Below are 46,214 nucleotides of genomic sequence, written 5' to 3'. Positions count from 1 at the left end.
TTTCAGGTAAAAACTTTGCCGTCGCAAGGTGAACGTGAGACTTTATTTCTCGCTGGAGAATAACTTCCTCTAGCGCCAGACAATAATCAGGAAAATGCCGAAGGCATTTTTCGTTATAGTGCCGGCCGGAAAGGGAGATGGTGCGACAGGGTTTTTCGGGTTGTGTAAAACCGATTTAAAAAAAGATTTTTTATTAGAGACCTTTCTTCTAAACCTGCCTAGAAAATTATTATTCTTTTGTTAAAAAGGTAATAATTTTCCTTTCTGAAAATTCCATTTCTTGAATTGTTCAACCCATGTAATTATGGTACAATGTAGCTGAATTAAGGGGGTATGTAATGGTGAATCGACTTATTCTGTTGATGTGCAGATCGAAAGGTGATGCGCATGCTGAAAAGTCGATGAAGGTTACGTTTTCCTATTCGTTTAGCAATTCCATGTCCGGTCTCGGGATCGGTTTTTGAAAGAGATACGGCACCCGTATCTCTTTTTGTGTTTAGGAGGTCGAAAAGTCTAAGGGGGACTTTAAACAACAAACGCTTCGTAAGACGGTAAGTTTTTAAAAACAGAATATGAGGAAAGGATCGATTACGACGAATGTGTGGCGTTATTGGAATTTATAGTCAATCGACAGTTAGTACGAGCTTGTTTTATGGGATGAATTCTCTGCAACATAGGGGACAGGAAGCAGCAGGCATGGCCGTTTTTGACGGCGAGGAGATTCGCAGAAAACGTTCGATGGGTCTTGTGATCGATGCTTTTACGGAAGATACTTTACGTGATCTTCCCGGCACGATCGGTATTGGCCACGTGCGCTATTCCACGGCGGAAGGCAGCCACGATTACAATATTCAACCGATTATGGGTTTTGTCGGCGGGGAAATGATCGCTCTCGCCAATGACGGGAATTTGGTGAACTACCGAATTTTGCGTGAACGCCTTGAAGAAGAAGGCATGATGTTTCAAACCACCAATGACACGGAGGTTATTCTTTACTTAATTACCCGCTACTACAATGGGGATATTGTAGAAGCCATTAAAAAAACCATGGGCGTGATCCAAGGGGCTTATTCCGTTACGGCGCTTATTAAGGATAAGGTCGTGGCCTTTAGGGATCCCCACGGTTTCCGCCCCTTGGTCTTAGGGGAAGACGGCGAGGATGTTATCGTCGCCAGTGAAAATGCGGCCATTGAAATTATCGGCGGCAAGATGACGCGGAATGTGGCGCCCGGTGAAATTGTCGTTATCGACGAAAACGGCATTCACTCCGATCATTATGAATCGCCTGCTACGCCGAAGCATTGTATTTTCGAGTATGTTTATTTCGCTCGCAATGATGCGACGTTGGACGATGTCAATGCCTATACGTTTAGAAGACGTTGTGGCGAAATTTTATGGGAAGAAGCGCCTTGTGATGTGGATCTCGTAGTGCCGGTTCCCGACAGCGGCATTCCTTCCGCCATCGGTTATGCGCAAGCGTCGAATATTCCCTACGGCGAAGGGCTCGTCAAGAATCGCTACATGGGCAGAACCTTTATTAAGCCGACGCAAAAGGAAAGGGATATGGCGGTTAAGCTGAAACTCAATCCCTTGGGGGATGTGGTAAAGGGAAAATCCATCGTCTTGCTGGACGACTCTATCGTGCGCGGCACGACGAGCCGCAATTTGATTTATCGTTTGCGAGAAGCGGGAGCCAAGGAAGTGCATATGCGCATTACCTCGCCGCCGGTTAAGTATTGCTGCTATTACGGCATCGACACGCCCAATCGTAAGAATTTAATTGCCGCCAATGAATCCATTAAGGAGATTGAAAAGAGTATCGGCGCAGACTCTCTCGCTTTTATTTCGGAAGAGGGTCTCGTCAGAGCAGGTAAGAAGGAAATTTCCAAATATTGTACAGCATGCTTTGACGGGGATTATCCCGTCGATCCGACAGTGATTTAGGAGGAAGTTATGACATTATCGTATAAAGACGCAGGGGTCGATATTACAGAAGGCAATCGTGCCGTGGAACTTATGAAGAAAGCTGTTTCTTCTACTTACGACAAGAATGTACTCGGGGATATCGGTTTGTTCTCCGGCGGCTATGATCTTTCCGCCGCCAAGGACATGGAATCACCCGTGCTTTTAGGCGCCACTGACGGTGTGGGCACGAAGCTTTTGGTTGCACAAATGATGGATGTTCACGACACGGTGGGCATCGATCTTGTGGCCATGAGTGTCAACGATTTAATTTGCCAAGGGGCGAAGCCTCTCTTTTTCCTCGACTACGTGGCCACAGGTCATGTGTCGGCTGAAAAGATGCAAAAAATCGTGGAAGGTGTCGCCCAAGGCTGTCGTGAAAGCGGATGCGCTTTAATCGGCGGGGAGACTGCCGAAATGCCCGGTCTTTACGGGGAAGACGAATACGATCTCGCCGGCTTTGCCGTAGGTCTTTGCGATAAGAATAAGATCATCGACGGACGGGATGTAGCCGAAGGCGATGCGGTCATCGGCCTTGCGTCCAGCGGTCTTCACTCCAACGGTTACAGTTTGGCCCGCAAGTTTTTCTTCGAGCACAAGGGCTTTGACATTACAAGCGAAGTGGAAGGTTTAGACGGCACGGTCGGCGAGGTTCTTCTCCGCCCGACGAAGCTTTATGTCAAGACGATTTTAGCGCTAACGGAACGGTTCCACGTCAAGGCCATTTCCAATATTACAGGCGGCGGTTTAATCGAAAATGTACCCCGTGTCCTTCCCAAGGATTTAGATTGCCGCGTGGACAAGGGCAGCTGGGACATGCCCGATGTGTTCCGCTACATGGAAGATTCCGGCGACATTAAGGAAGAAGAACTTTATCGCTCCTTTAATATGGGTGTGGGCATGGTCGTCGTCGTACCGGAAGGTGAAAAGGACGAGGTGCTCCGCTTTATCAACGAAGAAACCGACGACAAGGCGTGGGCTATCGGTTCTATCGAATCCGGCGAAGGCGTCGTGCAATTGCGATGAAAATAGCGGTTTTACTCAGCGGATCGGGCACGAATTTGCAATCTTTATTGGACGCCGAGGCGGCGGGATTTTTCAAATCCGAGATCGCCTTGGTGGTATCCAATAAGGCGGATGCCTACGGTCTGAAACGTGCTGAGGCGATGAATAAAAAAACATATGTTGAGGGCGACGACGATTTAGTATCGGTGCTGGAAAAGGAAGGCATCGATTTTATCGTCCTCGCCGGTTACTTAAAAATACTGAGCGGCGACCTTTTACACCGTTACGAGGGGCGAATTATTAATATTCATCCTTCCCTTTTGCCCGCTTACGGCGGCAAGGGCATGTACGGCATAAAAGTGCACGAAGCGGTATTTGAAGCGGGCGAGGTGCGAAGCGGCGCCACGGTGCATTACGTGAATGAAACCGTCGACGGGGGCAAGATTTTGCTTCAGTCCTCGGTGGACATTCGCAGGCTTCGTTCGCCTAAGGAAATTCAGGAAACGGTGCTCGTGTTGGAGCATGAACTTTTGAAAACGGCGGTTCGTTTTTGTGAGGAGGGCATTCTATGAAGTATGCGTTGTTATCGGTAACAGACAAATCGGGAATCGGTGCTTTTGCCAAGGGTTTGAAGGAAGCGGGCTACACCCTTCTTTCTACCGGCGGCACGCTCCGCGCCATTGAAGAGGCAGGGGTAGAGGTAGTGGCTATTGACGACTACACCCATTTCCCGGAAATGCTCGACGGCAGAGTGAAGACCCTTCACCCCATGGTACACGGCGGCATTTTATATAAGCGAGACGAACAATCCCATGTGGATACGGTGAAAAAGCACGGCATCGAAAGTATCGATCTCGTTTGCGTCAATCTTTACGCTTTTGAAGAAACCTACCACGCTAAAAAAAGCGACGAGGAATTAATCGAAAACATCGACATCGGCGGCCCCAGCATGATTCGCTCGGCGGCTAAAAACCACAAGGACGTTTACGTGGTCACCGATCCCAAAGATTACGACCGCATGTTGGATCACTTACAATCTCCCGAAGATGATTTGGCTTTCCGTAGAGAGCTCGCCATGAAGGCCTTCAGCTTGACGGCCTATTACGACTCCATGATTTCCCGTTACTTCCGCGAACTTACGGGAAAGATGAGCGAGTACACCACCATTGGCATGCGAAAGGATTCCGATTTACGTTACGGCGAAAATCCCCATCAAAAGGCGGAAGTTTATTCCGACCCCATGGTGGAATCGTACTTTACCCATATGGAACAGTTCCAAGGGAAGGAACTTTCCTACAATAACTACAACGACTTTAATTCCGCTGTAGGCCTCGCCGGGGAATTTGATCCCGAACGTGACGGCATTATCTGCGTTGGCTTAAAACACGCCACGCCCTGCGGCGTCGCCTTAGGGGAAACGGCACTGGACGCTTACAAGAAAATGTTTGAAGCCGACAGCCTTTCTATTTTCGGCGGCATCGTCGCACTCAATACGACGGTAGATAAAGCCTGTGCCGAAGAAATGGTGAAGATCTTCCTGGAAGTCGTTGCGGCAAAAGATTTTACCGAAGAAGCTCTCGAAGTGTTTAAGCAAAAGAAAAATCTCCGGGTTATTCGCGTGGACTTCGACGCCGCGCCCCTTAAACGGGAAATGCGCATGGTAAGCGGCAAGATTTTACTTCAAGACACGGATATCGGCGCCAAGGAAGATTATAAAATCGTCACCGAAACCGAACCGACGGATGCACAAAAGCGCGACCTTCTCTTCGGTATGAAGGTGGTTAAGTACGTGCGTTCCAACGCTGTGGTGCTCATTAAAGACGGAAAAACAATGGGCATCGGCGGCGGCGAAACCAGCCGTATCTGGGCCCTCGAAAATATTTTCAATCACAATCCCGATCGAGATTTCACGGGAAGTGTTATGGCGAGCGACGCATTCTTCCCCTTCGACGACTGCGTCAAAGCGGCGGCGGAACACGGTGTCGCATCGATTATTCAACCGGGCGGTTCTATCCGCGACGAAGATTCCATAAAAGCTTGTAACGAACGAACTATTTCCATGGTCTTTACCGGCGTTCGTCATTTTAAACATTAAGGAGGCATTGTGAAGGTACTCATTGTTGGCGGCGGCGGACGCGAACACGCAATCGGCGCATCCATCGCTCAAAATAAAAAAGTAGACAAAATTTACTTCGCCCCCGGAAACGGCGGCACCGATGCGATCGGCGAAAACATCTCTATTTCTGCTGAAGACATCAGCGCGCTTTTAAAATTTGCAAAAGACATGGCCGTGGATTTTACCATCGTGGGCCCGGAAGCTCCCTTGGTGGACGGCATTGTCGATGCTTTTGAAGAAGAAGGCCTTTTAATCTTCGGACCCAATCAACAAGCGGCTGAGCTGGAAGGCTCCAAGGCCGCCACAAAATCATTCTGCACGCGCCATCATATTCCCACGGCGGGCTACATGGAATCGGATAATCGCGATGCCATTCGCCAAGCGGCCGTGAACATGCTGGAAGAAAAGGGCGTCTGCGTCTTAAAGGCGGACGGCTTGGCGGCAGGCAAAGGCGTCGCCATCGTCTACGACGAAGGGGCAGTGGATGCTTTCTTAAACGATGTCTTCGTGGACAAAAAGTTTGATGGGGATCGCGTGGTCGTGGAAGAATTTTTAGAAGGCTTTGAAATGAGCCTCCTCGCTTTCTGCGACGGCAAAACCATAAAACCTCTTTCTACGGCGAAAGATCACAAATCTATTTACGAAGGGGGACGGGGGCCGAACACCGGCGGCATGGGAACCTATGCGCCCAATGTAGAAGCTCTTCCTCTTTTAGATCGCATCGACGACGTTCTCGTGAAACCTTTCTTAAAGGGACTTCAAGACGACAGCATGGATTACCGCGGTTTAATTTTCATGGGCATTATGATCGGCGATGACGGCCCGCAAATTTTGGAATATAATTGCCGCTTCGGCGATCCGGAAACTCAATCGGTTTTGGAACGCTTAGACGGCGATCTTTTAGACATTATGATGGCCACGGCCAAAGGGGAACTTTCCTCCGTAGAGGTTAAAGAAAACGACAAAAAAGTTGTTTCCTTAACCCTCGCAAGCGGCGGCTATCCCGCCTCTTCGGAAAAAGGCGTCCCCATTACTATTCCCGAAGATCTCGGTGATGTGAAGGTATTCCACGCCGGCACGGCGAAAAAAGACGGCCAACTTGTTACGGCAGGGGGCAGAGTGCTTACGGTTACCGCCGTGGCCGACGATTTTGAAACGGCCATGGAAAAGGCGTACGATGCCGCCGATAAAATTGAATTTGAACATAAACAAATTCGAAGAGACATCGGCCCGAAACTTTCCCGCGTCTACGTAGGTCGCAAAGCCGGATTTAATAACGGCGAGTTGGCCTTAAAAGACAGCTTGAAAGAAGAACTGGGCATCTCTTTAGACGATGTAAAAGTTTACGCCCGTTACGATTTGGAAGGCTTGACCCTCGATGAAGCGGAACGTCTCGCAAAGGAAGTTTTGTCCGAAGCGCCCAGCGACGTGGTTTACGTCAACGAAGATGCTTTTAAACTTCAAAGCGAAATGGACCGCGGCCTGGTAGTAGAATATCAGCCGGGCCAATACGATCAACGGAATGCCGGCGTTATGGACACGGCCACCGCTATGTTCGGCCATACCCACTTAACGAGCAAGACGGCGACGGTTTATGATTTTAGAGGAAATCTCGACGAAAAAGATTACGGAAATATCGTAAACCACTTGGTCAATTCCGTCGACCAAAAAATCGGCAGCCTTTTCGGCGTACCGACGACGTTGCGGGAAGAAAGCCCTCAAAATTTAGAAAACCCCGTGGTGGAAGGCTTTACGGATTGGAGCGAAGAGGAACTTAAAGAACATTTCGACGCCATGGAACTGGCCATGAGCATGGAAGACTTCGCCTTTATTCAAAAACATTTCCAATCCTTGGGCAGGGATATTAACGAAACGGAACTGGCAATTTTAGATACCTACTGGTCCGATCACTGCCGTCACACCACCTTTAACACGGCACTCGATATCGACTTCGACGAAAAAGTGTCTCCCGTGATCAAAGAAGCTTTCGATCGCTACATGGGTACGCGAGAAGCTTTAAATCGCAAAAAGCCCGTTAGTTTAATGGACGTGGGTACCCTTGTCGCCAAGTATCTTAAAAAAGAAGGCATTAAGACCAATATCGAAGAATCGGAAGAAATTAACGCCTGCTCCATTCACATCGAGTTGGAAGCCACGGATTTAAAATCCGGCGAAAAGGAAACCATTCCCTACCTCTTAATGTTTAAAAACGAAACCCACAATCACCCGACGGAAATCGAGCCCTACGGCGGCGCGTCTACCTGCTTGGGCGGTTGTATTCGCGATCCCCTTTCCGGAAGAGCTTACGTTTATCAAGCCCTTCGCTTAACGGGAAGCGGCGATCCCACCATGCCCATTGAGGACACGTGGGAAAGTAAATTACCTCAAAAGAAAATCACTACCGAAGCGGCCGACGGATACGCATCCTACGGCAACCAAATCGGCATTCCCGCAGGCCTTGTGGAAGAACTTTACCACCCGGGCTACATGGCGAAGCGCATGGAAATCGGCGCCGTCGTCGGAGCCGTGGCCACGGAAAATGTATGGCGCGGCACGCCGGAAGCGGGCGATATTATTCTCTTAATGGGCGGCAGAACCGGCCGTGACGGCGTCGGCGGCGCAACGGGAAGCAGTAAAGAACATACGGCGGCTTCCCTTACCACCGCATCGGCGGAAGTACAAAAAGGGAACGCACCTCAAGAGCGAAAACTTCTTCGCCTTTTCAGAAACCTAGACATCGCATCGAAGATTAAACGCTGTAACGACTTCGGCGCCGGCGGCGTATCCGTCGCCATCGGCGAACTTGCCGACGGGTTGAAGATTCACTTGGACAGAGTGCCTTTAAAATACGACGGCCTTTCTCCGAGAGAAATTGCCATTTCCGAATCCCAAGAACGTATGGCGGTCGTCATTCAGAAAAAGGATTTGGATTTCTTCAGAGCCATGAGTGACGAGGAAAATCTTGAAATGACCGTCGTGGCGGAAGTGACGGAAGAGCCGGCTATGCGCATGTATTACGGCGACCGATTGATCGTGGATTTAGACCGCGCCTTTATCGAAACGGCGGGCGTGGATCGCAGTCAAAAGGTGGAAGTGGAAGGGGACGCCATGTCTCACTTCTTCCACCGATACAATGACTACACGACGAAGGATATTTTAAAACGCATGGCGGATCTGGACATCGTGAGCCAAAAAAATCTCATCGAGAAATTCGACAACAGCGTCGGCCGCGGCACGGTGCTCATGCCCTTAGGTGGCAAGTATCAATTGACGCCGACCCAAGCCATGGCGGGGCTCATTCCCGTGGAAAACAAGCGCAGCGACACGGCGAGCGTCATGAGTTTTGGCGCAAATCCCGAATTCCTTTCGGAAAACCAATACCTTGGCGCATATTATGCGGTCGTGGAATCGGTAGCGAAACTTGTGGCCACCGGCGCCGATATTCGGGATATGTATTTTACCTTCCAAGAGTATTTTGAAAAGCTCGGCGAAGGTCCCAAGCGTTGGCAAAAACCCTTGAAGGCCCTTCTCGGCGCATTCGACGCCTGCATGGATTTTGAAGTGCCTCCCATCGGCGGCAAAGATTCCATGAGCGGCACCTTTAGAGATAAAGACGTACCGCCGACCCTCGTTTCCTTCGCCATTGCCCCCATGAAATCGAAAAATGTGGTGAGCAATGTATTCCAAAAAGCGGGAAACAAGCTGGGCATTTTAAAGGCGACCCGTTTGGACGACGGCAAAATCGACATCGAAGCATTTAAAGCCATGGCGGACACCCTGAGAGGGGAAATGGAAAAGGGCAATGTCCTTTCCGCCGCCGCCGTTACCCGTTACGGCACCCTTCCCGGCATGATCATCTCCGCCCTCGGAAATGATGTAGGCTTTGACGTACAATTAGACGATCTTTACAACGCTCTTTACGGCGATATTATCGTAGAATACAAAGAAGCTTTCGACGGTGTGGAAGAAATCGGCGAGCTGAAAGAAAAAGGCTATACGGTCAACGGCGAATCCTTAGATCGAGAAGCCATCTTTAAGGCTTACCGTTACGGCTTGGAATCGGTATTCCCCTCTGAAAAAGAACAAAAGGGAGAAGACATTCGCAAGATTCAAAAGGGCAACGATCGCATCGCAGCGAGAGAAGCAAAAGATGATTGTCGCGTGCTCATCGCCTGCTTCCCTGGCACTAATAGCGAATACGATACATCCGATGTGTTTACAAAAGCCGGCGCCGACACGGAAGTCTTCGTCTTCCGCAATCAAACGGCGGAAGAAACTGTGCGCTCCATTGAAACCTTGGCGGCAAAAGTAAAAGAAGCGGATATCTTTGCCATTCCCGGCGGCTTCAGCTTTAGCGACGAACCCGACGGATCGGCGAAATTTATCGCCGCCATTTTACGTACCGACGCTATGAAAGAAGCCATGGACGTCCTCGTAAAAGAAAAGAAAGGCCTCGTCCTCGGCATTTGCAACGGCTTCCAAGCCCTGATTAAATCGGGCTATCTTCCCTTTGGCGAAGGCCGCGCTCAAGCAGACGATTCGCCGACCCTTACCTTTAACGACAACTCCCGCCACGTGGCGCGGATCGTGGAAACGGAAGTGGCCACCAACGATTCGCCCTGGCTCATGTATTTGAATCCCGGCGACCGCTACATGGTGCCCGTAAGTCACGGGGAAGGACGCCTCGTCTGCTCGAAAGAACAGGCGGAAGAATTGGTTGAGAACAATCAAATCGCCTTTACCTATGTAGATAATCCTAACGGCAGCTTCTTTAATATTGAAGGCCTCGTGAGCCGAGACGGCCACATTTTAGGAAAAATGGGCCACATCGAGCGGGTGGAAGATGATCTTTACAAGAACATCCCCGACGTTCACGTGATGCCCGTCATCCAAGCCGGCGTAGATTATATTAAAGGCAAACAAAATTAAGAGAAAAATGCACTGCCCCCAAAGGTTGGACCGAGAGATCCGGCCTTTGGGGGTCTTTTAATAGCACAAACAGTTACGTATTTATCGCGCATAACGTAATGACAGTGTATTGACTATGCACGAATACATTCATATAATAAAGTCAAAGGAGATGAGGAAATGACTACAACCAATTTGAATATAAGAACAGATAAAGAAATAAAAGAAGCGGCAGAAAAAATTTACTCCAGTTTAGGTTTAAATATGACGACTGCAATTAATATGTTTTTAAGAGCAAGTATTAGAGAAAGCGGCATTCCCTTTGATTTAAAACTTGATGCTCCAAGTGATGAAACCATAGAAGCCATAGAAGAGGGAAGAATAATTGCTAAAGATAAGAATGTCAAATCTTTCGACACTATAGATGACTTGAGGAAAGCCCTTGAAGTATAAAATAAAGTTTACAAAGAGATTTAAAAAGGGATGATGGCTATTGGTCATCATTGATTCGATGCTTTTGCTATAGTAAAGTTCCGGGAGAAAACTATTTTATGACTTACGGAGAAAATGAATGAAAGAAAAAATTCTCATAGTGGACGATGAAAAAGAAATTTCCGAACTGCTGGCGATTTATCTTAATAACGAGGGCTACGACGTGGAAAAGGCCTTCGACGGCAAAGAGGCTCTCGAAAAAATTAAAGCACATCCCCCGGATGCCATGATCTTGGACATTATGCTGGAGGATATTGACGGATTCAGCCTGTGCCAAAAAATTCGAGAAAATTACTTTTTCCCCATTCTAATGCTCACGTCGAAAATTGATTTCGGAGATAAAATTTTAGGTCTAACCGTAGGGGCCGACGATTACATGACCAAGCCCTTTAATCCTCTGGAAGTTGTGGCGAGAATTAGAACCCAACTTCGCCGAAGCGGCCGTTATAATCAAGAGATCGGTGTGTCGGAGGATACGGTATCCATTCGCGGGCTGGTCATAAACAAAAAGGAGCACAAATGCACCTTAAACGAAAAGCCTCTTTCGCTGACGCCCATTGAATTTGAAATTGTGTGGTACCTTTGCGAGCATTTAGGAAATGTCGTCTCGTCGGAGGCGCTTTTTGAAGCGATTTGGCGGGAAAAATACATGGACAACAACAACACCGTGATGGCACATATCGGGCGGATTCGGGAGAAGATGCAGGATTCCGGACGCCATCCGAAGTACATCAAAACCGTTTGGGGAGTGGGTTATGTCATCGAAAAATAACAGCGACAACTTGCTCCGCGGGATTTTTAAGCGCTACACGATCCGAGTCGTCCTTATTACTGCGGCGGTGTTTTTCGGCACGCTTATTACAAGTATTTGCCTGCGTCGATGGTTGAATGGACACGATCCCTTCAATTATTTATATTACAGAGATCTGTATCTGATTTATCCGGCCTTGGGAATTTGGGTTTTCTTCATTATGCTGACCACCTACAGGTTGTTTAAGCAATTGGTTCACTATATGGATGAGCTACAGGAAGCGACGAGCCTTCTTTTCGACAAAGAAGCGGGCGCCATTGAGTTGTCACCGGAGCTGGCTGCAATTGCCGAAAGAATCAATGCATTAAAGGCGGAAAACATTCGAAATGAATCCTTGGCGGCGCAGCGCCAAAAGCAGAAGAGTGATTTAATCGTAAATTTGGCCCACGACTTGAAAACGCCCTTGGCATCCATTCTCGGCTATTTGAATTTGTTAAACGGCGATATACCCTTGGACGAAGAGGAGAGAGAAAAGTACCTTAACGTCGTGTTGAGAAAGTCGAAGGAGCTTTCGGATTTAATCGATGAGTTTTTCGAGATGGCAAAATTTAATTTCTCCAACTTAAAGTTGGAGGAGAGGGAATGTAATTTGAGCCTTCTTTTGGAGCAGATCATTTTTGAATTCAAGCCCCTTTTCGACGAAAAACACATGAACTGCAATCTTCGCGTGTCGGGAAAAGTTTCTCTTCGATGCGACGCCGATAAACTGTCTCGGGTTTTCGGCAATCTTTTGAAAAACGCCTATTTGTATGGGGACAGCAACAGCGCCGTGGATGTTTCCGTTACTGAGGGCGATGAGGACGTGATCGTCGACTTCACCAACGCTTGCCGAACTATTCCCGTGGACGATTTGGAAAATATTTTCGAACCTTTTTATCGACTGGATCCCTCCCGCCATTCTGCCGGCGGCTCCGGTCTGGGGCTTGCTATCGCTCGGGAAATTCTCCGCGCCCACGGGGCGTCCATCGCGGCGGAAAGCGACGAGGGCAAGGTGCGTTTTCGGATCATCTTTAAAAAAGTAGGAAAAAAGTAGAAAAATCAGGAGAAAACCATCATAAAATCGGAGAGAGAAAGAGAAACTTGAAGAAGTCTTTCCTCCTATACTGAATGTAGAAATAACATTTGGAAAAGAGGAGATTTCAATGAGAAAAAAACTAAGATCCGTTTTATGTATGATTCTTGTAGTAGCCCTTACCTATAGTCTTTGCGCCTGCAGTAAGGGGACTCAAAAGGGATTTACGTCCTACGATGATGCCAATGGAGAATTTAAAAAGACAGTGGCGGCATTGAATTGGCCGGAAGATTACAAGGTGCCCACCGAACTTGACGGTGAGAAAGACGCCGAATATCAAGCGGGCTATGGCGACACGCGCGCATCCCAATATTGGGAAGAGGCTTGGGAAATGGAATGGCTTAACAATTACAAAACGAATAAAGAACGAGCCGACAAAGCCATTGAGGAATTGGAAAAGGCAACGGACATGGCCTACATGAGCCCATCTAAATGCGACGACGCCACGCGGCGATATTTTAAGGAAATGCTGGATAAAGCCAAGGCACAGGATCCCTCGGGCGTAGAAGAAAACTTAAAACAAAATGGGCCAACCTTTTAAAAGCCGAAGGGGAGAAATCCTCGTCGGCTTTTTATTTTGGAATGGATGACTAGGCGATTCCATTGATTATCGGCAAAACAGAAAACTTGACCGACGGGAAAATACAAAGGATAATAAAACCATGAACTACAGAATCCATAATCTCAATCGACCGATCGATTCGGAACCTGCTTTTTACGAAGAGGCCATCGAAAAGCTGACCGGTCTGAAAAAAGGACATTACACCTGGCGACGTCATCGGGAATCCATCGATGCGCGAAAAGGGCGCTCCATGCAATTTACGGCCACCGTCGACATTGCTGCTAAGAAAAAATTAAAGACGAACAAAAAAATAACGGCGATTCACGAAGAGCCCTACGACCTCAGCCCCATTGAAAGCGAAGGGCGGCCCATTATCGTCGGCGCAGGACCCGCCGGACTTTTCTGCGCGTACGTCCTCGCAAGCCGCGGCGTCAAGCCTCTTATTTTAGAGCGTGGCGATCGGGTGGAGGAGCGCATAAAGTGCGTGGAATCTTTCTGGAACGGAGGCGAGCTGGATACGGAGAGCAATGTGCAATTCGGCGAAGGGGGCGCCGGCACGTTTTCCGACGGCAAACTGACCAGCCGATCCAAAGACCCGAGGGGTCGCTTTGTACTGGAACTTTTTTCCCGCTTGGCGAAGGATGAAAGCATTCTTTACAAGAAAAAGCCCCACGTCGGCACCGACGCCTTGCGAAAAGTCCTCGTGATGCTCAGAAAAGAGCTGGAAGAAATGGGAGCGGAATTTCATTTTCGCACGCGGTTCGAAGGCTTTTCGAGAGAAGGGGATAAATTTAGCGTCGAGACGTCGAAAGGGAATGTCGAGGGAGATTACATCGTCCTCGCCCTTGGCCATTCGGCGCGGGACACCTTCGAGTATTTGGAAAAAGCGAACATGGCCATGGAATCCAAGCCCTTTGCCGTAGGTTTTCGCATCGAAAGCGATCAAAAAACAATCGACGAAAACCAATACGGCGACATGTGCGGCCATTTGCCTGCCGCCGATTACCAAGTGAGCGCTCAAATCGAGGGCAGAGGCGTCTATAGCTTTTGCATGTGTCCCGGGGGAAAAGTAGTGGCGTCTCAATCGGAAGAGCACACCATCGTCACCAACGGCATGAGCTATAAAGCCCGCGACGGTAAAAACGCCAACGCCGCTATTCTCGTCACCATTGACGAATCGGTTTACGGCGAAGGGGTCATGGCAGGCGTGGAATTTCAGCGCATGATCGAGAAGAAAGCCTACGACATGAGCGGATCCTATAAAGCGCCTACTCAATCGGTGGCGCGCTATTTAGGGAAAGAGGAAGAGGATACGGTGGCGCCCACTTACTTACCGGGAACTTACGCTGCCGATCTCCACAGCCTTTATCCGAAAGCATTAGACTCCACGCTCACCGAAGGGCTTCGTCAAATCGGCGAATACTTTCCCGCCCTGGTGGAGGGGGCGATTTTAACGGCGCCGGAAACCCGATCCTCGTCTCCCGTTCGCCTGACGCGGGATCGGGAAAGTTTGGAATCCCTTCGCCACGAGAATATATATCCTGCAGGAGAAGGGGCAGGTTATGCCGGCGGCATTGTATCATCGGCCATTGACGGTATGCGCATTGCAGAGAAAATCATAGAAAAGGAGAAAGATCATGTACGGCATTAAAGTTTTAGAAGAAGAACACGACAATATTTTACGGTTTACCACGTTTATTCGTGGCGCTATCGCAAAGGTATTGGAAGGGGATCGGAGCATATTAAAGGATGTGCCTGCCATGATCGATTTTGTGCGCAACTATGCGGATGCCCATCACCACGGAAAAGAAGAACTTATTCTCTTTAACTATATGTTGGAAGATTTAGGCCCCGTAGCGGAAAAAGTCGTGCGCCAGGGAATGCTCGTGGAACACGATCAGGCGCGCCATATTATTTCCTCCCTGGAAGAACATTACGTAGCCTACGAACAAGATCCCTCCACGGCAAAACTTGTAGACGTGGTAGGGCTGCTTTACAACTACGCCTTTTTATTGGAAGCCCACGCCACGCGGGAAAACACCGTAGTCTATCCCTTTGCGGAAAAAAATCTTTCCGAATCCCGTTTAAAGACCGTGGACGAGGAGACGAAGGCATTCGAAGAAAATCACAGGGAACGGAGAGAACATTACCTCGGCGAACTCCAACGATTTGAAAAAACGTTGAAAGCATAGGAAATTCATTGACAAGAGGCTTTTCCTTTGATAAAATCACCCTATAAACCAATCCGAGGTTTCGGAAAAAGCGGCTTGTAAAAGCCCTTTTTTATTGAGTTTATTTCCATTAATGAAAGTTAAGGAGGTGCCTTATGGCAGATCGCGTACAGTTAGAGTGCACAGAGTGCAAACAACGCAACTATGTAACCTACAAAAACAAAAAGAACACGCCTGAGCGTATGGAACTTAAAAAGTATTGCAAGTTCTGTAAGACTCATACGGTTCACAAGGAAACCAAGTAAGGAGAGATACAATGGCGCAAAAGTCCACAGCAACGCCGAAAACGGTTGAAGATAAAAAATCTTTAGGCCGCTATTTCCGCGGTGTTAAAAGGGAATTTAAGCGTGTTGTCTGGCCGACTAAGAAACAGCTTTTCCAATATAGCGTCATCGTTATTTTGGTCAGCGTCGTCACCGCCATCTTTTTATACGCCGTTGATTTTGTCTTTAGCCATATTATGGGCTTAATTTTCGGACTGTAAGCGTATTGGAGGATTTCAATTGACAGATGATTTAAACCGTGACGAGATGGATCTCGGTTCGGATGAAGCACGCTGGTATGTGATTCACACCTATTCCGGCCACGAAAATAAAGTCAAAGACAATATGGAATCCATGGTGAAGAACCAGGATCTCGGCGATATGATCTTTGATGTTCAGGTACCGATGGAAGATTACGTCGAAGAAAAAGAAGGCGTAAAAAAATTAAAGGAACGCAAAATGTTCCCTTCCTACGTCCTCGTGAAGATGATTATGAACGATAAGTCCTGGTATGTCGTGCGAAACACGAGAGGTGTTACGGGCTTTGTAGGCCCGGGATCCAAACCGATTCCCCTTTCCGACGAAGAAGTCCAAAACCTCGGCGTAAGCCGTGTGGAAAAGACCATGGACACCTACGCCGTAGGTGACAGGGTAAAAGTCTTAACCGGGCCATTTGAAGATTTCATCGGCACGGTGGAAGCGTTGGACACGGAAAAACAAAAAATAAAAGTCTCGATTTCCATGTTTGGAAGAGACACATTGGTCGAATTGGACGAAAACCAATTAGTTGAGGCCTAAGACGTCAGCACATTAAGAGTGGGAGGGAAACCCCGCGAAACCACATTAGGAGGTGTACTATGGCAAAGAAAGTCATAGCATTAGTCAAATTACAAATCCCCGCAGGTAAAGCTACACCGGCACCCCCGGTAGGTACTGCATTGGGACCCCACGGCGTTAACATTATGGAATTTACCAAACAATTTAACGCCAAGACGCAAGATCAAGCCGGTATGATTATTCCGGTCGTCATGACCGTCTATCAAGACCGTTCCTTTACCTTTATTACCAAGACGCCGCCGGCAGCTGTTCTTATTAAAAAAGCAGCCGGAATTAACAAGGCAAGTGGCGAGCCGAACAAGAAAAAAGTGGCTAAGATCACCAGCGCTCAATGCCGTGAAATTGCCGAAACAAAAATGCCGGACTTAAACGCTGCGAATATTGAATCTGCTATGCGCATGATCGCCGGTACGGCACGCAGCATGGGAGTCGAAGTAGAAGGTTAGTGGGAGAAATTCCATTTCGTTTGAACCACAAGGAGGTTAAACATGCCTAAAAGAGGTAAAAAATATCAAGATAGTTTAAAACTCGTCGATCGTTCGCGTCTATATGACCTCAACGAAGCCATCGAGCTTGTTCAAAAAACAGCCGTTGCAAACTTCGATGAAACCATCGAACTTGCCGTACGTTTAGGTGTCGATCCCCGTCACGCCGACCAACAAGTTAGAGGCACCGTCGTATTGCCTCACGGTACCGGCCGTACGGAACGTATCCTCGTTTTTGCTAAGGGCGACAAATTAAAAGAAGCCCAAGACGCAGGCGCAGATTACGCAGGCGGTGAAGAACTCGTTCAAAAGATTCAACAAGAAAACTGGTTCGAGTTTGACGTCGTCGTCGCTACTCCGGATATGATGGGCGTCGTCGGTCGTATCGGTCGCGTGTTAGGTCCTAAAGGCCTTATGCCGAACCCGAAAGCCGGCACGGTTACCTTCGACGTAGCGCAAGCTGTCGAAGAAATCAAAGCAGGTAAAGTTGAATACCGCGTCGACAAAGCGGCTATCATCAACGTACCCATCGGCAAAAAATCTTTCGGTAGCGAAAAGCTCACCGACAACTTAAAGGCACTTATGTCCGCCATTATTAAATCCAAGCCGGCCTCTGCGAAAGGTCGTTACTTGCGTTCGGTTACCCTGGCGTCCACAATGGGCCCCGGCATCCGCATTAATGGCTCTAAATTAATGGATTAACTCAAATACAAAAGCATCTCGCAGAGGCGAGGTGCTTTTTTTGTACGATATATTTCCTTCCTCTCTTTGCCGTGATAAAATACAAAAAAAGGAGGGAAAATATGAAGCGAATACTTTTAATTCTATGCTTACTATGCGTAATCGGCTGCAGCCGAAAAGAAACCATTCCCTTGAACTACGTCTTTTTATCCGGGCAAGCCATGGCAAAAGAAGATTACATTCAAAAGGGCGACGATCTTTTCATCGCCGATAGCGCCATCGCCTCCGCCCACGGCTGGCTCACCATCGATAAAAGCGACAGCCTTTCCTTTAAAACCCCAGGCGAGCGTATTTTGCAATTTCCTCTGGAAAAGGGAAATCATATCAAAAAAGACGGCCGCGTATTTTTCAAAGCCGACGACCTTGCCTCCGCCACAGACGCCCCTTACTACAAGGATAAAGACCGCAACTTCGTCGTCATCTCAACCTTCGACAATCCGGGCCTGGCCTACAGCGATATTTCGAAAAAAGAGAGTGTCAAAGAAGTGCCCTTGCGCTGGGATTGGCCGGAAGACGGCATAAAAAATGTGGAAGTCAAAAAAGCCGACGGGCGCGTGGATTTTATCTTTACACCTACGGGCGAAACTTTGGCGAGCATCATTAAAAATCCAAAGGACTTTCCCCAAAAAGACGACACCATTTTAGATATGGATGAGGGAAACTTTTTAGTGGCGCGAGTAGCCGTGCCCGATACGCGAGCCACGGGAGAAGCGCCCAGCGATCGCTCCAAAGCCATCGAAGGAATTTGGTCGGTGTTGACGTCGACGGCCTTCGATAAAAAGGCGAAATAAAACTTCGCCTTTCGAGAAATTTCATTTCGCATATAAAACATAATGGAAAGCATCTCATGACGACGAGGTGCTTTTTTAGTATTCAGATTTCCGTAGAAAAAAATAGAAAAAAATAACCCTCTGTTTACTTTTAGAAGAATGGCGTAATTTCAAGGATCGAAATCATATGAGAAGGTCTATCAACGGCAATTTGTTAACCTAGGTTAACAAAAAATAGTAGTCTTAAAATATTGATAAGTGCCATCTCCTAGTATAGTATGATGATAGAGAGTATCAGTTAGGTGACTTAATTTCATATATAAGGAGGATAATGAATGAAACGACATTTAGCGCTCTTGTTAGCTTTTTGTATGTTGCTGACAAGTTTTCCTGTAAGGAGTGTGGAGGCCAACGGCGCAAAAGAAGTGCCTCAAGGCATTGTATTCGACACTTCCGAAGGGGATCTAAAAATTGGATTTAGCGGTGGCAAGCTTAGCGACGAGCAAAGCGATTGGATGCACAGCATTACAACCATAAAAATAAACAAGCAATTTTATTACAAAGAAGGTACCACGACGGGCGAAGGGAATTATAAATTCGCTTTTGATGAACGTGGAGGAAAAATCATCATCGACAATCATGTGCTCGCACTGCCGGAAAATACTATCGAGATTGCGGCACAAGGTTATACCTTTTATAAAGGCGTGATCAAAAACGAAAACATAAAGAAAATGGCAGACGGCCTAACGATAACATCCATCGAAACGGGCAAATCCAGTAAGGATCCCATAGGAACCTATGTCGGCGTTCGATTATCATACAAATATGATTCCGACAACGGCGGCGCCTTAACTTACTTATTAAAAAACAATGTGGAGAGAGTCGTCATCGACGGCAAGACGCTGAACTTTATAGGCAGCGACAATTATCCCAATCTTCTTTGGCAAGACGGCGTTTTCCGCACATGGGACAAAATGAAAGATGCGACGGCCATTGTCGAGAACTTCGGTAACAACGCCGCCCACGAATTTAAAATCATCATGAAAGACGGCTCGGAAGTCGTGAAGACGGAAGAGGGTTATGTGGACGAGAACAACGAACCTGCGCCGAATGAAAAACTCAGACAAGTGAATACCGGCGGTATGGCAGCCGGTTTGGAAATCGACGGCGTTGGAACGCCTGAAAAATTAGGCAATGCCCTTGTCCTTTCAAGCGATACTCCAAAAGAAGAATGGTATGGCAAATACTTCCAAAACATTCGCTATATTCTCGTCGACGACAATCAAGGCAATGATTTAAGACCGGGTTTCTCAAACTTCTTTGTCGATGCAAAGAAAGACACGAGAGATCTTACGCTGTTTAACGGGAAGCTTGAATTTGCCATGACGGGCTTAAAGCTTTTAGACAACAAGGCGCATAAAATCGAAATCGGTTTTAAAGACGGCAACACCATTACCTACACCCAAGCAGGTTATGTACCGCCGAAAGATATTAAATTCGATGTGAAGAAATACATCGAAAAGGAAGATAAAAAACAAAAACCGGAAACGGGCAATGAAAATACATTGGCTAAGCGTTTCCAAATCGATCACATCGGTTTTTCTAAAAACTGGAAAAAGGAATACGACTACAGTACGCCTAAAATTTTCTTTAAAAACCTTCCGCCTAAATCAGATACGGCGGAAAGTACGGCATTGGAAGAAGCCATGAAGAATGCCAGTTTCCAAGTTAATGGCGGAGATAAGATTACCAATGTTCAAGGTTGGATCACACGAGGTATGACCGAATGTTTTGAAGCCTACTCTGATAGTAAGTACGGTGGACCGGCTTTAGGAGAGGCGTTAAAACAAGCAGGGGAAGATCCCCATATCGTGGTCACTTTCTCCGACGGCTCCGTCTGGGATAACAAACCCAGCGAAAGCGGAAACGAAACGCCGGCACCCGAAACCGGAAAGAAAGACGATTACCCCATTCAAAACATCATCTTTAAAATCAATGGAACCTCGCCTCAATTGGAACTGGATTTCGGTTCGGCTCAAAAGGCAAAAGAAGTTGATGGCGAAATTAAGACCATTAAAATCAACGGAAAAGCTTACGACAAATCCACCTTCGGTTACAGCAGGGTCACCGATCACTACATTTCCAACGACGAAGCCATTGCCAAAGCCCTTTACGGCAAGAGCGAAATCAAAGTGGACATTACCTTCAATGACGACACGACGGCGACCAAAACCGTGACCATTACGCCGGTGGAAGATCCCAATGCGCCGAAACCGCAACCGGAAACGCCCAAGCTCGTCACCAAAGTCGACGCTGCCACAGGCGTTAAAGCGGAATACATGTCCGATGTCTTTGAAGAGGGAACGGAACTTAAAGTAGAAAAAGTCGATAAGGCAAAATTCTTTGAAACCTACAAAAACGCGGCCAAAGAAATCGACAAAGCAGGTAACTTTACCGCTTACAAGGTTTCCTTCGTAAAGAACGGAGTAAATCAAGGTACGATTAAGAATGTGAAACTTTTCTTCCCCCTAGGCGACCACAATATGGGAAGCGTCGCGTTGTACCAAGCCTATGCTTACGAAGACGACGACGATCAATTGCAAACGGGAGCAGACAAGGTAGAGCCGAAAGTGGAAGGCGACTTTATTACCTATTCCACCAACACCTTTACCACTTACGCCATAACAAGCGACAAGATGATTACCAAAACCGACGACGCTGCGAAGGTATCGGTTGAATACCCTAAGGGAGCGTTCAAAGAAGGAACGGAACTCAAAGTCGTCAATGTGGCAGGCGGTCAATTTGTAAAAGACAATGCGGCAGTGAAGTCTGTTGCCGAAAAAGCCAAGACTGTAACGGCTTTTGACATCAGCTTCCTGCTCAAGAATGTGAAACAACAACCCAATCGCAAGGTAGAAGTAACCCTTCCCCTTGGAGCACACGATAAAGACAGCGTGAAGGTTTACCACTTCGATAAAGAGGGCACAGCGGCTCCCGAACTTGTAAAAGACGTGAAGATCCAAGGCGATAAGATCGTCTTTGAAGCGGATAAATTCAGCTATTACTTTGTAACCTCCGGCGTAAAAGAAGAACCGGGGGATACGCGAAAACTGAATGAACGCTTCGCCATTGAAGCGGTGAAACTCGAAACATCCAGTTACGGATCGAAATCGTTAAAGATTTTCTTCAAAAACTATCCGAAGCAAAATGAATTTGATGCTCAAAAGGCTTTAGCCAAGGCGATCAAGGAAGCCACCTTTACGATTAATGGCGGCGAGCCCATTAAAAATGTAGACGGCTACTGCTCCTACGGCACCGCCAATGCTTTTGACGTTATTAGCGACGGATTACAAGAAGCCATGGAAAAGGCGGGAGAAAATCCCCACATTAAGGTGGTCTTCTCCGACAGAAGCGAGTGGGAAAACAGAAAAGCCGGCGAAGCACCTGCTAAGACCGATAATTTCGGTTTAACGGACAAGCTTCCCAACGGCGAATACACCATTCAATTTATCGCATCGAAAGAGGGCGAAACCGCAGACCTTCCTATGGTAAGCGGAATTATCGGAAATCGCGCCAAGCTTGTTGTAGAGAACGGCAAAATGATGTTGTCCTTGCGAGTAGGCAAAATGGCGGATCAAATACTGGACTTAGGCATGAAGATCGACGACCAATTTAAGTCCGGCGTAAAAACCACCGACGGTTTAAAACAAGGCCAAGCCATTTATACTTGCGAAGTGAAGGACTTGGATCAAATTCAAAAACTCGCCGTTCTTGTAAAAATTATGGGAGGAAGTGCTGACAAAATCGGTCAGTTCGATAAATATACGAAGGCCGATCTGCACTTTAAAGCCCCCATTAAAAAAGGCTTTACAGGCTACGACGATCCTACGGATCCCGAAGTACAAAAGAAGAGAAACGCCGACAATCTGACCTTAAAGCTTTTAGATGCCGGCGTTAGAGACTTAGATAATGACGGCAAACTTTCCCCCGAAGAATTAAGTAAGGCCACCGGCCACCTGGATCTTTCCGGAGAAAAAATTGGTAAGACACCGGATATTTCCATGTTGAAGGATCTCGGCCCCGGCGTTACGGGTATCGAGCTTTCCAGCAACGACATTACCGAAATCCCTGCAGGGCTTTTCGACAAGATGACAGGCGTTACCCATATTAATATTTACGGCAACAAGCTCGAAACACTGCCCAAAGGCATTTTCGACAAAAACGAAAACCTCTCCACTTTATGGATGTCCGGGAATAAGTTAAAAGACTTGGACAAAGATTTACTGGCGAAAAATAAAAGAATCAAAGAAATCGACCTGTCCAACAACGGCATTGAAAAACTACCGGAAGGGTTCGTAAAAAATGCGAGCCGTTTGGCAAAATTCTATGCATCCGACAACAAGCTCACCAGCCTGGACGGCGTATTTGCAGATAGCTATAAACAATTAGCCGTCATCAATGTGAACGGTAATCGACTGACGTCCTTGCCGGAAGTCTTCGGAAACTATAGCCGTCTGGAAGAGCTTCGAGCCAACAACAACAAGCTGAAGGCGCTTCCGGGGGCCATGGATCAATTAAGCCGACTGGTCATCCTCGATTTGGAAAACAACGAGATTGAATCCTTGCCGGAGAGCTTATGGCTCCGCATGGCGGATAACGCCAACCAATATGCCACGAAGTTTCCGAATTTAATCGTAAAGGGTAATCTCCTGAAAGACATTCCCTTCGATAAAATCGCGGAAAAGGCGAGTGGTCAAAGGGTGCGCTTCAACAAATTCGACGTATCCTGCAACTACTTGAAGTCCACGTTAACGGACAGCGAATTGGCTACCATTAAAAAAGCGGGCGTCACTATTAAAGACACCCACGACAACTATTACCAACCTCAACGCAGCGCCTTCAACGCACAAGTGAACTATGCAGACGGCAACGTAAAGGTAAGCCAAGATTTGGATCTCCTTCAAATGTTCTACTGGAATATTGGAGATATTAATGATTGGAAATTCTTTAAGAATCCCGACGAATACAAAGCCTTTGTAAAAAATACTATTTACAAGAAATACGGTATTCGCACCGCCAATGATCAATTAGGTATTGCACAAGTCCTGGATAAAGACGGCTGGGATTGGAAGATTCAAAACATTATCGAAAAGATCGAAGGCGATAAATCCTCCGTTGTCTATAACGGTTATGTAAAGAACAAGGGTCACAACGATGTGGAATCGGAAATCGATCCGGTAGACAGTTTAAACCCGACCATTGAAGCCGCCTTAGATCCCGGCGCAAATTATAAATTGACCCGTCGCGTGATGTTGTCGAAGAATAATTTTGAAACGGAATTCAGCTACTCGGTAGACTTCAAGACCCCTGCAAATACGCCAAGTCAAGAAGACACGAAGCTTAAAGAAGCGAAAGACGCTTTAAGGGCAGCCATCGCGGCGGCAGAAGCCAAGCTGAAAGACGGCAAAGATTACACCGACGCAACGAAGCAAGAGGTAAACAATCAATTAGCAGTGGCTAACGAAGCGCTAAAAGCCAACGATGCCGAAGCAATGAACGCGGCGAAAGCTGCCTTGGAAAAGGCCGTTAAGGCTCTTAAAGAAAAGGAAGTTGTTCCACAAGAAGACGCCAAGCTTAAAGAAGCGAAAGCGGCTCTAACCAAGGCCATCGCGGCGGCAGAAGCCAAGCTTAAAGACGGCAAAGACTATACTGCTGACAGTAAGAAAGCGGTAGAGGGAAAAGTGGCAGCTGCTAAGGAAGCATTAAAAGGCAACAATGTCGAAGCAATGAACGCGGCGAAAGCTAATCTTGAAAATGCCGTGAAGGCCCTTAAAGAAAAGGAAGTTGTTCCACAAGAAGACGCCAAGCTTAAAGAAGCGAAAGCGGCTCTAACCAAGGCCATCGCGGCGGCAGAAGCCAAGCTTAAAGACGGCAAAGACTATACTGCTGACAGTAAGAAAGCGGTAGAAGAAAAACTGGCAGCTGCTAAGGAAGCATTAAAAGGCAACGATGCCGAAGCAATGAACACGGCGAATGCTGCCTTGGAAAAGGCCGTTAAGGCCCTCGAAGTCAAACCGGCAGTTAGCGGAGAAGATACCAAGCTTAAAGAAGCGAAAGATGCTTTAGGGGCAGCGATTCAAGAGGCAAAGAATAAATTAAACGACGGCAAGAAGTACACGGCCGAAACGAAATCGGCTGTAGAAAAGGCCATTGCCAAGGCCGAAAAGGTTTTGGCGGGAAAAGATAAAGCGGCCATGAACAAAGCCAAGGGCGATGTGGAAAAAGCGGCGGCAGGCTTAAAGGTAGAAACACAAAAACCTGCGCCTCAACCGCAACCGACGCCTCAACCGCAACCGAAGCCGACGCCTCAACCGCAACCGTCTCCGAAACCTTCCGACGATAAGAAAGACGTGCCGAGGGGTTCTTCTTCCGGTTGGACGAGCTACAGACCGAACGGCAACACTCAATCTACCCCGGCGAAACCTCAAGAAAGTAAACCGGCTGAAAAACCGAAGGCTACGGAAACGAAACAAAACTTTACGGTTCATGTTCCCAAGGAAGCGTTCGTAAAAGGCTATCCCGACGGAACCTTTAAGCCGAATCAACAAGTAGTGCGCTCTGAAATTGCCACCATGCTCGCTCGTTTCGTTACGGTGAACAAAGACATGGCAAAACAATTGAAGGATATTCGCACGACCGATTGGTATTTCGACAGCTTTAAAACCTTAGTAGATGCAGGCATTATTTCGGGTTACGGCGATAATAATTACCGTCCCCACGACGGCGTTACCAGAGCCCAAGCGGTTACGATGATCGTGAAATTAAAAGGACTTCAACCGAAATCCGGCGGATTTAAAGATGTTCCCGGCAATGCATGGTATGCAGGTTATGCCGGCGCCGCTCGAGAAGCGGGCATCGTCGTCGGTTACAACGACGGATCCTTTGGCGGCGATCGCGTGGTCACTCGCGCGGAAATTATCGCCATGATTAACCGCGCATTCAATATTCCCAAGAAGGAATCCCGCAAGGCGTTTAGCGATTTGCCGGAAAACCACTGGGCTTACGAAGACATTCAAAAAGCCGCCAACTAAATGCGGAAAAGTAAGAAAGAGAGGATGCTCACCTGATGAGTAAACAAGGAGTTAGTTTCAGACGATTTGTCATACCTGTAGTATTAAGTTTCTTAATGCTTTTTACAGGCATGATGAGTCCGGGCTTTGCAGCCGCCCCCAATGGGGCGGCCAAAGCTGCCTCCTTTGGCGATAAAGATCCATCCGAAAAAATCACCTTGCTTGTGGCGTTGAAAGAGCGCAAGCGGGAGAGAAGAACGGGTATCCGATCGGTGGACGCCGAGGATTTAAACACGGAAGCCAATATTCGCGCCCAAGTCGCCTATTCTCGTGCGGCGCGGGAAACTTTTTACAATAGCTTAAAGGCGGCTAAGATCCGCTACCAAGTGGTGGAAACTTACGACGTGGCCTACACCGGCGTCGCCTTGGAAGTGCAACGGAAAGATATTCCGGCCATTGAAAAAATGAACGACGTGGCCTCGGTAGAAATTTCCCAACAGTTCAAAGCTCCCGAACGGCCGATGATGCCGCGCTCGGCTTACCGTCCTATGGACACCTCTTCCAACGGCATGGTGGAAGCGGATAAGGCGTGGAAAAAAAGCTATGCGGGCAAAGGCAGCGTCATCGCCGTCATCGACTCCGGCGTCGACCCCTATCACGAAGCTATGAAGCTTAGCGACCCGAACAGCGGCCGCATTAAAAATCAAGCAGAAGTTAAAAAAATGATCGACGATTTGGATATTGCACGGGGCGAATATTTCAGCTCGAAGATTCCCTTCGGCTACAACTACGCCAACAAATCCACATCCATAAAAGAATTTGATCCCATGAGCCACGGCATGCACGTTTCGGGCATTGTGGCCGGGAACAGTAAAAAAATTCAAGGGGTGGCGCCGGAAGCACAAATTGTATTTATGCGCGTCTTCGGCGGCGGCATGTTTGGCAACGGCACCTCGGCGGAAATTTACACTAAGGCCATTGACGATGCCATAAAATTAGGCGTCGATTCCATGAACATCAGTATCGGCTCTCCTGCCGGTACGGAAGATTATGTATTCCCCAACACGGTACTCGCTCTTGAAAAAGCAAAGCAAGCGGGGATTCTCGTGGCCATTGCGGCGGGGAACAACGGATTCTTCGGCTATTCTCCCGGCTTAAAAGCAAAGCCGAAAGCTGAAAACCCCGATATCGGCATGTTGGCCGATCCCTCTGTCAGCCCCAACTCCCTTTCCGTAGCCTCCATCCAAAATATGCAGGTGGCTAAGAAAGGTATTCAAATTAAGAACGACGATCGGGTGTTAAGTTTCCAACCGACAGCCAATGCCAAAGTAACGGATCAATGGGTTTCCCTGAAAGATTGCGGTTACGGACGGGCCAATGATTTTAAAGAACAGGGAGACGGGAACACCTACGCCTTAATCGAAAGAGGCGAGCCCGGACCTGTTAGCGGCGATCCCCTTTCCTTTGCGGACAAGATTAACAATGCCCGAGACAAGGGTTATGCAGGCGTCATCATTTACGATAACGAACCGGATATGCCCCTGATCCAAGTAGAAGCGCCGGGGACGACCATTCCCGCCGCCTTCGTCAACCGGAAAGACGGCCTTTATTTAAAAGACACCATCGCACGCAATCCCCAAGCACAAATTCGTTTTAACGACGAGTATGTCTACAGCCTAAGCGAAGACGGCGGACAACCTTCGGAATTTTCCTCTTGGGGTTTGACGCCCAATGGGAATTTAAAACCGGATATTGCGGCGCCGGGCGGCGGCATTTTATCCTCTTTAAATGACAATCAATACGGCGTCATGGATGGAACCTCTATGGCCGCACCTCACGTGGCAGGCGGCGTGGCCCTCGTGAAGCAACGGGTAGAGAAAGATTTCCCGGAAGTTCACGGGGATAAGAAGTATGATCTCATTAAAAAGCTCTTAATGTCCACAGCGCAACCTTACAAATACAAGGATTCCGGCGCTTATGCATCCCCTCGCCAACAAGGTTCGGGGCTTATGCAAGTGGATAAAGCCATAAGTGCCACCGCTTTCATCGAAGGTTCTCACGGCTTAACCTCCATTAACTTAGGCAAATCGTTAAGCGGCGACAAGGTTACCGTGCCCTTTAAAATCGTCAACATGGGCGATAAAGCCAAGACCTACACCTACTACGGCGTGTTAAATACGGATAAGGTCGAAGACGGCAAGATCGTCTTGCGTCCTCAAAAGATTTCCGAAAGTGTAAGGAAAACCGTCACAGTTGAGCCCCATCAATCGGTGGAATTAACAGTAGAACTTCCCGTAACGGGCTTGGATAAACTACAACAAACCATGACCAACGGCTTCTTCCTGGAAGGCTTTGTCTTCTGTGAAGAACAAGGAGGCGTTAATTTATCGGCACCTTTCGTCGGCTTCCACGGAAGCTTCGACAAGTTGGAAGTGGCGGAAACATCCCTTTACGATCTAGTTAAGGCAGGGAAGCGCTCCTATTATTACGACATGGGCAAGGAAGACGATTATTACGGCACCAATATCGGCGGCGAAATCGACAAAAACCTTATCGTATTAGGTTCGCAAGCAAAATCGACGAAGGCTAATCCCATATTCGATAAAGAAAAGATCGCCTTCTCGCCCAACGGCGACGGAAGAGTGGACAAGGCCATTTTTATGGCGACCTTCCTGAGAAACTTCGGCGGCGTCGAAATCGCTATTAATGATCATCAAGGCAAGCAAGTTTACTACAGCAAAAATCCGGAAGATCACGGCGTGAAAAACTTCTTCGTGGATCCCAGAATGGGCAATATGTTTGCCAACAATATGATGACCACTAAACCTCACTGGCAATGGAACGGCAACGATTTATCGGGCAAGCCCCTTCCCGACGGGAAGTACTACATGACGGTAAAAGTCGCCGCGGCAGGAAAATCCATCGGCGCGGACAGCCAAGTGATGGAATTCCCCATTACCATGGACAGAGTATATCCTCGCGTGACGAAGGCCTACTTTAACGATGACAAGAGCACCTACACCATCGAATCCATCGACGAAAAAGGCTCTGGCATTTTATCCGTGCTTTTGAAAAAAGGCAAAGACACCATCGAACCCAAGGTAGAAAACGGGAAATACGTCTTTGACGTGAAGGATTTAAATCTCGCTGATTACGACGTGGAAATCAATGACCAAGCCCGCAACGATTTGCGCTATCCTTTGGCGAGCGGTGAACGCACCGGCAACGAACGGGGCGTGCGCATTAAGGCATTGGCCGGCAATGATCCCGTACCTGCAGAAGCCTTTACCTGGACGGTACAAAGTCCCGACGGTAAAATCGAAGACCCCAACAATCTTTCTCCTGGCAAGCACCTACTCGTGGTCAACGTGAAAGACGGAAACTACAAATTAATCGGCGAGAAAACGCGGGAATTTGAAATCGGACAAGACGATCTTGTTAAAGAGTTGGAAGTACGCTTCGAATCCGTGGATACGGCAGATGTTCACATTAGCTTGAACAATCCCGACAATGTTAACGTGTCCCTCGTGGTAAAAAATAAAGACGTGGAAGGCCAAGAATATGTCCCGACCATTGTCAATCCCGGTCTTCAAACCATTAAGTTGCCCTTAGGTAACTACACGATCGACGTAAGCGGTATTCAAAACGGATATTACGCCATGGTCGACGGCGGGGAAGATTTCACCGTCGACAGTCAAAGGCTGTTGACGAAGACCGTTAAAGTTCGCGGAATCGAAAGTAAAGAACTGAACGTTCGCTTAAACCGAAACGGCTATGACGGCGCCCTTCGCCTAAAATTAATCGGCAAAGATGTGTATCGAACGGAGCAAAACATAGAATTTGCACCGGGACAAACTGAAAAGAAAGTTCGCCTTAACTTCATTCCCTCCACAGTGGAACTCCAAGATATGGAAGACGGCTATTACGGGCTAGGGAAGCGATCCAAAACATGGGCCGCTAACACGAACGCCAGCGCTTGGAGCGTAAGTCTTACCCCATTGGAAGAGAGAGATCCCAACTATGTCGACAAGAGTAAACTTCGCGCATTAGTCGCCAAGGCTCGGGAAGCCTTGGCTCATAAATCGGAATACGCTATGGAAACGAAGGACGATCAACGTCACTGGCAATACATCGACCTTTACCTGCCCATGGCGGAGCAAACCATAGCCAACGACAAGGCAAGCCAAGACGAAGTGGACAAAGTTTACAACAACTTAAACGAAGGTCTCAGTAAGATCCGCAAGAAAGGCGAATCTCGCTTCGATCAATCGACGTTAAAGCGTGCCATTGAACGTGCGGAAGCTTTAAAGGCTGAAGACTACACCGACGAGACTTGGAAAGAAGTACAAGAAGCTTTAGCAGAAGCGAAAGCCATCCTTCAAAAACCCGACGGGGAAAAGAATCAGGATATGGTCGATAACACGGCTGACGATCTAAACGAAGCCCTGGATGGATTGAAGCGTAAAGACGGCGCCGCCTTGGTAGATAAAAAAGTTCTGGAAGAAGCTTTGAAAGCTTATAAAGACGGCCAATACAAGGCAGACGATTATACGCCGGAATCTTACCATCGCGTGGAATTAGCAGTGGAAGCGGCTGAAGAGATTATGAATCGTCCCTTCCCCTCTCAAGAAGAAGTGAACGGAGCGGCTAGGGAATTAACAGAAGCCATGGCGAAGCTTCATTCCATTACGGGCAAGAAAGAGCGTGAAGCTGAGCGAGAAGCGTTAAAACGCGAACTCTTAGCGGCTCGCGATTTAAAAGAAAGTGATTATACGCCGGCTAGCTGGCTGCAATTACAAGAGCGCATTGCCTTTGTACAGAGAATTGCCGACGATAATAACTCCAGTTTGGACAGTTTGAAACACGGCCGCAAGACCTTACAAGAAGCCATCGATCTTTTGGAAAAACCGTCTCAAGAAGGGGCGGCTAAAACGGAAATGTTCGAACTTCCCTTTAGGGCTCTTCACGAAAGCAAGCCCCAAGATTCCATGGCTGCCGGCGTATTCCAATCCCCTGCAAAAGTGATCAAGACAACAGACAAAGAGGGCAAGATTAATTACCGCGTCGTCGTCAATTGTAAAGTGCTTCAAATCGGTGACCTCGAAGGCCATTTAAAAGATATTCTCTTTGCTTCTACCGATAAGGAAGGCAAAGTGGACGCCATGCCCGTCATCGACAAAGTGACCGATGCCATGGGCGACTTAACCTCCGTCACCATCGATATGGGCAAAGACCTTTGTCCGGAACATTTCGTAAAAGTAAAATACGTCATCGGCAACGGACCGGGCTCTAACGAAGATATTATGCGATTAAGCTATGACATCGACAAGATGAAAAAGGTCGGAGAATCCGGTGAAAAACCGCCGAAGGTAGACGACGGCCTTGAAAAAGCGAAAATTGCATTGAAGGAGGCCATTGAAAAAGCGGAAGCAAAACTTGCCGCCGCATCGTACACGGCGGAATCGAAAGGTAAGCTTGAAGCGGCCATTGCCTCGGCAAAAGCGGCGTTGGAAGGCGACAATGTTACCGACATGAACCGAGCCATAACATCTGTTTTCGACGCCATGGATCAATTGGTAAAGGATGTGCCGAAACCGAATCCCGTTCCCGACGTGCCGACGCCGAGACCGGAACCGAAACCTGTTCCGAAACCGGATCCCTGGCCTCGCCAAGAGCCTAGACATGAATCGCCCGCTCCTTCTTACCGACCGAGCTATCAAGCGCCTGAGGTAAAACAGCCTGAGGCGAAGAAAGAAGAGCCAAAGCGTACGGAACAAAAACCAAATAACTTTACGGTGAAAGCACCTGAAAAGGCCTATGTGAAAGGTTTCCCCGGCGGAAACTTTAAGCCGAACCAAGGGGTAACCCGGGCGGAAGTGTCCACTATCTTGGATCAATTTATTCAAGGAAGCCAAGCTTACAGTTTATCCGGCGATGTGGACGGCAACGCATGGTACGGCAAGAGCATGGCGCGCTTACACGGCCTTTCCATTTTAAACGGCTTTGGCGACGGAAGCCTTCGTCCCCAAGAAACCTTGACCCGCGCCGAATTGGCGACGATTATGGCCCGCATCTTAAATCTCAAAGCGGACAACGCTCGATTTAATGATGTGGCGCCCGGGGCATGGTACAACGGTTATGTCGGTGCCGTTCAATCGGCAGGCATTATCCACGGCTATCCCGACGGAAGTTTCGGCGGCGAACGAACCGTAACCCGTGCGGAACTTGTGGTCATTGTAAACCGTGCATTTAAAGTAACGGGAAGACCCGGTACGGTACAGTTTAAAGATGTTCCGGCTAATCACTGGGCATACAAGGAAATTCAAAAAGCAGCTAATTAAACATGGAGGAATGCGGCATAGGCTGCATTCCTTTCCATGGTGAAAAAAACAGTTGAATGACACGGAATAAAATCTTACAATGAAAAGCGATTATTAGTGATACAGAGTATCAAATACTTCATTGGAAGGATGACGTGATGACGGAATTACGATTAACTGAACAACAGCAAAATTACTTGCTTTGCTTTACGGAAGAGCATCCGAGCCGAACGATTAATGATTTAAGTCAAATTTTTAATTGTTCGCGACCGAATGCAAAGAAAATGCTCGATCGCATGGTAAAAGCGGGAATTTTGTACAAGCTGAAGAATGATTACTTCGTGACGGAAATCGGCGAGGTTATCAAGCGTAAGTTGGAAGATAAAAAAGAATTAATCTCCTTTACGATTCAAGAAATCTTCGGTATCGAAAGTGATCGGGCCAAAAAGTTTTCGGAGGAATTAATCGGCGATGAAGATAACGCCATCGGTCGTTTTCTATCTAAGAAGACGAAATTGTTTCAATTTTTGCCCGAGCCCTCCCAAACCGTTTCGGAGGATTTTCTTCTCCGCATATTGGACCGCGGAACCTATCCTCTGTATTTGACGGTTTACCAACAGCGCGTAAAGGAAAGAGAAGCGGCCATTGCAAAGTCTATGGCCAACCGCGTGTTCGACCATCGGGCGGAACTCGTCATCGACGATGCGCCTCACGTCGTGTTCAAAACACAGACTTTAAGAAAAGAGCATAAGGGCTATATTAAGCAAGGTTTGCTCAAGGAATTGATTTATCAGCGAGGAGGCGAAAGCCATTCCATCGCTTTTAAAGATCGGCGTGCGGAAATTCCCTTAAGCGTATTCGGCGAATGGACCTATTTAGGCGGCGGCATTCTGGCTTCCTACACGTGGTTCCGCTCCCTTGCCGCCATTAATTTCTCAGGTCATCGCGGCGAGGCAAATTATTTACTTGTGTTAAATTTGGCGCAGTGCTAGTTAAAGGAGAAGATACTTGAAAATAGTGTTTATGATATTGGGCTTTATTTTTACGGGAATCGGCCTTATCGGCGTGTACTTGCCGGTGCTTCCCACGACGCCCTTTTTACTATTGGCGGCGGCGTGTTTTGCGCGGGGTTCCGAAAAGTTTCATAAATGGCTTACGGAACTCCCTATGTATCAAAACAATGTGGAGCCTGTATTAAACGGCAAGGGCATGACGAAGGAAAAGAAGTATAAAGTGTTGGCCGTTATTACGGTTCTATTCGCTATTTGCTTCGCTCTTATTCCCGTAAAACACGCCCGAATGGCCATCCCTTTCGTACTGGCTTTTCATTACTATATTTTCCTCAAACGGATTCCCACTCAGACGAGGGAATCGGCGGGGGAATAAGGTAAACCCGAAGGAGGGGACATGAAACGTTATGTTAATTTCATAGGGCTCATTGTCCTCGCCTTATTACTTATGCCCGGTGCGGCAATGGCGAGCCGGGGAACGGCGAGGGTCAGTTTGCTGAAAAAAACGAGCGACGAACCCAGTATGGCAAAAAGCGCCTTAAAGCCGGAGGCGAAATGGGTCATCGACGGCGATGAACATCGCATTGTTTTGGAATTTATGCCCCTTGAATTTATGGGAACCCGCGGATATTTAGGTGAGGTTTCTATGGACGGCAAGAAGGGCAAGGTTCTAAGTTCTTACAAAGAGTACGACAGTTACAATCACCCGAAAATGGGGAAGGACAAAAAATTACGAGGCAAGCTTTATCCGAAGACGGTGGAGTTTGTCGTGGATCCCAACAAATCCACTTATAATTTAACGTTTTACGTGCCTGTCATGGGGGAAATGGGCTTTGGCGAGCAGGAAGCGCGGCTGAAAATTCAATGGCCCGCCGGAATGGGCACGGCGGAGAAAAAGGAAAGTGCGGAGAAAAAAGAACTTCCCCAAAATACGTCTTCGCCGCTGAATTTAGAGGACGGACTTTACAGCCTTCCCGTATCCCTGTGGCACGAAAGTGAAGATAAGCCTTCCATGGGCAACGGCGCCTTAGATGAAAAGGCGGAGCTCCTCGTAAAAGACGGAAGAGCCACCCTTTATCTGGGAACGAAAGCCCTAAAGGTTTCCAATATTCAGGCGTCCTTGTGTCGCGTGTTTTACGAAACGGATGAGGGGCTTCGAGCGGCAAAACCTTTGGCTTATGATTTAAAAGTTGACGGCGAATCTTTGCCGCGGCCGAGTATTTTCGCCTTACCCTTAGAGAAAAAAGCGAATTGGATGAAGGTAAAAGTCGATCCGAAAGTGGCGCCTATGGGCGACGAGCCTTTAAATGCCCGCTTGAAAATGGATTTTTCCAAACTTCAAAAAATGGAGATGAATCAATCCGAGCTCCTTCAACGAGGGGAACGGGGCGGAAAAAAACCTTCTTTTAAAGACGCTCACTCCTATGTGGATAAAGGCGTGGAACTGAGTGTGCCCGCCGAGGGTTTCGGCGAAGACTTTGAATTTTACGCCAATGCCCTTATGGGAAATGACTTGCAAAATAAGCTGCAACAGTTAAAGCTTCCCGTGGGAACGAAAGGGTATCGTCTGGAAGCGCGAGCGCCCATCGAAACCATTCCCAAAGATTTCACGGGAAAAGTTCAGTCTCTCGGAAAAAGCCTTGCGCCGCAAAAAACGGTGCGAATAGCCTTTCCCTTTAAGGGAACCTCGGCGGAGGTTTTTAACGAGAAGGGGCAAAAAATTCCGGCGACGATTAAAAACGGAAAGCTTTTTATCGAAACGAAACAATTAGGTACTTTTTTCATTAAGACGGGAGGATCCATTCCAAAGGCGAAAGGGGGCTTTACGATAAAGCCTCCTGCAAAGGTAAAGGCCGTCAAGCCGGCGCAGGCGCAAGCTGTTAAGCCGGTGCAAAGGGTGAAACCGGCGCAGGCGCAAAGTATCACGACGCAACCTGCGCAAAGTGTATCGCCTGCTCCCGCGAGTGCGGCGGAATCTGCCGCTCCTTCGGAAAATGTAGATTCTGCGGAATCATCTCCTGACGATGAATGGGATGGAAATGATTCTCCGCCGGAAGAAAAATCGGAAAGTGATCCCGTGGATGCCGGAAACGACACCGCCGCCCCATCTGTAGAAAAAGACCTGTTACAAGAGAAAGAGAGGCCGGGTCTGATTATTTTATTTTTCATTTTAATCCTTGCCGCTCTCGGCGGGGGCGTGTACCTCACGCAAAAATATTACCGTATGTATATGGACGAATTGATGTATGAAGCGGACAGAGAAAGGGAGGAACGATGAAAAAAATTGTCATCCTTTTCATGGCGGCCTTCCTTTTGATGATGCCCGACCTATGCTTTGCCAACGGGCCCTATATTGTGGATATGCGGGCATCGTACCGCCATCCGGTCACCGGCGTGATCGAAGACTCCGGTAAAAACGAGGGCATCGGTCAAGGCATGGCCGAGGGCGTGCTTCATCCCCAGGCTCTTTACGAAGAAATCGGGGGCAGGCGCTATTTAACGCTGCGCCTTCACATGATGGATAATATTTCAAAAGTAAGCATTGGCGTGCAACGAAAAGGGGGAAGCGGTTTTAGCGGCGTTAGCTACGAAAACCCCCAAGGCGGCGGCGAGTGGAAAGATTTTCGCATTCAATTGCCGGCGAAGGATTGTATTATTCGCCTAAGCCTGTTCATCGACGCCATGGGCCGAGACGTTGTTTTTTACGGCGACATGGGCAAGATGACGGCGGGCAATACGGATTTCGTATCCTCCGCCAAATCGGCGCCTGCACAAACAAAAGGGGCCGCACAAAAAGCGTCACCTGCCAAAAGTACTCACAGTCCGAAGCCGAAAGTCGACAGCGCCGCGCCGGCTCAGGTTGCTTCGACAGCTCCCGGGGCGACGTCTTCGCCTGCATCATCTTCAGGTAATGTATCGTCCGATACGCCGACAGATGATCACACCACAGACGGCGTTACCCACGGCGGCGCGTCGGGTCTGGGGGATACGGAAAGCGACATCGGGTACGAGCACGGGCTTTTAACGGAAGATTCTCCCGAAATTCAAGAGATGGAAAAGGGAGAAAAGGGGAAAGACGAGCAAAAGGAAGCGCCCAAGAAAAAGGCGCCCTGGGGACCGGCGACGCGCATTATGTTTGCGTCCTTTATGGCGGTCATCGTCTTTTTGACCTGCGCATCCTTAACGGCGGGAGCGGTATTCTATTTCTTGGCAAAGAAAAAGCGCATGCTCAACGAATTGAGAGAGGAAGATGAGGATGAAGACTTCAGTTTTGAAGATTTTTAGTGTAACATTGCTCTTCCTTTTGCTCACGGGATGTGTGGATCAACAATCGAAAAAAGCGAAAAGCATCGACGGCGATCACGCGCGGATTATTACCACATCGGCGGCTTGTGCCGACATTATGGACAAGTTGGATTTAGATCTCGTCGCCATTGCGGATTCCAAATTGGAATCGCCGCCGGCGCGATACGCCAACTTGCCCACCATCGGCATGGCCATGAATCCGGATATGGAAAAAATTTCATCTCTCAATCCGGATTACGTTCTTTCGCCGGCGAGCCTTATGCCCGATTTACTCCCCAAGTATCGAGCGGCTGGCATTCATTTCGGTTTCGTGAACCTATCCAATGTGCCGGGGATGTACCGTTCCATTGAAGATTTAGGTCATTTATTCAACCGGGAAAAAGAAGCGGAAGCCCTCGTAAAAGATTACGACGCGTTCATGAAAGATTTTAAATCGAGAAACAAAGGGCCCGCGCCGAAAGTACTTATTCTAATGGGTCTTCCCGGATCCTATGTTGTGGCCACGGACAAATCCTATGTAGGCAGCCTCGTCAAACTGGCGGGGGGAGAGAATGTCTACCCCGACGACGATCAGCAATTTTTAACGGTCAACACGGAAGATATGTTGGAAAAAGATCCGGACATTATTCTGAGAACGGCACACGCCATGCCCGACAAGGTGCATCAAATGTTTCAGGATGAATTTAAAAACAACGACGTCTGGAAACATTTCCGAGCCGTCAAAGAAAATAAAGTGTATGACCTTAATACGAAGATATTTGGTATGAGTGCCAATTTTTCTTACAAAGAGGCACTGGGTGATTTAGAAAAGGTGTTCTATGGACAAGGGAATTGACGAATTAAAACAAAAAGAACGGAGGCGATGGATTTCCTTCGCCGCCGTCGCCGTTCTCCTGGTCGTGGTCTTTTTCTTCTCCCTGACGGAAGGATCTTTAAAATTAGGTGTGGGACAAATTTTGCGCGGCCTATTCTTCTCCTATGACGGAGAAGTGGCGAGAATTTACGATTTGCGTTTTCCTCGCGTCTTTATCGCCATCTTAGCCGGCGCATCCCTCGCCACATCGGGTACGCTTTTGCAGGCGGTGATGAAAAACCCCATGACCGATCCCGGCATTATCGGCATTTCATCGGCGGCAAACTTTGTTAACTCCATGGTGCTCGCACTATCGCCGGCGCTTATGGGTTGGTCGCCCCTTTTGTCGATTTCCGGCGGATTGTTGGCGTACTTTTTGATCTATACCTTGGCATGGGACGGAGGCGTTCGCCCGACGCGATTAATTCTCGTGGGCGTAGCGTTGAACATGACCTTTATCGGCATCGGCGAAGGCATTAAATCCATTATGGGACGAAATTTAAGTGCCACACAAGCGATTATCGAAGGAAACGTAGCGCAAAAAACCTGGAGCGATGTACACATCCTCTTCCTCTACGTGATTATCTTTTTAATCGCGGCGCTGTTTACCATTCGCTCTTTAAATTTGCTGAGTTTGGAAGATAAAACCGCCCGTGCCCTGGGCGTGCGCGTGGATCGCGATCGCTTTATCGTGGCGTTAATCGCCATTATCTTGGCTTCCGTTACCACGTCGGTGGCGGGCGTCATCGGCTTTTTGGGTCTCATCGTGCCCCATATCGGTAGAATCCACGTCGGTGGCGATCATAAATACCTCCTGCCCTTTAATATGCTTCTCGGCAGTTTGATTTTGCTTTCGTCGGACACGGTAGGGCGAATCGTTGCCTATCCCTACGAAATCCCGGCGGCGGTAATTATGTCCGTCTTCGGCGGTCCTTTCTTTATCGCTTTATTAAAGCTGGGAGGCGAAAACTATGGAGATTAAAAACCTAAGCTACGCCTACACCAAGGGCCATTTGATTTTAGACAAATTGAATTTAAAAGTAACCCCCGGCGCCATCACCACCTTAATGGGGGCCAACGGCTCAGGGAAATCCACTCTGTTAAAAATATTAAGTCGCCAAATGAAACCGAGTCGCGGACGCTGTTTGCTTCACGGAAAAGATATTTTTTCCTATCCGCCGAAAGATTACGCGCGGGAACTGGGCATCGTGCATCAACAAAATCGCATCATCGGCGATTTAAAGGTAAAAGATTACGTATCTTACGGGCGAAACCCTTATTTGAAACCTCTGCAAAAATATTCGGCGGAGGATATGGAAGAAATCGAACGCGCCATGGACATGACCGGCGTTACGGAATTGGCACAAAGGGAAATCAGAACCCTCTCCGGCGGTCAGAAGCAACGGGTGTTTATCGCCATGGCGGTGGCACAATGTTCCGACATTCTCTTACTGGACGAGCCTACGACTTATTTGGACATAAAATATCAGCTGGAAATTTTACGTCTCGTGAAAAAAATCAATGAAGAGCGCAACACCACCATCGTCATGGTATTGCACGATATTATGCAGGCTATCAATTATTCCGATGAAGTTATCGGCATGTACCACGGCAAAATCGTGTACCAAGGGGATCCTAAGGAAGTGCTTAACAGCCGAGTCATCAGTAAATTATACGGCACGGAGCTGGAACTGCTTCACGTAGGCGATGCGTCCATTGTGAAACCGAAGGAGGATTAGATGAAAGGATTTATTGCGTATTCGTCGAAGACGGGCAATACAAAGCGCATGGCGGAGTATCTTTACGACGCTTTAAAAGACGCTTACGATTTAACGCTTTTCGATCTGAAAGAGAAGCCCGATGTATCGACTTTCGATTACGGTTTAATCGGCGGCTGGTGCGATCGCGCCCTGCCCGATAAGGCGGTGATGAAAATCTTGGATCGCGCGCCGAAAAAGACGGGTCTCTTTTTAACCATGGGCGCCATGCCCGATTCCGAACACGGGGAGCGGGCTATGGAAGGTTTGAAGCAATGCCTCGCCGATCACAAAAAAGAAAACTTGGGCACTTACTTGTGTCCCGGGAAAGTAGACGAAAAATTGGCAGCGCGCATCGATCTGCTGGTCTTTGTGCCGAAGAAAGCGCGGGAGCAAATGAAAGAAGCCTCGGAAGAATCCAGAGAGGCGACGGAAGAGGAACTGAAGGAAGCGGCGATTTATTTCAGAGAACAATTGGAAAAAGGAGGTATTCGATGAAAATACGCACGACAAGTATGGCCATGGCAGCCATGATGAGCGCAACCTTTTTAGCGGCGCCCATTAATGTACTGGCCAAGGCGCCGGATATGGTACAAGGTGTTTACGCACAACCTTTTGCCGCCGGAGAACAAGCTGCGGCAAAGGAAAAACATTATGAACTGAAATGGGAATTGAAGAAGGCGGACAGTCCGGGAGATAAATCCATGGCTGCCGACAACATAGAGAAAGTAACAGCTGTGGAAAAGGACGGGAAGTGGACATTCACCATTTCTATCAAGCCGGCTTCGAGTCAGTATATTACTAAGTTTTATTACTATAAAGACGGAACCAGGCTGGAGGCTCAACAAAATGGCAATGACTGGTCCTTTACACTCGATAAAAAACCGGAGAAGACGATCAAAATTGCCTTTACCATTCCTATCATGGGAAAAGAACCGGACGCTTTACTCAATATTCTGGAGTATAACGAGATAAAAGGCGAGGAATCTCAAAATCCCGGAACTGAAAAACCAAACACGGGCGGCCCGAACACGCCCGATCCTTCGCAACCGAATACAGGCAAAACGACGCCTGAACAAAAACCGAAGGAAGAAGCGCCTATTGAAAAGGCGAAAAAAGCATTGGAAGCCGCCATTCAAAAAGCAAAAGGTGTTGATAATGCCCAATGGGAAGGAGATGTAATTTACGCTTTAAATAACGCCGTTAATTATGGAGAGGCCTATTTAACACAACCTACTGCAACCGAAGATGTCTTGTTATTAAAAGAAGCACAAATCAATTATCTTCTCGCTTTGGGAGAAAAGAGCAAGGGAATTCGGTTAAGAGATATAAAAGATCTCAAACCCAGTGAAGCAGAGTTTGGTGTTCATAGCACCTTTCGAGATATTGACCAATACATTGAGAAAAAAGAGATAGCGAAGGAAGGTGGGCGTCTTTACTGTATCGTTACTTTTAAACCAGTGGTAAAAGGCAATAAGACGACGTATGTGGAAGATTTTTCAGTTGATAGTCGAGACGATTTACTTGAAACGATAATGGTAGGAGATAAAGTTTATCCTAAAAAAATTAAAGCATCACCTGGCTACGAAAGAACTATTACTATTGATGGTGTTAAAGGTGGAGTAACCTTTTCCCGTGAGGTTGAGATAATACCCTCTAATGGCAAGAAAACTTTAAATTATTGGTGTGATTGCCAAGAGTGGACAGCATCGGATATGGATTACTTAAGTTCAAGCGATATTAAATCATGGCGCGATGCTCTAAACGAGGGAAGAAAACTGATTCAATCCAATGAATTGACACAAAGTGAATGGAATAAATTTTCTGACAAAACGTCGTGGCTAATGCGTAGCTTTAAAAAAGCAACAACGGCTGAATTAGATTTTTTCAAAGCAGAGATAGCAAGAAAGAAGCAACGGGATTTATCTATATATACAGAAAAATCCCAAAAAGAATTTAATGCTCTTTTAGATCAGGCATTGAGTGAAGTAAATAGTGGTAAGTTATTAAATAAAAGGTTATCTGAATTGAAACAGCAGATTAACAGCTGGCACGGTGAATTAAAAGCCCCCGAAAAACCGAAAGAGGATAAGAAAGATAAGCCGAAGGAAGACAAGAAGGACGACAAAAAAGACGAAAAGAAAAAGAAACAAACTATTCGTTACGACGTGCCGGTAGAACTTGTTAAATCCGACGGAAGTAAATCCATGGCATCCTCTGCATTAAGCAGTTGGGCGACGGTGGATGAGTATGACGGCCACTACACGTACTATGTGCAATTTAAGCCCATGAAACTCGGAGAGAAGGACGGTCATTTAACCAATCTTTTCTATTATGAAAACGGAAGAAAATACCAAGCCCATTATCACGGCGGCGATTTATGGTCTTTCACCTTAGATGAAAAAGTCAGTAATCAAAAAATTGCCGTGTGGGTCGATATTATGGACGAAATGGCTGGAGGCGCCGGCAAAGGCGAACAAGAAGCTTATATTCAATTTAATTGGCGTCGCGCTCAGGAAACCAAACGCTTTGACGGCGAAGTAAAAGAGCCCGAAAAGAAGAAGGAAGATGAGAAGAAGAAGGATGAAAAGAAGAAGGCCGACGAAAAAGCCTTAGAGCAAAAGAAAAAAGATTTCTTAAAGGCTCAAAAAGAGCGGGAACGGGATGTCGTATTGCGAACATTCCACGATGTTCCCGCAGGTTATTGGGCAGTGGATGCCATCGCCCACAGCTATGCGCGCGGTTATTTTAAAGGCGAAGGGGAAGGACGCTTTGCGCCTGAACGCGCCATTACCCGTGGCGAATTTGTTTCGATTCTCGGCAGAATGGCAGGAGCGTCTGCGTCCAACACGGCCACGGCTTTCGGTGATGTTCCTTCCGGCGCCTATTACGCAGGCTATGTGGCATGGGCGCAATCGAAAGGCATTGTAGCAGGTGTCAGCCAAGGACGTTTTGAACCGAACCGCACCATTACGCGCGAGGAAATGGCAGTCATGCTGATGAAGTTCCTCGCTTCCCAAAATAAATCCTACGCCGCGACGAGCTACGGGAATTTCTCCGACGGAAGTTCCATTGCCGGCTGGGCGAAGGATTCCGTGGACAAGATGACCCGTCAAGGCCTTTTGTCGGGCATGGGCAACGGCGATTTTGCACCGAAAGCTAATTTCAGTCGCGCACAAGCTGCCCAAGTTCTTTACACAATGGATCTCAAAGATATGAAATAAGGAGTTTTACGATGAAAAAATTATTATCTATTACACTAGCCCTCGTCTGTTTACTCGTGCCTCGTTTCGTTCACGCAGAATCGAGCAAAACCTATGAAGTTCCCGTGGTTTTAAAACACGCTTCCGCCGAAAAGGAATCCATGGCCAACAAAGCACTTTCCCCCGTTGCGGAAGTAAAGGAAGAAGGGGGCAAGATGCACTATAAAGTGTTTGTAAAGCCTCTCTCTTTCATGGGTCAACAAGGTAATTTAACCAATCTCTTCGTCACCGCCGGCGGCAGAGAAGAAGCTGTAAAGGTTGCAGGTAAAGGCGAGTTTACCCAAAGCTTCAGCTTTGTCAGAAGCGGAAAAGAAAATGTAGTCGACGTCGCCCTATGGGTCGATGTTATGGATCAAATGCAAGGTGGCCAACCCGGCGCCGGCGAACAAAAGGCGCGCTTGGCTTTCGATTGGAACAGCGCCAAACTTGTAAGCGCACCGGAAGCGAAAAAGATGCCGAAAGCGCCCGCCGCTCCCAAGGCGAATGGGAACAAAGACGTTACGATTATGGTCAACGGCAAAGTCGTTCCCTCCGACAGCCCCGTCTTTATCGAACAAGGACGCACCATGGTTCCGCTTCGTTTTATTTCCGAAGCTTTAGGCCTTAAAGTGAACTGGGACGGCAAAACCCGCACGGCCATCGTCGGCGAAGGAAAAAATGTCATGAAGCTCCCCATCGGCAAAAAAGTAATTCTTAAACATGACGGCTCTTCTAAGGCAATCGACGTGCCTGCCATGATTCGCAATGAACGCACCATGGTTCCCATTCGTGCCATCGGCGAAATTTCCGGCGCAAAAGTCAATTGGGACGGAGCCAATCGCCAAGTGATTATAAATAAATAAGAAGCGGCCGGTTTTCCGGCCTTTTCCTTTAGTAAGAAAGCAGGTACTTTTTGATTAATAAACGATTAATACGGGAGGTTCCTCAGTCGAAGATCTACATTCAAAAGGCGGTAGGTCTTCAGCTGCTGGATCTTTTGATGAGCATCGGCTCGACGGCGCTGTTAATTGCCCTTCTTAGGCAGTTTCTGTCGTTTGAAGGGGAACATGTACTACCTCTATGTGCAGCCATTCTTTTGATCCTCATTCTCCGATTTTTCTTTTATAGAAAACGCCACGCCATCGCCTACGAGGCTTCCGTAGACGTTAAACGTCTGTTGCGGAAACGAATTTTTACAAAGCTTATGGGATTCGGAACGGCGTATCGGGAAAAAATTAAGACGGCGGAAGCTGTGCAGATTATGACGGAAGGGGTGGATCAATTGGAGATTTATTTCTCCGCTTATCTTCCTCAATTTTTCTACAGCATGATGGCGCCTTTGATTTTGTTTGGGGTGATCGCCTATTTCTCTTTAAAGGTGGCGATTATTCTTTTAATCGGCGTGCCCCTCATTCCCCTGGCCATCGCCTTGGTGCAAAAGTTTGCGAAGCGTATTTTCGCAAAGTATTGGGGAAGCTACACGGAAGTAGGGGATCAGTTTTTAGAAAATCTCCAAGGTTTAACCACTCTTAAAATTTATAAAGCCGACGGCCATCGCCACGATTTAATGAACCGCTCGGCGGAAGCTTTCCGCATCGCTACGATGCGCGTGTTAACCATGCAGTTGAATTCCATTATTATAATGGATTTAGTGGCATACGGCGGCGCGGCCATTGCCCTTGCCGCGTGCATCGGCTGTGTTCGCGAAGGAAGCTTGAGCCTATACGGCGCCCTCTTTATTCTGTTTTTATCCGCCGATTACTTTCTGCCCATGCGCCAATTGGGATCTTTCTTCCACGTGGCCATGAACGGCATGGCGGCGGCAGACAAGATGTTTGATCTACTGGATCTTCCCGACGACGCAGACGGCACAGAGGATGTGGAAGGAAAAGAAGTAGGCCTTTTTGCCAAGAGCTTAAGCTTTTCCTACGACGGCGAAAAAAATGCCCTACAGGATCTTTCCTTTGAACATAAGGGCAAGGGTCTTATCGGCATCGCCGGGCCTTCCGGCTCGGGGAAATCCACCTTGGCGGCGATTTTATCGAAGCAGGTAAAACATTATGAAGGCAGATTGAAATTTTTCGATACGGAACTTTCCCATATTCGGGAAGCCGGCTTATTGGATCGCGTCACCTATTTAGGCGCGGGAAGTTATTTAATGAGCGGCACGGTAAAAGAGCTTTTGGATTTTGCAAAGCCGGGAGCTACGGAAGAGCGTATGTGGGCGGTGTTGGAGCAGGTGAATTTAAAAGACTTCTTTAAAACCGCCGACGGCCTTCATACAGTTATCGAAAGCGGCGGCACGAATTTAAGCGGCGGCCAACGACAACGTTTAAGTCTCGCCATGGCTCTTTTAAAAGACAGCGACGTATATATTTTCGACGAAGTAACATCGAATATCGACGTGGAAAGCGAAGAACACATCGTGTCGGAACTTTATAAATTGGCAGGCGAAAAACTCGTGTTGTTCATTAGCCATCGCCTGGCCAATATTAAGAACGCCCATGTTATTTATGTATTGGATCGCGGCGAATTGAAAGAAAAAGGAACTCACGATCAATTGGTAGCGATGAATGGAATTTACGAATCACTTTGGGCGCAACAAGTCGCCTTGGAAGCTTATCGAGGGGAGGGAGATCATGCGTAAACATTCCCAGACCATGCTTCAGCTCATCGGAATGGTGAAGCCTTTAATGGGCGTCATGTTGCTCGCCATTTTCCTCGGTGTGCTGGGCTTTTTATCGGCGACGGCCATTTCCACTATTACGGCATGGGGACTGGTGAGTCTTGCCAAAGGGGAAGTCGTCGGCAATTATGTAATCACAGCCCTCATCGTGGCAGGTTTAGTGAGGGGGCCTCTCCGCTACGGCGAGCAAATGTGCAATCACTACATCGCCTTTAAAATTTTGGCGATTATGCGCAGCCGCGTCTTTACCGTACTCAGAACATTGGCTCCTGCCAAACTCGAGGGTAAAGATAAAGGCAATTTAATTGCCCTCATCACATCGGATATCGAATTATTGGAAGTCTTTTACGCCCACACCATTTCTCCCATGGCCATTGCCACGATCTATTCGGTTGTGGCGGTGATTTTCCTCTATACTTTATCGCCATTTATGGCACTTTACGCCCTTATGGCCTACGTGATCATGGGGATTGTCGTGCCCGTATATCTTTCCGGCAGAAACCGCGACCTCGGTTTACAGGGAAGAAATAAAAACGGCATACTGAGCGGAAAAGTATTAGATGGCCTTCGCGGGCTTCGGGAAATCCTACAGTACCGGGGAGAGGAACGCTATCTTCGCCAATTAAATGGGGCGACAGACGATGCGATTCGCGTCGGGCGGAAATTAAGCAAGGAAACGGGATTTGGCGGCGCCTTTACCACGGCCGTCTTATCCGTTCTCCATGTAGGCCTTTTCGTCCTCGGCGGTTTTCTCTATACGAAAGGACTCGCCGCAGGAAGCGACGTCATCGTGGCCATCGTCTTTATTATGTCCTCCTACGGGCCCACGCTCGCCCTTTCCGCACTTGGAAATACGTTGCAAGTCACCTTTGCATCGGGCAATCGGGTGCTGGATTTGTTGGAAGAGACGCCTCAGGTGGAAGAAAAAACAGACGGCATCGATACGTCCTTCGACGGTGCCAATTTACACGACGTTTCCTTCTCGTACGGCGACGAATTGATTTTAAAGAATATGAGCCTCGCCGTGGAAAAGGGAAAAATTTTAGGCCTGCAAGGAAAATCGGGATCGGGTAAATCCACGATCTTGCGTTTGCTCATGCGTTTCTGGGATGTGGACAGCGGAGAGGTTTCCATTTCGAAAGAAAACATTCATAACATTAACACTTCGAACTTGAGAGATATGGAATCGTTCATGACCCAGGAAAGCCATCTCTTTAACGACACCATTGCCAACAATTTGCGCATTGCGAAAGCAGACGCCGATGACGGGGAACTGGAGGCGGCTTGTCGCGACGCATCCATACATGATTTTATTATGTCTCTGCCTCAGGGCTACGATACCCCTGTAGGGGAAATGGGCTCCAAACTTTCAAGCGGCGAACGTCAACGCTTAGGTTTGGCACGTGCCTTTTTACACGACGCGCCATTCCTTCTCCTCGACGAGCCCACGTCCAATTTAGACAGTTTAAACGAAGCCATCATTTTAAAATCATTGCAGGAAAAGAAAAAAGACGTCACGGTATTAATGGTCAGCCACCGCGCTTCGTCTCTAAAAATTGCCGACGAAGTGATCGAGATGGAATCTTACCGAGCGTCGTAAAAATTAAAATCGCAAACAAAAAAACTCCGCGTCGGCGGAGTTTTGCGTTTTGCGTAAAAAGTGGGCAACAAAAAAGTGCGGTCATCCGCACTCCTTTTTTATTTATGCAACTTTT

32 protein-coding genes (1 of these 32 only partly in view) are annotated in these 46,214 nt (G+C 47.8%); 31 read left to right on the top strand and 1 reads right to left on the bottom strand.

Features of this window, described 5'->3' with window-relative positions:
• Positions 1-597: 597 nt before the first annotated feature.
• The 31 genes from purF to HMPREF1863_RS04275 all read left to right on the top strand — a co-directional run bounded on the left by purF (position 598) and on the right by HMPREF1863_RS04275 (position 46,099).
• Positions 598-1,944, top strand: a complete 1,347-nt coding sequence (purF, locus tag HMPREF1863_RS04425; RefSeq protein WP_068367750.1) for an amidophosphoribosyltransferase — start codon at positions 598-600, stop codon at positions 1,942-1,944.
• Positions 1,945-1,953: 9 nt separating this feature from the next.
• Complete coding sequence (gene purM / locus HMPREF1863_RS04420) at positions 1,954-2,988, top strand: phosphoribosylformylglycinamidine cyclo-ligase (RefSeq protein WP_068367748.1); 1,035 nt, start codon at positions 1,954-1,956, stop codon at positions 2,986-2,988.
• Positions 2,985-3,539 (top strand): phosphoribosylglycinamide formyltransferase, encoded by a 555-nt coding sequence (gene purN / locus HMPREF1863_RS04415; RefSeq protein WP_068367746.1) that lies wholly within the window; start codon positions 2,985-2,987, stop codon positions 3,537-3,539. Before purM ends, purN begins: the two co-directional genes overlap by 4 nt.
• The gene (gene purH / locus HMPREF1863_RS04410) at positions 3,536-5,062 is read left to right on the top strand and encodes a bifunctional phosphoribosylaminoimidazolecarboxamide formyltransferase/IMP cyclohydrolase (RefSeq protein ID WP_068367745.1); all 1,527 of its coding nucleotides are present in this window, start codon (positions 3,536-3,538) and stop codon (positions 5,060-5,062) included. The genes purN and purH overlap by 4 nt, the downstream gene beginning before the upstream one ends.
• Positions 5,063-5,071: 9 nt before the next feature.
• The gene (locus HMPREF1863_RS04405; RefSeq protein ID WP_068367743.1) at positions 5,072-10,012 is read left to right on the top strand and encodes a phosphoribosylformylglycinamidine synthase; all 4,941 of its coding nucleotides are present in this window, start codon (positions 5,072-5,074) and stop codon (positions 10,010-10,012) included.
• Positions 10,013-10,171: 159 nt separating this feature from the next.
• On the top strand, positions 10,172-10,444 hold the full coding sequence (locus tag HMPREF1863_RS04400) for a type II toxin-antitoxin system RelB/DinJ family antitoxin (protein WP_068367741.1): 273 nt from the start codon (positions 10,172-10,174) through the stop codon (positions 10,442-10,444).
• A gap of 118 nt (positions 10,445-10,562) precedes the next feature.
• On the top strand, positions 10,563-11,255 hold the full coding sequence (vanR, locus tag HMPREF1863_RS04395; protein ID WP_068367739.1) for a VanR-ABDEGLN family response regulator transcription factor: 693 nt from the start codon (positions 10,563-10,565) through the stop codon (positions 11,253-11,255).
• The gene (locus tag HMPREF1863_RS04390) at positions 11,239-12,327 is read left to right on the top strand and encodes a sensor histidine kinase (protein WP_068367737.1); all 1,089 of its coding nucleotides are present in this window, start codon (positions 11,239-11,241) and stop codon (positions 12,325-12,327) included. Before vanR ends, HMPREF1863_RS04390 begins: the two co-directional genes overlap by 17 nt.
• Before the next feature lie 109 nt (positions 12,328-12,436).
• Positions 12,437-12,907: a hypothetical protein gene (locus tag HMPREF1863_RS04385; RefSeq protein WP_068367735.1), complete on the top strand. Its 471-nt coding sequence runs from the start codon at positions 12,437-12,439 to the stop codon at positions 12,905-12,907.
• A gap of 121 nt (positions 12,908-13,028) precedes the next feature.
• On the top strand, positions 13,029-14,579 hold the full coding sequence (locus tag HMPREF1863_RS04380; RefSeq protein WP_068367733.1) for an NAD(P)/FAD-dependent oxidoreductase: 1,551 nt from the start codon (positions 13,029-13,031) through the stop codon (positions 14,577-14,579).
• Positions 14,566-15,120 (top strand): hemerythrin domain-containing protein, encoded by a 555-nt coding sequence (locus tag HMPREF1863_RS04375; RefSeq protein ID WP_068367731.1) that lies wholly within the window; start codon positions 14,566-14,568, stop codon positions 15,118-15,120. Before HMPREF1863_RS04380 ends, HMPREF1863_RS04375 begins: the two co-directional genes overlap by 14 nt.
• Before the next feature lie 134 nt (positions 15,121-15,254).
• The gene (gene rpmG / locus HMPREF1863_RS04370; RefSeq protein ID WP_068367729.1) at positions 15,255-15,404 is read left to right on the top strand and encodes a 50S ribosomal protein L33; all 150 of its coding nucleotides are present in this window, start codon (positions 15,255-15,257) and stop codon (positions 15,402-15,404) included.
• 11 nt (positions 15,405-15,415) lie between these two features.
• Positions 15,416-15,643: a preprotein translocase subunit SecE gene (gene secE, locus HMPREF1863_RS04365; protein ID WP_068367727.1), complete on the top strand. Its 228-nt coding sequence runs from the start codon at positions 15,416-15,418 to the stop codon at positions 15,641-15,643.
• A gap of 46 nt (positions 15,644-15,689) precedes the next feature.
• On the top strand, positions 15,690-16,220 hold the full coding sequence (nusG, locus tag HMPREF1863_RS04360; RefSeq protein ID WP_068367768.1) for a transcription termination/antitermination protein NusG: 531 nt from the start codon (positions 15,690-15,692) through the stop codon (positions 16,218-16,220).
• Between the two features lie 59 nt (positions 16,221-16,279).
• Positions 16,280-16,705, top strand: a complete 426-nt coding sequence (gene rplK, locus HMPREF1863_RS04355) for a 50S ribosomal protein L11 (protein ID WP_068367724.1) — start codon at positions 16,280-16,282, stop codon at positions 16,703-16,705.
• Between the two features lie 42 nt (positions 16,706-16,747).
• The gene (gene rplA / locus HMPREF1863_RS04350; protein WP_068367722.1) at positions 16,748-17,446 is read left to right on the top strand and encodes a 50S ribosomal protein L1; all 699 of its coding nucleotides are present in this window, start codon (positions 16,748-16,750) and stop codon (positions 17,444-17,446) included.
• A 101-nt stretch (positions 17,447-17,547) separates the two neighbouring features.
• Positions 17,548-18,276 (top strand): hypothetical protein, encoded by a 729-nt coding sequence (locus HMPREF1863_RS04345; protein ID WP_068367720.1) that lies wholly within the window; start codon positions 17,548-17,550, stop codon positions 18,274-18,276.
• Positions 18,277-18,590: 314 nt separating this feature from the next.
• On the top strand, positions 18,591-25,346 hold the full coding sequence (locus HMPREF1863_RS04340) for an S-layer homology domain-containing protein (RefSeq protein WP_068367718.1): 6,756 nt from the start codon (positions 18,591-18,593) through the stop codon (positions 25,344-25,346).
• A gap of 35 nt (positions 25,347-25,381) precedes the next feature.
• Positions 25,382-31,666 (top strand): S8 family serine peptidase, encoded by a 6,285-nt coding sequence (locus HMPREF1863_RS04335; protein WP_068367716.1) that lies wholly within the window; start codon positions 25,382-25,384, stop codon positions 31,664-31,666.
• A gap of 137 nt (positions 31,667-31,803) precedes the next feature.
• Positions 31,804-32,637 (top strand): helix-turn-helix domain-containing protein, encoded by an 834-nt coding sequence (locus HMPREF1863_RS04330; RefSeq protein ID WP_068367714.1) that lies wholly within the window; start codon positions 31,804-31,806, stop codon positions 32,635-32,637.
• Positions 32,638-32,662: 25 nt separating this feature from the next.
• Positions 32,663-33,031: a YbaN family protein gene (locus HMPREF1863_RS04325; protein ID WP_232300111.1), complete on the top strand. Its 369-nt coding sequence runs from the start codon at positions 32,663-32,665 to the stop codon at positions 33,029-33,031.
• Positions 33,032-33,052: 21 nt separating this feature from the next.
• Positions 33,053-34,933, top strand: coding sequence for an NEAT domain-containing protein (locus tag HMPREF1863_RS04320; protein ID WP_068367711.1), 1,881 nt, complete (start codon positions 33,053-33,055; stop codon positions 34,931-34,933).
• The gene (locus tag HMPREF1863_RS04315; protein WP_068367709.1) at positions 34,930-35,940 is read left to right on the top strand and encodes a heme-binding Shp domain-containing protein; all 1,011 of its coding nucleotides are present in this window, start codon (positions 34,930-34,932) and stop codon (positions 35,938-35,940) included. Before HMPREF1863_RS04320 ends, HMPREF1863_RS04315 begins: the two co-directional genes overlap by 4 nt.
• Positions 35,927-36,796, top strand: a complete 870-nt coding sequence (isdE, locus tag HMPREF1863_RS04310; RefSeq protein ID WP_321165828.1) for a heme ABC transporter substrate-binding protein IsdE — start codon at positions 35,927-35,929, stop codon at positions 36,794-36,796. The genes HMPREF1863_RS04315 and isdE overlap by 14 nt, the downstream gene beginning before the upstream one ends.
• Positions 36,780-37,796: a FecCD family ABC transporter permease gene (locus HMPREF1863_RS04305; protein WP_083508509.1), complete on the top strand. Its 1,017-nt coding sequence runs from the start codon at positions 36,780-36,782 to the stop codon at positions 37,794-37,796. Before isdE ends, HMPREF1863_RS04305 begins: the two co-directional genes overlap by 17 nt.
• Positions 37,786-38,553, top strand: coding sequence for an ABC transporter ATP-binding protein (locus HMPREF1863_RS04300; protein WP_068367705.1), 768 nt, complete (start codon positions 37,786-37,788; stop codon positions 38,551-38,553). The genes HMPREF1863_RS04305 and HMPREF1863_RS04300 overlap by 11 nt, the downstream gene beginning before the upstream one ends.
• Positions 38,554-39,069 carry a flavodoxin family protein gene (locus HMPREF1863_RS04295; RefSeq protein ID WP_068367703.1) on the top strand — a complete coding sequence of 172 codons (516 nt, stop codon included), beginning with the start codon at positions 38,554-38,556 and terminating at the stop codon, positions 39,067-39,069. It begins immediately after the preceding gene.
• Positions 39,066-41,795, top strand: coding sequence for an S-layer homology domain-containing protein (locus HMPREF1863_RS04290; protein WP_068367701.1), 2,730 nt, complete (start codon positions 39,066-39,068; stop codon positions 41,793-41,795). The genes HMPREF1863_RS04295 and HMPREF1863_RS04290 overlap by 4 nt, the downstream gene beginning before the upstream one ends.
• 11 nt (positions 41,796-41,806) lie before the next feature.
• A complete protein-coding gene (locus tag HMPREF1863_RS04285) occupies positions 41,807-42,676 on the top strand; it encodes a stalk domain-containing protein (RefSeq protein WP_068367699.1) in 870 nt (289 codons plus the stop codon).
• A 50-nt stretch (positions 42,677-42,726) separates the two neighbouring features.
• A complete protein-coding gene (locus tag HMPREF1863_RS04280; protein ID WP_068367697.1) occupies positions 42,727-44,460 on the top strand; it encodes an ABC transporter ATP-binding protein/permease in 1,734 nt (577 codons plus the stop codon).
• Positions 44,453-46,099, top strand: a complete 1,647-nt coding sequence (locus tag HMPREF1863_RS04275) for an amino acid ABC transporter ATP-binding/permease protein (protein ID WP_198142712.1) — start codon at positions 44,453-44,455, stop codon at positions 46,097-46,099. Before HMPREF1863_RS04280 ends, HMPREF1863_RS04275 begins: the two co-directional genes overlap by 8 nt.
• A gap of 102 nt (positions 46,100-46,201) precedes the next feature.
• Here the strand turns inward: HMPREF1863_RS04275 and rd are convergent, their stop codons facing one another.
• On the bottom strand, positions 46,202-46,214 hold the 3' end of the coding sequence (gene rd, locus HMPREF1863_RS04270) for a rubredoxin (protein WP_068367695.1). Its footprint extends 149 nt past the window's final position; only the last 13 of its 162 coding nucleotides appear in the window; its start codon lies off the right edge, out of view; its stop codon occupies positions 46,202-46,204.

The sequence above is a fragment of the Aedoeadaptatus coxii genome, assembly GCF_001553115.1.
Taxonomy (GTDB): Bacteria; Bacillota; Clostridia; order Tissierellales; family Peptoniphilaceae; genus Aedoeadaptatus; species Aedoeadaptatus coxii.
The sequence above is the reverse complement of the archived record's forward strand: the minus strand, read 5'-3'. Positions and strand labels throughout refer to the sequence as shown.

Bases quoted from the DNA above. Each gene is read 5' to 3' on its own strand.
- HMPREF1863_RS04375 (WP_068367731.1), top strand. From the start codon at position 14,566: ATGTACGGCATTAAAGTTTTAGAAGAAGAACACGACAATATTTTACGG.
- purM (WP_068367748.1), top strand. From the start codon at position 1,954: ATGACATTATCGTATAAAGACGCAGGGGTCGATATTACAGAAGGCAAT.
- HMPREF1863_RS04400 (WP_068367741.1), top strand. From the start codon at position 10,172: ATGACTACAACCAATTTGAATATAAGAACAGATAAAGAAATAAAAGAA.
- HMPREF1863_RS04340 (WP_068367718.1), top strand. From the start codon at position 18,591: ATGAAACGACATTTAGCGCTCTTGTTAGCTTTTTGTATGTTGCTGACA.
- rpmG (WP_068367729.1), top strand. From the start codon at position 15,255: ATGGCAGATCGCGTACAGTTAGAGTGCACAGAGTGCAAACAACGCAAC.
- HMPREF1863_RS04300 (WP_068367705.1), top strand. From the start codon at position 37,786: ATGGAGATTAAAAACCTAAGCTACGCCTACACCAAGGGCCATTTGATT.
- HMPREF1863_RS04330 (WP_068367714.1), top strand. From the start codon at position 31,804: ATGACGGAATTACGATTAACTGAACAACAGCAAAATTACTTGCTTTGC.
- purN (WP_068367746.1), top strand. From the start codon at position 2,985: ATGAAAATAGCGGTTTTACTCAGCGGATCGGGCACGAATTTGCAATCT.
- HMPREF1863_RS04295 (WP_068367703.1), top strand. From the start codon at position 38,554: ATGAAAGGATTTATTGCGTATTCGTCGAAGACGGGCAATACAAAGCGC.
- HMPREF1863_RS04380 (WP_068367733.1), top strand. From the start codon at position 13,029: ATGAACTACAGAATCCATAATCTCAATCGACCGATCGATTCGGAACCT.
- HMPREF1863_RS04335 (WP_068367716.1), top strand. From the start codon at position 25,382: ATGAGTAAACAAGGAGTTAGTTTCAGACGATTTGTCATACCTGTAGTA.
- purF (WP_068367750.1), top strand. From the start codon at position 598: ATGTGTGGCGTTATTGGAATTTATAGTCAATCGACAGTTAGTACGAGC.
- HMPREF1863_RS04345 (WP_068367720.1), top strand. From the start codon at position 17,548: ATGAAGCGAATACTTTTAATTCTATGCTTACTATGCGTAATCGGCTGC.
- rplK (WP_068367724.1), top strand. From the start codon at position 16,280: ATGGCAAAGAAAGTCATAGCATTAGTCAAATTACAAATCCCCGCAGGT.
- HMPREF1863_RS04320 (WP_068367711.1), top strand. From the start codon at position 33,053: ATGAAACGTTATGTTAATTTCATAGGGCTCATTGTCCTCGCCTTATTA.
- HMPREF1863_RS04390 (WP_068367737.1), top strand. From the start codon at position 11,239: ATGTCATCGAAAAATAACAGCGACAACTTGCTCCGCGGGATTTTTAAG.
- HMPREF1863_RS04315 (WP_068367709.1), top strand. From the start codon at position 34,930: ATGAAAAAAATTGTCATCCTTTTCATGGCGGCCTTCCTTTTGATGATG.
- HMPREF1863_RS04275 (WP_198142712.1), top strand. From the start codon at position 44,453: ATGCGTAAACATTCCCAGACCATGCTTCAGCTCATCGGAATGGTGAAG.
- rplA (WP_068367722.1), top strand. From the start codon at position 16,748: ATGCCTAAAAGAGGTAAAAAATATCAAGATAGTTTAAAACTCGTCGAT.
- HMPREF1863_RS04285 (WP_068367699.1), top strand. From the start codon at position 41,807: ATGAAAAAATTATTATCTATTACACTAGCCCTCGTCTGTTTACTCGTG.
- nusG (WP_068367768.1), top strand. From the start codon at position 15,690: ATGGATCTCGGTTCGGATGAAGCACGCTGGTATGTGATTCACACCTAT.
- purH (WP_068367745.1), top strand. From the start codon at position 3,536: ATGAAGTATGCGTTGTTATCGGTAACAGACAAATCGGGAATCGGTGCT.
- HMPREF1863_RS04290 (WP_068367701.1), top strand. From the start codon at position 39,066: ATGAAAATACGCACGACAAGTATGGCCATGGCAGCCATGATGAGCGCA.
- HMPREF1863_RS04305 (WP_083508509.1), top strand. From the start codon at position 36,780: ATGGACAAGGGAATTGACGAATTAAAACAAAAAGAACGGAGGCGATGG.
- vanR (WP_068367739.1), top strand. From the start codon at position 10,563: ATGAAAGAAAAAATTCTCATAGTGGACGATGAAAAAGAAATTTCCGAA.
- secE (WP_068367727.1), top strand. From the start codon at position 15,416: ATGGCGCAAAAGTCCACAGCAACGCCGAAAACGGTTGAAGATAAAAAA.
- HMPREF1863_RS04385 (WP_068367735.1), top strand. From the start codon at position 12,437: ATGAGAAAAAAACTAAGATCCGTTTTATGTATGATTCTTGTAGTAGCC.